We start from the raw sequence: 56,728 nt of genomic DNA on the forward strand, positions 1-56,728 counted from the left end.
ATCTGCTCGGCCGGGCTCACCCAGTTCGCCCAGCTCGACGACCCCCGGGGCGGTACGTGGCCCGCCACGAGGCTCACGGCGGGGCAGAGCTACAGCTTCCGCTGGCAGTTCACCGCCCGGCACCGCACCACCGACTTCAAGTACTACATCACCAGGAACGGCTGGGACCCGAGTCAGAAGCTGACCCGGGCCGCGCTCGACCCCCAGCCGTTCCTGACCGTCCCCTACAACAGCCAGCAGCCGCCGGCGACCCTCTCGCACTCCGGGACGGTCCCCGCGGGCAAGTCGGGCCGTCATCTGATCCTGGCGGTGTGGACGGTCGCGGACACCGCGAACGCGTTCTACGCCTGCTCGGACGTCCAGTTCTGACGCCGGCCTGACGCCACCCGTGCCGGGGGGCGAGCCGCACCCCGGCATCCTGCTCGATCAACCCGCCGGAGCACCCGCTCCGGCCGGCGCGGCGGCCCTCACGGGGGTCGCCGTCGCCGGGGCCGCCCCGCCCAGGCGCCGAACCGACCCGCCCCGGCGCCCGGAGGGTAGGCCCACCCCTACCTCCCTCCCACCCCCCAGGCCCATGGCCCCGCCTCCCGCGCCCCGCCTACCGTGGGCGTCCATGGACCCCCGTAACCCCTGGCAGGCACTCACCCGGCCCCGCTTCCCCCGCGGCTCCTGGCCCTGGCGGGCCGCCGGGTATCTCGCCACCGGTGCGCTCGTCGGGGCCGCCGCCTGTCTCGTGTTCCTCGTGCTCGGCGTGTTCTCGCTCTTCCTCGCCGGGCTGCCGCTGCTCCTCCTCTCCGGCCCCGCCGTCGGCGGGGTGGAACGGCTCCGGCTCCGGCTCGTCGACCTGGACCCGGCCCCCGACCCGCACCGGGTCCCCGCCGCGCCCGGTCTCGCCGCCTGGCTCCGGCTCCGGGTGGGGGAGCAGGCGACCTGGCGGGAGCTCGCGTACGCCCTGCTCCTCGCCACCGTCCTGTGGCCGCTCGACCTCATCGCGCTCGCCGTCGGCATCGGCCTGCCCGTCGCCCTCCTCAGCACTCCGCTCCAGCTGGCGGTGGACGGTCACGAGGCCAAGGTGCTCAAGGCGTACCTGGTCACCTCCTATCCCGAGGCCTTCGCCGCCGCCCTCGCCGGGGCGGTCCTCCTCGTCCTCCTCGCCTACCCCCTCGCCGCCGTCGCCGGCGCCCGCGCGGCCCTCGCCCGGGCTCTGCTCGCGCCCCGCGAGACCGGGCCGCAGGACGGGATCGGGGAGGTCATCGCCTCCAGGGCCCGGCTCGTCGACGCCTTCGAGGCCGAACGGCGCCGCATCGAGCGCGATCTGCACGACGGGGCCCAGCAACGCCTGGTCGCCCTCACCATGACCCTCGGCCTCGCCCGGCTCGACGCCCCGCCGGGGCCGCTCGCCGACCAGCTGGCGAAGGCCCACGCGGAGGCCGGCCAGGTGCTGACCGAACTGCGTGAGCTGATCCACGGCATCCATCCGCAGGTCCTGGCCGACTACGGGCTCGGCGCGGCCCTCGCCGACGCCGCCGACCGGTCGGCCGTCCCCGTCGCCCTCGCCATCGACGGCGACCTGCCCCGACTGCCCGCCGCCGTCGAGAGCGCGGGCTACTTCGCCGGCTGCGAGGCGCTCGCCAACATCGGCAAGCACAGCGGTGCCCGCCAGGCGAAGATCACCGCCCGGCACGTGGACGGCGTCCTGCGGCTCGTCGTCGAGGACGACGGGCGGGGTGCCGCGGACCCGGCCCGCGGCAGCGGACTCACCGGTCTCGCCGACCGGATCGCCGTCCTCGATGGCACACTGACGATCATGAGCCCGCCGGGCGGGCCGACCGTCCTGCGAGTGGAGATCCCGTGTCCCGCACCGACCGAGAACCAGACCCGAACCGAGAACCAGGCCCAGACCGAGAAACCGGCACCGGCCGAGAACCAGGCCCCGGCCGAGAAACCGGCACCGGCCGAGCGATCGGCACCGGCCGCAAGCTCCGCGTCGTCCTCGCCGAGGACAGCGTCCTCCTCCGGGAGGGACTGATCGGGCTCCTGGCCCGCTTCGGCCACGAGGTCGTCGCCGCCGTCGGCGACGCCGACGCCCTGCGCGAGGCGGTCGCCGCCCATGATCCGGACATCGTCGTCACCGACGTCCGGATGCCGCCCGGCTTCCAGGACGAGGGGCTGCGGGCCGCGGTCGCGCTCCGCGCCGAGCGGCCGGCCCTGCCGGTCCTCGTCCTCAGCCAGTACGTGCAGCGCAGCTACGCCGCCGACCTCCTCGACGCGGGCGACGGCACCGGTGTCGGCTATCTGCTCAAGGACCGGGTGGGGCAGGTGGAGGAGTTCCTGGACGCCCTCGGCCGGGTCGCGGACGGCGGGACGGTCGTCGACCCCGAGGTCGTACGGCAGCTGCTCCGGCGGCACCGCGACCCGCTGGAGGCGCTGACCCCGCGGGAGCGCGAGGTGCTCGGCCTTGTCGCGGAGGGCCTCTCGAACGGGTCGATCGCCCGCCGTCTCGTGGTGACGGAGGCCGCCGTCGGCAAGCACATCGGCAACATCCTGGCGAAGCTGGACCTGCCGCCGGCCGATGACACCCACCGCCGGGTCCTCGCCGTCCTGACGTACCTCAGGGCCTGACGCACTCAGGGCCTGACGGGCATGACAAGAAAGCCCCTCGCTTCCGCGAGGGGCTTTCTCTGTCTGTGCGCCGCCAGGGACTCGAACCCCGGACCCGCTGATTAAGAGTCAGCTGCTCTAACCAACTGAGCTAGCGGCGCCTGCTGACAGAGAAAATACTACCTGGTCCCGGGGGGTGCTTCCGACCACCCCGCGGGACCAGGTCCTTCCATGTCCTCAGATCGCCAGGGAGAGCACCACCGGCGCGGCCCTGCGGTTCAGCGTGTCGGCCGCCGAGCGCAGCCGGTGCGCGTGCTCGATCGGCAGGGAGAGCGCCAGGCAGCCCACGGCGGAGCCCGCCGTCAGCGGGACGGCCGCGCAGACGGTGCCCACCGCGTACTCCTGGAGGTCCAGCACGGGGACCGTCGCCGGCTGGCTGTCGAGCTTGGAGAAGAGGATCCGCTCGTTGGTGATCGTCCGGGAGGTCAGCCGGGCGATCTTGTGCCGGGAGAGGTGGTCCCGGCGGCCGTTCAGGTCGAGCTGCGTGAGCAGGCACTTGCCGACCGCGCTGGCGTGCGCGGCCGAGCGGAAGTCCACCCACTCGTTGACCTTGGGCGTGCGCGGACCGTCGGCGAACTGGGTGATCTTCACCTCGCCGTCGATGTACCGGCTGATGTACACCGCCGCGCCGACGGAGTCGCGCAGCTCCGTCAGGGTCTCCTGGAGCTTGGCCTCCAGGGCTTCGCGGCGGGTCATGCCGGAGCCGAGGAGGACGAGGGAGTCCCCGATCACGTACGCGCCGTCGGCGACCTGCTCCACGTACCCCTCACGGCGGAGCATGAGGAGCAGCGAGGCGAGGTGGGCGACGGGCAGGCCGGTTTCGCGCGCGATCTGGACGTCTGTCACTCCGCCACCGTGCCGCGAGACCGTCTCGAGGACGCGCAGGGCGTATTGCACCGAGTGGAACGGCGCGGTGGGCTCGGGCTTCAGCGCCACGGTTTCCCCCTACCAGGTTGTGACCGCAAGCTTTCGACCCACGATAGCCGCCAAGCCCCCTTTTCGGGGCGGCTGTTGGCGAGAATGATGCGGAGCATCCTGGCCCTACGCTGGGGCTCGCCACCCTGGCATATGCCAAGGTCATGAGTGGTTCGTAGACCCTCAGGTCAGGGCCGTGCGGGAGGGTGTTCGCGCGTGAGTTCGGGCCACGGCGGGCGGGAGATTTTTTGCGCGGAATCCAGGGGAAGCGGACGCCGTGGACGGCTTCTCCGGTGGCCGAGAACCGCCGGAACGGGTCGGAATAAACGGAGACCCCCTCCTGTTATGCCTCCGAAACAGTGCCGCGGCACCTGCCGACGGCACTCAGCGCAGCAGTGACCGCACGTGTGCCGAGGAGGGTCCCGAAGGTGTCCGACGCTATTCGAGGAGAGGTGCGGGGTTCCGCGCCCGTTCCGCTGTCCGTACTGGACCTGGTGACCGTCGGCAGCGGCAGGACCGCGACCCAGGCGCTGGCCACCAGCGTCGAGCTGAGCCGGCTCGCCGAGCGGCGCGGCTTCCACCGTCACTGGGTGGCCGAGCACCACTCCATGCCCGGCGTCGCCTCCTCCTCCCCTGCGGTGATCCTCGCCCACCTCGCCGCCCACACCAGCCGCATCCGCCTCGGCTCCGGCGGCGTCATGCTGCCCAACCACGCCCCGCTCGTCATCGCCGAGCAGTTCGGCACTCTGGAGGCCCTCGCCCCCGGCCGCATCGACCTCGGCCTCGGGCGCGCCCCCGGCACCGACGGGGCCACGGCCGCCGCCCTGCGCCGCTCCGACACCCTCCACGAGGGTGCCGACGACTTCCCCGAGCAGCTCGCCGAACTGACCCGGTTCCTGGACGACGACTTCCCGGACGGGCACCGGTACGCCCGGATCCACGCCGTGCCCGGCCCGGTCCAGGGCCCGAAGGGCCGCCCGCCGATCTGGCTGCTCGGCTCGTCCGGCTTCAGTGCCCGCCTCGCCGGTGTGCTCGGACTGCCCTTCGCCTTCGCCCATCACTTCTCGGCCAGGAACACGATCCCGGCGCTCGACCTCTACCGCGACTCCTTCCGGCCCTCCGCCGTCCTCGACGCCCCGTACGCGGTGATCGGCGTGGCCGCGCTCGCGGCCGACGACCCGAAGGAGGCGCACCGTCAGGTCCTCACGGGCGCGCTGTCGATGCTGCGGCTGCGCACCGGCCGACCGGGGCTCATCCCGACGCCGGAGGAGGCGGAGGCGTACGCGTTCAGCCCCGCCGAGCGCGAGTTCGTGGACGGCTGGCTGGCGAACGTCGTCTACGGCACCCCGGACGAGGTCCGTACGGGCCTGGACGACCTGAGGAAGCGGACCGGGGCCGACGAGCTGATGATCACGGCCAACGCGCACGGCGGTGAGGCGCGGCTGCGGAGCTACGAGCTCATCGCGGACGCCTATGAACTCCCGGAGCTGCCGTAGTCGCCGAGGCTGCCGCAGTCCCCGAGGCCGCCGAGGGTGCGCGCCGGCGCGTCCCGACGCGTTCCGGGCCGGGGTCCGCCGGGTAAAAACCCTGGTCTCCGGGAGACGGTTGGTTCGTGGTCCAACGAACTCCGCCGCACCCCTAAGTGAACCTTAAACCGCTCGTCACCGATGGTGGCGGGCGGTTCCGTTTTGTGCTGCACGTCTCTGACAAGGCCTTTCTCCGTCGAATTGGTCTAGTCCTCAATCTGGTTCAGACCATTGACGCAGTGTTCACGTGCCGGTTATCACTGCTCCAGCTCCTGTACGGCACCACCCCCGCACTCCCCCCGATGGAGGCCGCACGTGCACCCCCGTAAGCCATTGATCGCCGCGCTCCTCAGCTCGGCCCTCGCCGCCGGCGCCCTCGCGGCGACCGCCGGCCTCGGCTCCGCCCAGGCGGCCGACACGACGACCACTGCCTCTGCGGGCAATGTGCGCATCGCGTACTACGACCAGTGGAGCGTCTACGGCAACGCGTTCTACCCCAAGCACCTCGACACCCGGGGCATCGCGAGCCAGCTGGACGTCATCAACTACTCGTTCGGCAACATCCACCCCACCAACCTCACCTGTTTCATGGCCAACAAGGCCGCGGGTGACGACGCCAACCCCAACGCGGGCGACGGTGCGGGCGACTCGTACGCCGACTACCAGAAGACCTTCAGCGCGGCGGACAGCGTCGACGGCGTCGCCGACAAGTGGGACCAGCCGATCGTGGGCGTCTTCAACCAGTTCAAGGAACTGAAGGCGAAGTACCCCCACCTGAAGATCAACATCTCGCTCGGTGGCTGGACCTACTCCAAGTACTTCCACGACGCGGCGAAGACGGACGCGAGCCGCAAGAAGCTCGTCACCTCCTGCATCGACCAGTACATCAAGGGCAACCTGCCGGTCGAGGGCGGCTTCGGCGGCGCGGGCACGGCGGCCGGCATCTTCGACGGCATTGACATCGACTGGGAGTACCCGGGCTCGCCCGACGGTCACCTCGGCAACCACTACGGCCCCGAGGACAAGCAGAACTTCACCCTGCTCCTCGCCGAGTTCCGCAAGCAGCTCGACGCGCACGGCGCGGCCAACGGCGGCAAGAAGTACCTGCTGACCTCGGCCCTCCCGGCCGGCCAGGACAAGATCAAGTACATCGAGACCGACAAGATCGGCCAGTACTTGGACTACGCCAACATCATGACGTACGACATGCACGGCGCCTGGGACGGCGACGGGCCCACGTACCACCAGTCCCCGCTGTTCCCCTCCCCGAACGACCCGACCGACGTGATCGCGCCGGGCACCGAGAAGTACAGCATCGACTCGGCCATCGACTCCTGGATCGACGGCAACCCGGCGTACGGCATCGCGGGCGGCTTCCCCGCCAACAAGCTGACCCTCGGCTACGAGTTCTACTACCGCGGCTGGAAGGGCGTCCCGGCCGGCACCACCAACGGCCTCGCCCAGACCGCGACCGGCGGCTCCAACGCCCGCCCGCTCAGCCAGCAGGCCGGCATCGCGCACTACAAGGAGCTCGGCGGCATCGTCGACAACGCGGCGACGACCTTCTGGGACGACCAGTCCAAGTCCTCGTACTTCTACAAGGACGGCGAGTTCTTCACCGGTCTGAACCAGAAGTCCATCCAGGCCCGGGTGGACTACGGCAAGCAGCGCGGCCTGGCCGGCGCGATGATGTACTCGCTCCTCGGCCTGGACAACAACGCCACGCTGCTGACCCAGATCAATACCGCGCTCGGCGGCACCACGGCCCCGCCGACCACAACGCCGCCGACCACTCCGCCGACGACGCCTCCGACCACCCCGCCGACCACCACGCCTCCGACGACCCCGCCGCCCACCGGCAGCTGCACCGCCCCGGCGTACGTGGCCGGCACCGTCTACAACGGCGGCGCGCTCGTCTCCCACAAGGGCCGCACCTGGAAGGCCCAGTGGTGGACCCAGAACGAGGAGCCGGGGACGACCGGCGAGTGGGGCGTCTGGAGGGACCAGGGCGCCTGCTGAGGCCCTGCCATGACCGGCTGAGCCCCTCATGAACCGCTGCCCCCGCCCGGGATGTCCCTCCCGGCCGGGGGCAGTTCCATGCCCGGGCCCGTGCCTTCGCCCAGGTGGCGTCAGACGGGCAGCGGCTCCACGCCGATCAGTTCGGCGATGCGGTCGGGGGCCACCGCCCGCGAGTACAGCCAGCCCTGCCCCGTGTCGCAGCCGATCCGGCGCAGCCGGCTCGCCTGCCCCGAGGTCTCGACGCACTCGGCGGTGACCGTGAGGCCCAGCCGGTGCGCGAGCTGCACGAGCGCCTCGACGATCAGCTCGTCCGCCGGGTTGGCGTGTTCCTCGTCCTGGAAGCCGCGCACGAACGATCCGTCGAGTTTCAGCACCGAGACCGGCAGCCGGCTCAGATAGGCGAGGTTCGAGTAGCCCGTGCCGAAGTCGTCGATCGCGATCCGCACGCCCATGTCGCTCAGCGCCTGGAGCGCCTGGAGCGGCCGCCCGGCCGAGCCCATCACGGCGGACTCGGTCAGCTCCAGCTGCAGCAGGTGCGGCGTTAGCCCGGTCTCGGCGAGGATCCCCGCGACGTCCGCGACGAGGTCGGAGTCCCAGACCTGACGGACCGCCACGTTGACGCTGACGAAGATCGGCCGCTCGCGCGGATGGTCCTTCTGCCACTGCCGGGCCTGCCGGCAGGCCGTGCGCAGCACCCACCGGCCCAGCTCCACGATGGAGCCGTCCTCCTCGGCGATCCCGATGAACCGATTCGGCGCCAGCGTGCCGAACTGCGGGTGGTTCCAGCGGACCAGCGCCTCCACCCCGCGCACCGCTCCGTCCGCCAGGTCCACCAGCGGCTGGTACTCCAGGCCGAACTCTCCGCGTTCCACGGCGGGCCGCAGGGTGGAGGAGAGCGCCTGCCGGGTCATCCGGTGCGCGTTGCGCTCCGGGTCGAAGAGGGTCCAGCGGGCCTTGCCGTCCGCCTTCGCCCAGTACAGCGTGGTGTCCGCGGCCTGCATCAGGGCGGTAGCGGTCGTCCCGTGCCCGGAGCGCTCGACCACACCGATGGAGGCGGAGACCGAGAGCCGCTGGCCGCCCAGGTCGAAGGGGTCCTGGAGTGCGTCGAGCACCGACCGCGCCAGGTCGGCGAGTTGCTCGGTGCCGGTGGACTCCTCGACCAGGATCGCGAACTCGTCCCCGCCGAGCCGCGCCACGAGATGGCCGCCGCTGCGGGTGTAGCCGTCGCTGTCCGCGCACTCGGTCAGGCGGCCGGCGACGGCGGCGAGGAGCCGGTCGCCGACCCGGTGGCCGAGGGTGTCATTGACCGCCTTGAAACCGTCGAGGTCGAGGTAGCAGAGACCGATCCGCCCTGTTCTGCCATACCCGTAGGACTCGTACGAAGAGCTGATGGTGTCCTTCGCGACGACGCCGTCGGTGCGGTCGGTGCGGGAGCCCCCGGCCGCCCCCGTCGCCGCCTCGGAGTCCAGGGCCGAGGCCTCCAGGGCGGCCGAGAGGCGCTCGAAGAACAGGGCGCGGTTGGGCAGTCGGGTCACCGGGTCGTGCATCTGGAGGTGGCGGAGCCGCGCCTGGAGCTCACGCCGGTCGCTGATGTCCGCGATCGACAGCAGGACGCGCCGGCTGTCGGGCACGGGGGCCACGGTGACCTCGGCCCACAGCGAGCGCCCGTCGGGGTGCTTGAGGCGGCGGGTGCAGCGGAAGCGGGAGCGGCGGCCGCGCAGCACCTCGCGGTACGCGTGCCAGGTGCGCCCGTCGGACGCGAGGTCGACGAGGTCGGCGGCTGCCTGCTCGCGCAGGTCGGCGGCCTCGGTGCCGAGGAGCGTGCCGAAGGAGTCGTTGGCGGCGACGACCACGCCGTCCTGGTCGACGACGGCCATGGCGAGCTGGGAGATCCGGAAGGCGGCCATGCAGTCGCGGTGTTCGGCGTCGGGGCGCTCGCCGGGGGGCCGGGGGGCGAGGTCGGGGTGAAGCCCGCGGTGGCGCTCGGCGCGGGGCTCGGGGTGACGCTCCGTGAGTGCGGTCTCTGCCGCGTACTTCTCCGGCGGCTCTGGGTGCACCGGTCCTTCGGGGGTTCCGCTCACCGCTCGCTCCCGTAGTGCAGTCGGGCCGGTCACATGTGGTCGGGACGGTCGGCCAAGGAAGAGTGAGCCGATCATAGAGCCAGCGCGGGGGAGCCTTCCAGCTTCGGAGGCCCTCCGGGGGCTGGCCGGCCCTGTGAGGCTGCCCACCGTCGACGACTGCGCGATCGTTTCTGCGCGGGTCTGACACGGGTCGGCGGTGACGTGACCGAATGTGACTTTCCGTGAGCTGAAGCGCGCTCGTGTCGCGTCGACCCCGGGCCGGTCTCTCACCCGACCGGGGCAGCGGAAACGTGCGAAACACCGCAAACCATCACAAGGTGGGTGGGGTGTCCCGCATTCGCGATCCGGAGGTCCACGTGAGGGGTCAGCAGCCACCCGGGGGAGTGGAACGCTCACGACTGCGTGCCGGAGCGGCCGCCTTCACCTCGTTCGCCGCCCTGGCCGCCACCGGGCTCGTCGCGGGCCCCGCCGTCGGCGCGTCCTCGGCGAGTCCCTGCGCCCTGCCCCGGACGGCGGCCCACCACTCGCTGGGCCTCGACACCTGGAACAGGTCGTACCCACGCCCCGACCGCGCCCTCGACGCGGTCATGATCTTCCTGTCCTTCCCGGACGCCGAGCCGCTCACCGAACCGGCCGAACTAGCCGCCGACCACTTCCCCGCCACGACCGAGTACTTCTCGCGCGCCTCCTACGGCCGCTTCACCCTGCGCCCGCACATCCAGCCCGCCTGGACCCCGATGCCGAAGCCGTCGAGCGCGTACGACATACGGCGTGACTGGGACGCCCGGCAGCGCGCCGCCTACCTCAGGGACGCGGTCGCCGCCGCCGACGCGAGCGTCGACTTCTCCCGGTACGACATCGTCTACCTGGTCGCCGACCCGGACGCGCCCGGCGTCGACTCCGACGCGACCAAGGTCGTCAACCTCGAACGACCCCTCGAGGTCGACGGCACCGAGATCAAGCGGGTCGTCACCGTCTTCGAGCGGCACCCGCCCGACCGCAACGTCCTCGCCCACGAGACCGGCCACGTCTTCGACCTGCCCGACCTCTACCACCGCCCGGAGGACGGCAAGGGCGACTGGGACACCCATGTGGGCGACTGGGACGTCATGGGCAGCCAGTTCGGACTGTCCCCCGACCTCTTCGGCTGGCACAAGTGGAAGCTCGGCTGGCTCTCCCGCGCCCAGGTCACCTGCGTGCAGGGCACCGAACCCCGGATGGTCACCCTGGAGCCGACCGACGCCCCGCCCACCGCCGGCGGCACCCTCGGCACCCGGCTCGCGGTGGTCCGCACCGGCCCCGACACCGTCCTCGCGGTCGAGGCCAGGACGGACGCCGGGAGCAATGCCGACACCTGCACCGAGGGCGTGCTCGTCTACCGGGTCAGGGGCGGCGCGGCCTCCGGCGACGGCCCGGTGGAGGTCGTCGACGCGCACCCGCGCACCGACGCCTGCTGGGAGCGCTCCGTCTACCCGCCGCTCGCGGACGCACCGCTGGAGGAGGGCGAGACCCTCACGGTGCCGGGGGTCGGGGTCAGGGTCGAGGTCAGGGACCGCACGGAGACGGACGGCTGGACGGTACGGATCACCCCGCCCCCCGTCGACTGAGCGAGGCGACGGCGCCCGCTCCGGGACACGAAGAAGCCCCCCGCTTCCGCGAGGGGCTTCTTCCGTCTGTGCGCCGCCAGGGACTCGAACCCCGGACCCGCTGATTAAGAGTCAGCTGCTCTAACCAACTGAGCTAGCGGCGCCTGCTGACGTCGTAGACATTAGCACCCGGATCGGCGGGAGGAAAAATCGATACCCGCACGTCGGCGGCGGAAGCCGCCCGTACGGCACGCACGCAGGCCCAGAGCACGACCTCGGGGCCGGGCAGCCAGGGGTGCCGGGTGTCGGGGGCGACCAGCCAGCGCGGTCCGGAGGGGCCGGAGGCGTCGGAGCGGGGGGAGGGGGCGAGCGGCGGCACGGTCACCGCGTCCCCGAGCCCGTGGCAGAGCGGCCGGGGGACCGCCTCGCCCCACTCCTCCCAGTCGAGGAGGGCCGGCAGGCGCTGGGCCGTGCCGGGCGCGGCGAACAGCATCATCCGGCCCCGGTGCACGGCGACGGGCCCCGATCCCGGGCCCTCCTCCCAGAGGCGGCCGAGGATGCGGCGCCCGAAGACCGGGTCCACGTTGACGACGTCGAAGGCCGACCCGCACGGCAGCACGGCCGGCGAGTCGGGCCGGGCCTCCCAGCGGCCGAGCGCGGCCACGCCGTCTCCGCCGACGGCCGAGGTGAGCCAGGCGGCTCCGTCGGCGGTCACCCGGGCCGTGTGGTGTCGCCCCTCGTCGCCTTCCCGGAGGAACCGGAAGATGTCGTGCGAGGTGTCGGGCGCAATGTCGTGCGAGGTCTCTTCGCGCAGCCACGTCGTCATGGCTCCAGATCTACCGGGCGTGACGCCTCTGTCGCCGAGGGTTGGCGAATCCCGGACAGGAGGGGCGGGCAAGGAGTATCGTGCGGCCCGCATATGCCAGGAGGCGCTTCCGGCAGCAACCGGAAGCGCCTCCCGAGCCCTGGTGGCGTCCTGCCGGCCAGCCGGCTTCCCAGGGGTGTCGTTCGGGTCGGGCCCTACTCCTCCGCCGGGCGCCCGTTCGTCCGGATCAGGTCGCGGCCGAACTCGATCATCTTGCGGGCGTAGTCCTCGGTCCACTGCGCCCGGTCGGCCACGTCCGCCTCCGTCAGCCGGTCGAAGCGGCGGGGATCCGCCAGCTGCGCCGCCGCGATGGCCTGGAACTCGGTCGCCCGGTCCGCCGCCGCGCGGAACGCGAGCGTCAGCTCCGTCGCACGGGACAGCAGCTCACGCGGGTCCTCTATCGACTCCAGGTCGAAGAAGTGCTCCGGATCGGCAGTCGCCTCGGCGGGCTCGAAGATCAGCGGAGCCGGCCTGAGCCGCCGCTGTCCGCTCCGCTCCACGGGTTCCGCCATCGTCCGCTCCTCCTCGCACAGGCACGGCCCGGAGACCCGGGCCGACTTCCATTGTCCCGCGTCCCGCAAGGGGGTGCCGTGGCCAGGGCTGCACCGTCGGTCGTCAGTCGGCGAGCCCGCGCAGGATCAGTCGCAGGCCGCCGAAGAACTCCTCGTCCGGTCCGACCGCGCCGGCGGTCCGCGCCGTCTCCGCGAGGAGCGGGAACCGGTCCTTCGGCAGGTTCGCGATCACCGCCGTTCCGTCACCGGAGAGCGCCCCGAGGTGTTCGAGCTGGATCGCCCCGGTCACGTACGCGTGGAGGGCGCGCAGGGCGACGACCCGCCGCACGTCGTCGACGCCGCCCTCGGCCAGGATGCCGAGCACGGTCTCCGACCAGCGCAGGCCGGCGGCGGCGTGGTGGCGGTGGATGACGGTGAGCGGGATGGCCCCCGGGTGCCGGATCACGGCGTCCCGCAGCCGCCCGGCCATCGTCTCCACGCGCTCCTGCCAGGGGGTGTCGGCAGGGGGCGGGGTGGCGTCGACGGCGCCCAGGACGCGGTCGACCACGAGACCCTCCAGTTCCTCGCGGTCGGCCACGTAGCGGTAGAGCCCCATCGGGCTCATGGCGAGTTCCTTGGCGACGGTGCGCATCGAGAGGCCGGCCAGGCCGTCGCGGTCGATGACGGCGAGGGCGGCGAGGGCCAGTTGTTCGAGGGTGAGGGAGCGAGGTCGAGGCATGGCGGTTGACAGCGTACGCCCTACGCTTACGCTGTTGAGCATACGCCGTACGCTTACGTGTGCGGTCAGGCCCCGCAAGGAAGGTGTCCCATGCGCGCACCCCGTACCTCGCCGCTGCCCCCCGTCTCCCGAAGCCGACTGGAACCCGGCCGCAGCGTGCCCTCCCGGACCCTGCAGCCGGTCCTCGGCCCCCCGCTGACCCTCCCGGACCCCGAACGGCTCACCCATGTCCAGTTCCGGCGCTTCGCCGGCTGCCCGGTCTGCAACCTCCACCTGCGGTCGGTGGTCCTGCGGCACGAGGAGATCGAGCGCGCCGGAATCCGGGAGGTGGTGCTCTTCCACTCGCCCGCCGAGGAACTGCGCGAGCACGTGAGCCATCTGCCGTTCGCCGTGGTCGCCGATCCCGACAAGCTGCTGTACGCCGAGTTCGGAGTGGAGGCCCACCGCAAAGCCCTGCTCGACCCGCGCGCCTGGCCGGCGATCGTCCGCGCCGTGCTCAGCGGCGTCGGAGACCTGCTCAGGGGCAGGGGACGGCTGCCGGCGACCGTACAGCCGGGCGGCAGGATCGGCCTCCCGGCCGACTTCCTCGTCACGCCCGGCGGCCGGATCGCCGCCGTGAAGTACGGCGAACACGTCTACGACCAGTGGTCGGTCGACGAACTCCTCGGCCACGCGGCGCAGCTCAGGACGGTCGGCTGACCCCTAGGGGGTGTCTTTCGGATCCTGCCGGGCTCGCGGCCGTGGACGGGCGAAGGTCACGGCTTCCAGGCCACCCGGTGCTCCTCCAGGTGGGAGAGGACCGCGTGGTTGGCCTCCCAGCCGTCGGGGAACGAGACCACGGCCCCCAGCTGGACCGGATCGGTCGAGGGGTGCTCGTCTAGCAGTTCCGCCACGCCCGCACGGCACACCACCACGCACGCGTGCCGGTGCCGGGAGGCCAGCACGCACAGCCGGCCCGTCTCCAGGTGGAAGGCCGTCGCGTCCGGGCGTCCGGACAGCGGGTGCAGGACGACCGTCACGTCGTACTCACGTCCCTGCAGCCGGTTCGCGGTGTCCACCGTCACGCCCGTCACGCCGAGGTCCGCGAGCGCCGCACGGACCGCCGCCGCCTGGTCGCGGTGGGCGGTGCCGACCGCGATCCGGTCCGGGGCCAGCGGCACCGGGGTCTCCGAACGCTCCGAGACCGCCGCCCCGCGCCGGTCCAGGAGCCTGCGCACCACCAGGGCGACCGCGCCGACGGCCTCGGGATCGGTGCGCGGGGTGTGCCGGGCGGGCAGTTCGAGCAGGCCCCAGCCCGACTCCGCCGCCTCGTCGAGGACCCGGTCGGGCCCCGAACCGTCCGACGCCACCCCGAAGGACAGCCTCCGGTCCCCGTGCCCGGTGCCGCTGCGGAACGGCGTGTACGGATAGAAGGCGTCCGAGACCAGCGGCGCCGCCGAGGCGGGCAGCCGCCATGACACCGGAAGGCGGTGCTGCGGCAGCTCCGGGTTGTGCGCGAGCAGCGTGGAGACCGCGCTCGCCGACGGGTCGTACGCGAGCCCCGCCCACTGCTCCGCGGCCACCACCGAGAACGGGTCGAGCTGCCCGGGGTCGCCCACGAACAGCGCCCGCTCGAACAGCCCGGCGACGGCGAGCAGCGCGTCCGAACGCATCTGGTACGCCTCGTCGACGATCGCGTGCGCCCAGGGCTCGACGTTCTTCACGTGCCCCCATTTGGCGGCCGTGGAGATCACCACCGGAAGCCCGGTCAGCTCACCGGCCTTCGCCGACTTCCGTACGTTCTCCAGGTCGTCGAGCGCCTTGTCGTACGGGTCGCTGTCGTTGGAGTGCAGCCGGCCCACCTGGAGCTCCGGCTCCTTCTCGGCCAGCCGCAGCACCAGGTCGTCCACCTGCGCGTTCGTCTGGGCGACCACCATGAGGGGGCGTCCGGCGGCGGCCAGTTCGAGCGCGGCCCGCACCACGAGCGTCGACTTCCCCGCACCCGGCGGGGAGTCCACGACGACACCCCGCGAGGTGCCGTGCAGGGTGTCCGCCAGGATGGCGTCCGTCGCCCGCCCGGCCTCGGCGGAGGGATCGAAGGTCCCCGGCGCGGTATCGATCGGGCTCACAGCACGTCCTCGGGGGTCACGGCGTCGGGCAGTTCCACGGCGTCCGTCCGGGGCGGACCGCCGTGCGTCCAGGGCGTCTCCTCGGCGTCCGGCAGCTGCGGCCCGACCCGCTGGTCGTGCTCGAACAGCGTCCAGGCGATCCGCTCGCCCTTCTCCGGCACCGAACCCTCCGCGGGCTCCTTCGAACGGCCCATCCGGTCCAGCACCCGAAGCAGCAGCGAGCCGTCCTCCTCGTACCGCACGAACTCCGCCGTCTGCGGCTTCCCGTCCAGCGAGCGGTACACCCGCGTCCTCTCGCCCAGGTGCGGCCGGTCCTCCGTGCGGACCGTGAGGAGCGGGCGCGGCGCGGGCCGCTTCGACTCCGTCCACGCCATCGTCACCTCGGTCACCTCGGCCGCGAACGCCTCGCCCGCGAGCCTCCGCCCCGCGAGCACCAGCGGATCGTCGAGCGCCTCGTGCGCCTCCAGCTGGCCCTGCGCCTGCTCGCGGGCCGCGAGCTTCCGGGCCGCCGTCACGGCGTCGTCCCGGCGCGGCTGCGGCGGCTCGCCCGCCGTGACCCGGTCGCGGTGGGCGGTGAACGACCAGCGGTCCCGGGTCCAGCGGTCCTCGACCCTGGCCCCCTCGGGCAGCTCCCGCAGCAGGTCGATCGCCCGCCAGACGCCGTCCCAGGTCGGCCTGAGCTGGGAGACGACCAGCCGGCGCAGCTCCCGCTCGGCCCGGTGCAGTTCGCCGAGGCCGATGTCGGCCGCCTCCCCGTCCTGCGCGGCGCCGATCGCCTGCCGGGCCCGGTCGTACAGCTCGATCGCGGGCGCGAGGAGCTTGTTGTCGAAGGCCGGGTCCGTGGCAGGACCGGCCGGCGGGCACAGCAACTGGCCCTGGGAGTCCCGGCCCGTCTCTGCCCGCAGCGCCGCCTCCGCGCCCGGCTCCCCGTCGTGGGGATCGATCCACGCGAGCAGCGCGCCCAGATGCTGGTCCTCCAGGGAGGACTGGCCCGTCGCCCAGTGCCGGTTGAGCAGGTCGGTCGCCGCGAGCAGCAGCGAAGAACCGGGCACCCGCGCCCGGTCGCCGAAGTGCGTCAGCCAGCGCCCGAGCAGCGGAACGCGCGGCGGCGCGGGGAACGGCGTCTCCGGATCCTGCTCGGCCGTCCGCCGGAACCGCGTGGAGCGCCCGAGCAGCCGTACGTACTCGACGCCGGCCCGGCTCGGCACGATCAGCTGAGGCGCGTCCGCGCACAGCTCGACCTCGACCTTCACCTTCTTGCCGGTCTCGGGGTCGACCTCGCTCTTCTCCGCCGCCTCGACGACGTCCGCGAACGAGTCGACGTACGGCAGGACCTCCTCCGCCAGGTCGGCGAGGAACGCGAACCGCAGGTCACGGTCGCGGGGCTGGGCGACCACCAGGAGCCGGGGCTCCTCGCGGTCGGTGCCGACCAGGGCGCCGAGCGGGGCGCCCGCCTCACCGGCCGTCGTCAGCGGCACGAGGACGAGGGGCCGCTCGGAGACCCGGCGGTGCCGGACGGTCGCCAGGGGTTGCGCCCGGCCCGACTCGACGGCCTCCATCCGGGCCAGCGTGGAGATCAGCGACATGCGGGGGCCTTCCGGGGCGCGACGCGGGAACGACGGGTCAGCAGGGGCATTCGACGCTCTCCCGGGACACTCGGGCGGGCGCCGACTCCAGCGCCTCCACCCGCAGCGCCCGTGCCCTGCGCAGTGCCGCCACCGCCGGGTCCTCCGGGTCGCCCTCCTCGCCGCGCGCCGCCGCGAGGACCGCGCCGACCGTCGCCAGGCCGCCCAGCTCACCCCGTACCGAACGCCCCAGGGTCTCCACGGCGCCCGCCTCCCGGGCCCGCGACCGGCAGTGGAAGGCCAGCTCGCAGGCGGCCAGGCACTCCGGCGCGTACTGATGGGGTACGGACTCCACGGCCGCCGTCAGCTCCGCGGGCGAGCGCTCCGCCACGTCGAAGCTCGTGCCCTCCGGCAGGGCGTCCGCGATCTCGTCGATCCGGGTCAGCCGGGCGAGCTGGCGCCGGGTGACCGAGCGCTGCTTGCGCACGTCGACGACCGACGCCGTCGGTACGTTCGAGAAGTCCTTCGGGCAGACGAGCAGCACCGAATGCGCGACCCGGGCGCCCTCCGTGCGGGCCGCCACCCGCTCAAGGGCGAGGACGTACACCGCGGCCTGGCGGGCCGCCGCGCCCACCTTCGACGCGTCGGCCGCGCCGTCGACCATCGGGAACGACTTGATCTCCACGACCGTCCACCCGCCGTCGGGACGGACCACCACCGCGTCCGGCTCCAGGTACACAGGGGAACCCGCCACCTCCAGGGCGAGCAGCGGATGGTCGAGCAGCGCCCACTCGCCGGCCCCGGTCGCCTCCCGCAGGGCGAGCGCCGTGCGCGCCACGCGCCCCTCGGGCCCGGCCGCCGCCAGATCGGGCACGGAGACGACCCCCGGCTCCTCGACGCCGATCAGGCGCAGCAGCTCGCGGCCGCCGTCCGCCTTGACCTTCGCCTCGAAGGAGTTGCCCCGGACGATCGCGAACTGCGACTGCCCGAAGGGGGCCGGCGAACCGAGCTTCGCGGCGAGCACGGACTTGTCGACCCCGGCGCCGTCGAGCAGGGCCCGCCGCCGGCAGCCGGGGTTCGCGGCGAGCGCCGCGAGTGCCCTCGCGTCCAGCGGACGGGGCGGATTGGCCGGTCCGCGCAGCTCAGCGAGCCGCGCTCGACGTGTCGTCCGCGGTGTGGGTGACAGACCGCTGTCCAGGGATGCGCTCACCCGTGGAAGTCTCGCATCCGCCACTGACAACCGGAGGCGCTTCCGCCGTTCCGCGCCGCCGCGGCACGTACAGGGTGAGCATCAGACCGGCGCCCATCACCGCCGCACCGGCGACGGCGTCGAGCAGATAGTGATTGGCCGTCCCCATCACGACGAGCGTGGTGAGCAGCGGATACGCCACCCCCAGGGCCCTGAGCAGCGGCGTCCGCCCGTACCGCCACAGCATCACCCCGCACCACAGCGCCCAGCCGACGTGCAGGCTGGGCATGGCCGCGTACTGGTTCGTCAGACCGCCGAGACCGCGCGGCGCGCTGGCCTCGCCGCCCCACCAGCCGTACGCGCTGAAGTGCGCCATCGTGTCCGTGAAGCCGTGCGCCGGGTCGAGCAGCCTCGGCGGGCAGGTGGGCAGCAGCGTGAAGCCGACGAGACCGAGCAGGGTGGAGACCATCAGCCAGGTGCGGGCGGCCCGGTAGTGCGCCGGACGGCGGCGGAAGAGCCAGACCAGGACCGCCGGGGTGACGAGGTAGTGCAGGGAGGCGTACGCGAAGTCCGCGGGGATCCCGAGCGCGGGGACGCTCGTGAAGAGCCGGTTCAGCGGATGCTCGGCGTCGATCCCGAGGCTCTCCTCGAGGCGCAGGATCGCGAGGCCGTGGTCGACCGCCGAGGCCTCGTCGCCCCGCACGAGCAGCCGTCCGCCGGAGTAGGCGGCGTACACGACGGCGACCAGCGACAGTTCGGCCCACCAGCGTGGTCTGTGCATCGAAGAAGTTCCCCCCGGACGGTGACGGCCCCGGGGAGGGGACGCCGAAGGCCCCCGGAGGGTTGCCCGGACGTCACCCCGAATCCACGTGGGCGATGATGGGAGAGGCACGTCCGCACCGTGAAACCCCTGGAGCGTCCTTCCCATGGCACCGCGCATCCTGCTCGCCCGGCACGGCCAGACCGAGTGGTCACTTCTCGGCCGGCACACCGGCAGGACCGACATCCCGCTGCTCGACGAGGGGCGGCGCGGCGCGAAGCTGCTCGGCGAGCGCCTGCACCGCGGCCCCTGGCAGGGGCTGCCCGGCATGGAGGTGCGCACCAGCCCGCTGGTCCGCGCGAGCGAGACCTGCGCACTGGCCGGCTTCGGCGACCGGGCCGAGCCCTGGGACGCGCTGATGGAGTGGGACTACGGGGCGTACGAGGGGATGACCCCGCCCGAGATCCAGGCCGTCCAGCCCGGCTGGTTCATCTGGCGGGACGGCGTCCCCGACGGCGAGACCCTGGCGCAGCTGTCGGACCGCGCCGACGAGGTCGTGAACTGGGCCCGCTCGGCCGACCGCGACGTGCTCGTCTTCGCGCACGGGCACATCCTGCGTTCGATCGGCGCCCGCTGGCTCGGGGAGGACGTGTCCTTCGCGTCCCGCATCCGTCTCGACCCGACGAGCCTCTCCGTCCTGGGCTGGGCGTACGGCGCCCCGGCGGTCGAGCGCTGGAACGACACCGGCCACCTGGAGCAGTAGCGGCCGGAGGGCCTCAGTACGCGGCGAGCACCCGGCGGGTCTCGGCGAGCATCCCGCGGACCCGGGCCGAGGCGATGCCGTCCAGGGAGTCCACCACCCGCTTCGCCTCCGCCGCGGCCTCGTCGGGGCGCCCGGCGTGCGCCAGGTCCTTGGCGAGGTGGGCGCGGTAGAGCGCCAGGTTCCGGGCGAAGTACGGATTCTGCAGGACCGTGGCCCGGTGGGCGTGCCGTGACGCCCGGCCCCACTCGCCGAGCGCCGACCAGCACTGGGCCTCCAGGGCCTCGCGCTCCGGCTCGCCGAAGAACGACATCCACTCGGGGTCGCCGTCGGCCGGGCCCCGGTCGAAGAAGCCGTGGGCGCGGCCGAGGGCCTGCTCGCAGGCGGAGCGGTCGCCGAGCCCCGCCCACGCGCCGGCCTCGCGCAGCGACAGCAGGGACAGCAGCCGGGCCGAGTCCAACGGCTGGGCGGCCCGCAGGCCCGCCTGCGCCGCCCGTACCGCCTCGCGGTACCGGCCGGTGTCCCTGGCCAGGAACGACGTGTTGCAGAAGGCGTGCGCCTCCAGGGCCGCGTTGCCCGACACGCGCGCGGTCGCGAGGGCTTCGGCGTAGTGCGAGCGCGCGTCCTCGTGCCGCCCCGAGTCGTGGGCCAGCCAGCCCACGGAGAGGGAGAGTTCGCCCGCGCCCGCGTGGAGCCGGTCCTCGGTGGAGCGGCGGGTCATGGTGCCCGTGTCGAGCAGCGCGTACGCGGCGCGCAGCGGCTGGGCGGCGACCTTGTAGAGCCCGTCGGCACCGTGCCGGTCGTCGAGCAGCCGGATCTGCCGTACGGCGTCCTCGACGGCCCGCACCTCGGACTCGCCGATCCGGTGGGTGCCGCGGGGGGCGGGGATCGCGACGGCGGGGCCGCCGAGTCCCAGCGAGGCGGTCGCCAGGGTGGCGGAGCCGCTCGCAATGAATGCGCGACGCAGCACGTCGCTCTCCTCATCGTTCCGGGTGGTGATGGCGGCGGGAGGCGCTGTCCCGGCCGGGACGGCCTGCCGCCGGCCGCGTACCGTCTCCCGCGCGGAGAACCCCAGGTCGGCGAGGCCGAGTCCGGGGAACATGTGCAGGAAGACCCGCTCGTACGCGTAGTTGGGGCAGCGGATCTCTCCCGCTTCCACACGCCCGATGTAGCGGGCGTCGCACGCGACCTGTTCGCCGATCTCCCGCGCCGCCCGGCGGACGGCCGCGGCGAACTCCGCCGGCGAGTGCGGTCCGCGGAGCCGGCGGAAGGCGAGATTGGGAACTGCCCGTGACATCGTCATGGCCGAGCCCTCTCCTGAGCTGCCGGGTGGTCCGGCGGCAAGAACGTACCTGCTGTGACCGGATGCGTACGCAGAGTTTGGCTACAAATCGGATATCTCGCCTGCGATCTGCCATGAACTGCCATCCTTTGCGGCGGCATGGCGCCGTAGCCGTTGACGCGCACGGGCGTTGAACCGTAAGGGAGAGACGGAACGTGTCTCCTCAGGAGCGAGGAGGGGTCCCCATGTCGGAGATCGGTTCGCAGTCGGCCACGTGGCACGCGCCCGCCCCGGACGCCGACGGGCCCAAGCCCGCCGCCGGACCCTGGGACCTGGTGACTGTCCCCGTCCGGCAGGGCCTGGAGGCCGTGGACATCCTGCGGCGCGGTGCCGCCCCCTCCGTCGGGCCCGTCGTGCACGACGGCACCTGCGACACCCTGGGCTTCCTGGTCCCGCCGGGCACCGCCGCCGCCTGGGACATGCCCGGCAGCGCCTGTACGGGGACCTCGGGGCGCGGCTTCCGCCTCCCCGAGCTGCCGGAGCTGCCGGAACTGCCCGACCCGGCAGGGGACGCGCCCCGCCCGGCCTGCTGGCTGCTGCCCCCGGGGGACACCGACCCCGTCACCGACCCCGTCGTCCTGCGCGAGGCGCTCGGCGAGGCGGCCCGGCTCATCGAGGCGGCCGACGGCTGCCACTGAGCCCCCAGGGGTGTCCTGCCGGTCAGGCCGGGCTCCCCTGGTCCCGGATGCACCGATAATGGGCCCGTGGCCAGGAACAAGCAGCGCGAGCGGGCGGCCGCCGCCCCCGTCGTCGAGACCGTCGACGGCGGTCTCGCCGAACTCATACCCGACCGGGAACGCCCGCGCGCCTGGACGCTCCTCATCGACGGCGCGCCGCAGTCCCACGTGGACCTCGACGACCCGGCGCACCTCTCCTTCGAGTACCAGCGGCGCCTCGGCCACATCGCCGACCTCGCCGCCCCGCCGAACCGGCCGCTCCAGGTCGTGCACCTCGGCGGCGGCGCCTTCACCCTCGCCCGGTACGTCGCCGCGACCCGGCCCCGCTCCACCCAGCAGATCGTGGAACTCGACGGGCTCCTCGTGCAGCTCGTCCGCAGGGAACTGCCGCTCGACAGCGCGGCCCGCGTCCGGGTCCGCTCCACCGACGCCCGCGCCGGCCTCGCCAAGGTCCAGGACGGCTGGGCGGACCTGGTCATCGCCGACGTGTTCAGCGGCGCCCGCACCCCGGCCCACCTGACCAGCACCGAGTTCCTCGCCGAGGTGCGAAGGGTGCTGCGCCCCGGCGGCTTCTACGCGGCCAACCTGGCCGACGGGCCGCCGCTGACCCATCTGCGCGGCCAGATCGCCACGGCCGCCGCCGTCTTCCCCGAGCTGGCGCTCACCGCCGACCCGACGGTGCTGCGCGGGCGCCGCTTCGGCAACGCGGTGCTCCTCGCCTCCGACCGGGAGCTCCCGGTGGCCGAACTGACCCGCCGGGTCGCCACCGACCCGCACCCGGGCCGGGTCGAACACGGTCGGGCGCTCGCCGACTTCGCGGGGGGAGCGGCGCCCGTCACCGACGCGAGCGCCAAGCCCTCACCCGCACCGCCGCCGACCGCCTTCCAGTGACGGCGGCGGCCTCAGGGCCTGTCTCCTGGAGCAGGCTCTAGGCGGCGCGATCCTCGATCTCCACGCGGGGCGCGGTGTCGTGCCAGACGCAGAAGACGGAGAGTTCACGGCCGTCCGCGGTGAAGGTGACCCGGATCCAGGACGGCTGCTTCCACACCTGCATCTGCCAGCCGGCCGCCGGGGTCGCCGAGACCAGTTCGGCCGAGGTCTCCCCGAGGTCGAAGGTGACCCGGCCGCCGTCCACCGTGTAGGTCTTCACGTTCGAGTCGTTCGAGTCGTCCGATGCCGTACCGCCGGCGGCCGGGGTGGTGGCCGGGGGAGCCTCGGTCGTCGGCTTCGCCGTCCGTGAGGGGGTCGCCGTCGGGGCGGCGGGGGTCGTGGCCGTGTCGCTCGGCACGGGCTTCGTCGTCAGCGGCGCGGAGGGCTCGGTCGTCCCGGGCCGCCGGGTCGACGAGGTCAGCGGATCGCTGCCCGCCGAGACCCGGTCGGCGGTGCCGCCGGCCGGGAGGGGCAGTGCGCGCGGGGGGTCGTACACCGTGCCGGACAGCACCGTGTGCACTCCCCACCAGGACAGGGTGACCGCCGCGCCGGTGGCGAGCGACCAGGCCAGGGCGTGAACGAGTCCTCTTCGCATCCGGGCCATACTGCACCACACCGAGGGGACTCGTACGGGAGGGTGGTCCGTACCTGCCCTCACCCGAATGGCGTACGGTGCCGCCCATGGCAAGTGTGCTCGTGGTCGAGGACGACCAGTTCGTGCGCTCGGCCCTCATCCGGCAGCTGTCCGAGGCCTCCCACACCGTACGGAGCGTCGGCACGGCCCTGGAGGCGCTGCGCGAGGTCGCCCATTTCCGTTTCGACGTGGTCGTCCTGGACCTCGGACTGCCCGACCTGGACGGGTCCGAGGCCCTCAAGATGCTGCGCGGAATCACCGACGTACCGGTGATCATCGCGACCGCCAGGGACGACGAGGCGGAGATCGTACGGCTCCTCCACGCCGGGGCCGACGACTACCTGGTGAAGCCCTTCTCCGTCGACCACCTCTCGGCCCGGATGGCCGCCGTCCTGCGCAGGGCGCGCTCGACCGCGGGCGAGCTACCGCCGTCCCGGGTGATCAGGGTCGGCGGGCTCACCGTCGACCCGCTGCGCCGTCAGGCGGAGCTGGACGGGACGCCGTTGGACCTGACCCGGCGCGAGTTCGACCTGCTGGCCTTCCTCGCCGGGCGGCCCGGTGTCGTCGTCCCGCGCAAGGAGCTGCTCGCCGAGGTGTGGCAGCAGTCCTACGGGGACGACCAGACCATCGACGTGCATTTGTCATGGCTGCGACGCAAATTGGGTGAAACGGCCGCCCGGCCCCGCTATCTGCACACCCTGCGCGGAGTCGGCGTGAAGCTGGAGCCGCCCCGGACGCCGGAGCAGGCCCCGGGACAGCCGCCCGGCCGGCCGTCGGAGCCGCGGCCGTGAGATGGGCCCTCGTCAAGGTGTCGCTCGCCGTCACCGCCATGGTCGTCGTCGCCTTCGCCGTACCCCTCGGACTCGTCGTCAAGGAGATGGCCCGCGACCGGGCCTTCTCCAACGCCGAACGGCGGGCCGCCGGCCTCGCCCCCGTCCTCGCCATCACCACCGACCGCGACGAACTCGACAAGGCCGTCGCCACCACCGAGGACGGGCCCGCCGGACGGCTCGCCGTCCACGTACCCGCCGCCGAACCCGGCACCACCGACCTGGAGATCGGCACCCGGCGGGCCACCGACGAGGACCTCGCGACCACCCGCGGGCTCGGCCGCGCCACCATCGCCGACGTCCCCGGCGGCTTCGCGCTGCTCCAGCCCACCGCCCTCAGCAGCGGCAAGGTCGCCGTCCTCGAACTCTTCGTCCCCGAGGGCGAGGTGTCCAACGGCGTCGCCACCGCCTGGCTGGTCCTCGCCGGAGTCGGCATCGCCCTGATCGTCGGCTCCGTCGCCGTCGCCGACCGGCTCGGCGTCCGGATGGTCCGGCCCGCCCAGCGGCTCGCGGGCGCCGCCCACGACCTCGGCGAGGGCAGGCTCGGCGCGCGCGTCCCCGAGGAGGGGCCGCCCGAACTCAAGTCGGCCGCCGTCGCCTTCAACTCCATGGCCGACCAGGTCGTCCAACTGCTCGCCAACGAGCGGGAACTCGCCGCCGACCTGTCCCACCGGCTGCGCACCCCGCTCACCGTCCTCCGGCTCAACGCCGCCTCGCTGGGCTCCGGGCCGGCCGCCGACCAGACCAGGGCGGCCGTCGAACAGCTGGAACGCGAGGTCGACATCATCATCCGCACGGCCCGCGACGCGAAGCCGCAGACCCAGGCGACCGGCCCCGGCGCGGGCTGCGACGCCGCCGAAGTGGTGCGCGAGCGGATGGACTTCTGGTCGGCGCTCGCCGAGGACGAGGGCCGCCGGGTCCGGATCGCGGGCGTCGAACGCCCGGTCCGCATCCCGGTCGCCCGCCCCGAACTCGTCGCCGCGCTCGACGCCCTGCTCGGCAACGTCTTCCGGCACACCCCCGAGGGCACCGCCTTCTCGATCGACCTCCACAACGGCGACGACGCCGTCATCGTCCTGGTCTCCGACGCGGGCCCCGGCATCGCCGACCCCGCCGCCGCGCTCGCCCGCGGCAACAGCGGCGGCAGGGACGGCTCCACGGGCCTCGGCCTCGACATCGTGCGGCGCATGGCGGAGAGCACCGGCGGCGACGTCGCCATCGGCCACTCCGTCCTCGGCGGCACGGAGGTGCGCATCTGGATCGGGCTCGACGGGCGCCGCTCGGGCGGCGCGGGACGCCGGGACCGGCGCCCGGCCCGCCGCAGGCGCGGGGGTACGGGCGCCCGCCGGGCCGCCGACGGCTGAGCTCCTGTGGCAAGTGAACCTTTCGTGGTTCCGATGCCCTCCTTAAGCGGACCCTAAGGATCCCCGCCCGCGCCCCCGGACGCCCTTTTGTCCGTTTTCCAGTCGCTAGCGTGCTGCCGCACCCCCTCCCCACTCCCCAGTACGCAGAGGCAGGCACGCGATGGGCACCAGTTCGCACCGGCGCAGGGCGAGCACCAGGACCAAGGCCGTCGGAGCCGTCGTCGCCGCGGCGGTCGTCGGCGGCGCCGTCTTCGCGCTCACCGGTACGGCCCAGGCCGCGGCCGTCGGCGCCGCGTACACCCGGACGAGTTCCTGGACCGGTGGCTACACCGGGCAGTACGTCGTCACCAACGAGACCTCCACCGCCCAGTCCGACTGGACCCTGGAGTTCGACCTCCCGGCCGGCACGACCGTCGGCTCCCTCTGGAACGGCGAGCACACCGTCTCCGGCCGCCACGTCACCGTGAAGCCCGCGAGCTGGAACAAGCAGCTGGCCCCCGGCGCGTCCGTCACCGTCGGCTTCGTCACCTCCGCGACCGGAGAGGCGGGCGACCCGGCGAACTGCCTCATCAACAAGGCCACCTGCTCCGTCGGGGGCGCCACCCCCACCCCCAGCGGCCGCCCCACCGAGCAGCCCACCGCCACGGCCTCCCCCTCGGCCACCACCAGCCCCGAGCCGACCGCCACGGCCACCACGAGCCCGAAGCCGACCGCCACCACGACCACGGCGCCCCCCACCGCCACCCCCACCCCGACGCCCACCGCCACGGCGACCGGAGCCCCCGCCGGCTCCGCGAAGTACGCGCCCTACGTCGACACCTCGCTCTACCCGACGTACGACCTGCTCGCGACCGCCGACGCCACCGGCGTGAAGGAGTTCAACCTCGCCTTCATCACCTCCGGCGGCTCCTGCGCCCCGCTGTGGGGCGGGGTCACCGGCCTCGGAGACGACAAGGTCGCCGCCCAGATAGGCGCCCTGCGCGCCAAGGGCGGTGACGTCCGCGTCTCCTTCGGCGGCGCCGCGGGGCACGAGCTGGCCCTGAACTGCTCCTCCGCCTCGGCGCTCGCCGCCGCGTACGGCAAGGTCATCGACCAGTACCGGCTCACCAAGGTCGACTTCGACGTCGAGGGCGCGGCCCTGCCGGACACCGCCGCCAACACCCGCCGCTCGCAGGCCATCGCCCAGCTCCAGAAGTCCCACCCCGGCCTGAACGTCTCCTTCACCCTGCCGGTCATGCCCGAGGGCCTCACCCAGCCGGGTGTCGACCTGCTCGCCGACGCGAAGCGGAACGGGGTCCGCGTCGACGCCGTCAACATCATGGCGATGGACTACGGCCCGGCGTACAGCGCGGACATGGGCACCTACGCGATCCAGGCCGCGACAGCGACCCAGGCCCAGATCAAGGGCGTCCTCGGGCTCTCCGACGCCGCCGCCTGGAAGGCCGTCGCCGTCACCCCGATGATCGGCGTCAACGACGTCACCACCGAGATCTTCAAGGTCGAGGACGCCACCCAGCTCGTCGACTTCGCGCGGTCCAAGGGCATCGGCTGGCTGTCGATGTGGTCCTCGACCCGGGACAAGCAGTGCGCCGCCGGCGCCGTGAACCACGCCGACGCCACCTGCTCCTCGATCCTCCAGCAGCCCCTGGCCTTCACGAAGGCCTTCGCCGCCTACACGTAGGCATGCCCCCCGAGTCCCCCCACACCGCGCGCCCCGGCCGGAACCACCCCACCGCCGACCGGGGCGCGCACCCCCTTCCCCCGTGCCTCCGTCTAGGCCTTCGTGGCCTTCCACTCCTCCGCGTAGTCGTCGAAGATCGCCCGCAGGTGGTGGCCGATCTTCAGGTAGTCCAGGTCGTCCAGGTTGGCGAGCGAGACCCGGACCGACCACTCGGGGCCGTCGAAGCCGCCGCCGTTGAGGAGGACGACGCTGGTCTGCTCGGCGAGCCGGAACAGCGGGTCGACCGGCTCGTAGTTCTTCTCCAGGAAGTCCGCGAAGTCCTTCCCGTGCACCCGCTCGGCCTCCGCGATGAGGTCGAGCTCGATGTAGTAGCCGGCCCGCGCGGGGTCATCGGCGATCTTCATCTGGGCGCCTTCGAGCAGCAGGTCGAGGCGCTGCCGGACGATGGCCCGGATCCTCCGCTTGTACGCCTGGCCCTCCTCCAGCATGTCGAAGAGGGAGAAGAGCGCCATCATGACCTGCTGGGGGAGCGAGAGCCCCGCCGTGTGGTTGAGGGCGACCTGACGGGAGTCGGCCACCAGACGGTCGATGAACCGGATCTTCTCCGGTTCGAGGCTCAGCGTCCCGTACCGCTTGTCCAGACGGTCCTTCTCGGCCTGCGGCAGGTTCGCCAGCATCTCGTCGATGACGTTGTCGTCGTTGAGGCCGATGACGCCGAGCCGGTGGCCCGTGCAGCCGTAGTGCTTGGAGTACGAGTACACGAGGAGCGTGTTGCGCGGCAGGTCGGCGGCGAGCGAGCGGAAGCCCTCGACGAACGTGCCGTACACGTCGTCCGTGACGATCAGCAGGTTCGGGTTCGGGCCGGCGACGATGTCCTTGATCTGGTTCGTCACCCGCTCGCTCATCGCGAGCGACGGCGGGTTGGACGGGTTGACGACGCAGACCAGCTTCACCGACGGGTCGGCCAGCTTCTCGACCTCCTCGGCCGGGTAGCGCCACTCGCGCACACCGGTCTCGGTGAAGAGGCTCGCGTTGACGGTGACGACGTCGAACTCGTACGCGTCGAGCTCGGGGATCTCGATGTACGGGGTGAAGACCGGCACCATCAGGGCGATCCGGTCACCCTTCCTCAGGATCCCGTTCTTCGTCAGGGAGTCGAAGATGTAGCACATGGCGGCCGTGCCGCCCTCGGTCGCGAACAGCGACAGGTTTCCGGCCGGCGGCCGCTTGTCGAACATCTCGTCGTCGACGTAGCCGCGGACGATCTGCTCGGTGTGCGTGAGGATCCGGTCCGGTACGGGGTAGTTGTCGCCGATCGAGCTGTCGGTCAGCTCGTGCACGAAGGCGTCCTTGTCGAAGCCGAAGCGCTCGACCGCGTACTCCACGCAGTCCTGGAGGAGTTCGATCCCCGGCAGGTCCGGGTGCTGCCGTACGAAGGTGTCGAAGCGGGCGCCCGAGCCGGGGAGCTCCGGCATGCCGCCGAGGTTGTCGGCGGTCCACACGCGGCGCGACTCGGAGAGCGCGAAGTAGCCGAGCGCGTGGAAGGCCTCGCGGGGGCCGGTGGCGACCCAGTTCGGGTTGCCGCGGCCCGCGTTGAGCATCTGCGTCTGCGACTTGTCCTTCTGGCCGGGCTTGTCGGCCTGCGCGGCCTGCGCGATCTGGATGAACTTGTCCTTCAGCTCGAACGGCGAGAGCTGCGCGAAGGACTGGATCTGCTCACGGGTGAAGGTGGTCTTGGGCACGGGGCGTCCTTAGTGGTGGAGGATGACGATCACGGCGCCCCAGATGGTCAGCAGGACGTTGCCCACCGCGTAGGGGATCGTGTAACCGAGCGTCGGGATCTGGGACCTGGACTGTTCGTTGATCGCGCCGATCGCCGCGGTCGTCGTCTGGCCGCCGGCCAGGACGCCCATCAGGATCGGGAAGCGGTCTCCATGAGGTTTTTTCGAGCGGACATGCGGCTTCATCCGGTGAGGGAATCGAATCCGTGACCGCGCTGTGGAGCAGCGCAGCACCGGCCTGAAACGTGACCTACCGTCAGAAGTGGTAGCGTTTTGGTTGTGAATAGGGGAGATCGACGGGAGTCGCTGAACCTTCGCGTGCCCCCGGATGTGAAGCGGCAGGTCGAGGAGTACGCCCACCGGGCGGGTATCTCGATCAACGCGGCGGCGTGTGTTCTCCTCGCCGATGGCCTGCGCCTTGAGCGGAGACGCCAAGGGTGATCCGCGCCTACAAGTTCCTGTTGCGTCCTACGGTCCGCCAAGCCCAGTCCCTGCGCGAGATGCTTGCTGACCACCGATCCCTGTACAACGGCGCGCTTCGGGAACGTCGAGGCGCCTGGCGGCACTCTTCGAAGACGAGTGTCACGTACGGCGGCCAGTCCGCGCAGCTCAAGGAGATCCGGGCGTTCGACCCCGAGCGTCAGGGCCGCTGGTCCTTCAGCTCGCAGCAGGCAACCTTGCGCCGTCTGGACAAGGCGTTCGCCGCGTTCTTCCGCCGGGTCAAGAGCGGCGAGAATCCCGGCTACCCCCGGTTCAAGGGCGTCGGGCACTTCGACACCGCCATTTTCCCAAGAGACGGGGACGGGTGCCGCTGGGACTCCACCCCCAACGATCCGCAGACCCGCGTCCGCCTGCAAGGCGTCGGGCACGTCCGTGTGCACCAGCACCGACCCGTGAAGGGCCGAGTGAAGACGATCGCGGTCAAGCGGGAGGGGAGCCGTTGGTACGTGATCCTCTGCTGCGACCAGGTCCCCACCGAGCCGCTGCCGGCCACGGGCGCGGCCGTCGGCATCGACATGGGCGTCACCCACTTCCTGACCACCTCCACCGGCGAGCACATCGTCAACCCTCGATTCCTCCAAGCGGCCGCCGAAAGCCTCGCCGAGGCGCAGCGGAACCTGGCGACGTTTCCCAAGCGCACCAAGCGGCGCACCAAGAAGCACCGAGCCGCCGCTCGCAAGGTCGCCAAGATCCACGCCAAGGTCCGGCGCCAGCGCCTGGACCACTCCCACAAGGCCGCCCTCGCGCTCGTTCGTAGCCACGACACGATCGCGCACGAGAAGCTGAACATCGCGGGTATGACCAAGAAGCCCGCACCCAAGCCCGACCCTGTGCGGCCCAGTGTGTTCCTGTCGAATCAGAGGGCTGCGAAGGCTGGACTCAACCGATCGATTCTCGACGCCGGTTGGGGGGTGTTCCTTGCGATCCTCGCCAACAAGGCTGAAAGTGCCGGTCGGGCTGTCATCGCCGTGGACCCCCGCAACACCTCCCGCATCTGTCCCTTCTGCGGGCATGTGTCGAAGGAGAACCGGGTCACCCAGGCGAATTTCCAGTGCACCGCGTGCGGCCACTCCGCCAACGCCGACCACGTCGGCGCACTGAACGTTCTCGACAGGGCCGGGCTGGTCCTCTGCGAAGCTGCCTAGCCAGCGACTCAGGAAGCCCGCCACTTCAGCGGTGGGCGGAGTCACGAACCACTGGGCGCCGGGTCCCGATCCCCTCATCCCCGTCACGCTCCGAGGATGCCGACCAGGAGCGGGCCGGTCAGCGGGAGCAGGAAGTTCGAGAGCGTGTACGTGATCGTGTAGCCGAGCATCGGGACCGAGCTCTGGGCCACCTGGGTGATCGAGGTGATCGCCGGGGTCGAGCACTGCTGGCCCGCGATGGCACCGATGAGCAGCGGCTTCTCGATCTTCAGCAGCTTGGTGCCGACGAACAGCGAGATCGTCGCCGGGATCAGGACCATCGCGATGCCCGCGAACGGCAGCAGCGCCCCGTACTCCTTGAGCAGCGGCCAGGCCTGCGGGCCCGACACCAGTCCCGTGCAGGCGATGAAGATCGCCAGGCCCATGTCCTTGAGGGTGGACGCGGCCTGCGGGGGGAAGGCGCCGAAGGTCTGCGTCCGGGAGCGGAACCAGCCGAAGAGCAGTCCGGAGATCAGACAGCCGCCGCCGGTGCCGAGCGACATCGGGACGTCGCCGAACTCGACCACGACCTGCCCGAGGAGCGAACCGGCGACGATGCCGAACCCCAGGTAGATGAAGTCGGTGGCGTCGTTCTTGACGACCGCGCCGACCTTGGAGGCCAGCTTGCCGAGGCCCGAGCGGGCGCCGACGAGGGTGAGGACGTCACCGCGGCCGACGACGGTCTCCGGAGTCGCGGGCAGGTGCTGCTCGTTGCGCAGCACGTCCGTCACGTACACCCCGCCGGAGGAGAACTCCGGGTGCTCCCTGGAGAGGGTGTCCAGGGACTTGCCGACCACGCCCTTGTCGGTGAGCGAGATCTGGGTGGTGGCGAGCGGGGTGTCCAGGCCGGGTACGGCCGGGGTCTCGGGCCCGATGACCCGACCCGCCTCGATGATGTTGGCCCGCCGGCCGACCGTGAGCACCAGGTCGGAGAGCGTCAGCTCGAAGTCGGGCGGGGGAGGGGTGAGGACCTTGCTGCCCCGCTTCACCGCCTCGACGGTGACCCGTCCGCCGAGCCGTCGTTCCAGGTCGCCGACCTTGGCGCCGTCCGCGAGCGTCACCAGGAACGTGCGGCCGACCATGCCGGGAAGCGCCTCCCGCTCGTCGTCCTCCAGGCCGCCGCCGGAGCCGCGCAACTTCTCCCAGAGTTCGCGCGAGGCGTCGCGGAGGTTGATCCGCAGCATCATCGGCATGATCTGGCTGGTGTAGATGACGATGGTGATGAGGCCGAAGAGGTAGCAGACGGTGTACGCGGTGGCCACGTGCCCCTGGTACTGGGTGATCTGCTCCTGCGTCAGGTCGGACAGCTTGCCGATGGCCTCGGTGGCCGTACCGACGACCGCCGACTCGGTGGCGGCTCCGGCGAGGATGCCGGCGGCGGTGCCGACGTCGAGGTCGAAGGCCTCCGCGAGGCCGAGGGCGATGCCGACGACACAGACGACCTCGATGAGGCAGAGGGTGAAGAAGCGCAGGCTCTTCTTGTTGAGGTTGGCGAAGAACTGCGGTCCCGCCATGTAGCCGAGGGAGAAGATGAACAGTGCGAAGAAGATCGTCTTCACGTCGTCGGAGACGGTGACCTTGCTCCAGGCGCCGACGAGCAGCGAGACGATGAGGGTGCCGCAGATGCCGCCGAGCGTGATGGGACCGACCCGGAGCTTGCCGACGAGATAGCCGGCCGCCAGGCAGAGGAAGAGGGCGAGTTCGGGATTGTCACGCAGGATCCCCATCCGCCCTCACCGCGCCCAAAAAGGGCTAAAAGTGAGGATATTGGACATAAGGGGACGCTAGCAGGGGGGCTGTTGGAGTGGATCACTCGTTCGCCTGAACGGGTGAGTGGGTGAACGGGCGAACGGGTGAGCGGGGGGCGGAGGGACGGAGGGACGGGAACGAGGGGCGCGCCACGTCCACGCGGGACTGGCCATGCGGGACCGTCCCATGCGGGACCGTCCCATGCGGGACCGTCCCATGCGCGACCGTCCCACGCGGGACCGTCCATGCGGCGGTCAGCCCTTCACCGCGCCCCGCATCACCCCGCCCACGATGTGCCGCCCGAACAGCGCCAGCACGACGAGCAGCGGCAGCGTCCCCAGCAGCGCCCCCGCCATCACCACCGACTGGTCCGGCACGTGGCCCCGCCCCAGACCCGTCAGCGCCACCTGCACCGTCGGGTTCCCGGCCTGGGTCAGCACGAGCACCGGCCAGAAGAAGTCGTTCCACGCCGCCACGAACGACAGCGTCCCCAGGACCGCCATCGCCGGCCGCGCCGCCGGGAACACCAGGTGCCACACCACCCGGGCCGTCCCCGCCCCGTCGACCCGCGCCGCCTCCAGGAGCTCCGGCGGCAGCGCCCGCTGGAGGTGCTGGCGCATGAAGAAGACCCCGAAGGCCGAGACGAGCGCGGGCAGCACCACCGCCTGCAGCTCGTCCGTCCACCGCAGCCGCGCGATCAGCAGGTAGAGCGGAACGACCCCCAGCTGGGGCGGGATCAGCATCGTCGCGCCCACGAGCAGCAGCAGCGTGCCCCGGAACCGGAAGCGCAGCCGGGCGAAGGCGAACCCGGCGAGCGTCGAGAAGAGCACCGTGCCCGCCGCGACCGCGCCCGCGACCAGGGTGGTGTTGACGAGCGCCTCGCCGAGGCCGCCCTCGTTCCAGGCGATGCCCAGGTTCCGCGGCAGGTTCCGCCCGAACCGGAACGGCGGCGGCGCCGACGCGAGCCGCGTACTCGTCCGCGAGGCCGCCACCGCCGTCCACAGCAACGGGAAGAGGGACACCGCCGAGAAGAGACCGAGCAGCGTGTACGTGCCCCAGCCCGCCCGCACCGTCCGCATCAGGCCGCCCTCCTGGTCCGGGCAAGACCTACCCCTGCGAGCCGTGTCCGCATCAGGCACCCCTCCCGCGCAGCACCGGCCGCAGCAGCCGGGCCGCCCCGAACACCACCGCCAGGATCAGCAGCATCGCCCAGGCGATGGCCGCCGCCCGCCCGAGGTGCAGGTTCACCCAGCCCTGCTCGTACAGATAGAGCCCCAGCGTCTGGTACTGGTGGTCCGCCCCGCCCGAGGCACCCGCCCCGCTGCCGAACAGCATCGGCTCACCGAACAGCTGGGTCGCGCCGATCGTCGACACGAGGACCGTGAACAGCAGTGCGGGCCGCAGCCCCGGCAGCGTCACATGCAGGAACTGCCGCCACCGCGAAGCCCCGTCGAGCGCCGCCGCCTCGTACAGCTCGCGCGGGACGGTCTGCATCGCCGCCAGGTAGATGAGGGCGTTGTAGCCGGTCCAGCGCCAGATCACGATCGACGCGACGGCGAACTTCGACGCCCACGGGCCGTTCTGCCAGTCCACCGGGGCGATTCCGGCAAGCCCGAGCGCCCAGTTGACCATCCCCTGGTCCCGGCCGAAGAGCAGCGCGAAGACCAGCGTCGCCGCGGCCACCGAGGTCGCGTACGGCGCGAGCGCCACCACCCGGAAGGCCAGCCGCGCGCGCAGCCGCACGTCGAGCAGGTGCGCCACGCCGAGGGCGAGCAGCAGCTGCGGCACGGTGGCGAGGACGCCGATGGCGGCGGTGTTGAAGAGGGCGTTCCAGAAGAACTCGTCGTGCAGCAGCCGGGCGTAGTTGTGGAGCCCCACCCACTCCCGGGCCTCCGGCGCCGTCAGCTCCACCCGGAACAGCGAGGTCCAGGCGGTGGCGACCAGCGGGAAGAGGCCGAACGCGCCGAACAGCAGGAAGAACGGGGCGATCAGCGCGTACGGCGCGGAGCGGGACCGCAGCCGGCCGAGCCGCTCCCGCCGCACCCGCCGTGGTCCCGGCCCCGGCCGTGGGGGCGCGGTCACGGGCGGCGCGACGGGCGCGCCGGCGGGTGGCAGGAACGGATCCACGGGGTCCCTCGTCTCGGTCACGCGCGCTCACCGGTCCAGTGCGTTGTCGATCGCCTTCATCGCCGCTCGCCAGGCCGAGTCGGGCGACCGCCCGGTCTGGTCGACCTGGAGCATCCCGGTGTCGGAGAGGATCTGGTGGACGAGCCCGTCCTTCGGTCCCACCGGGGCCGGCGGCACGCCCCGGGCCGCCGCCGCGAAGAGCGGGCCGGTCGGCGCGTCACCGAAGTAGGGGTGCCGCGCGTCCGCCACCTCCGGCAGCCGGTACGCGGCGGAGGCGCTGGGGAAGGCGCCGCGCCGGGCGAAGAGCCGGGCCTGCTGCTCGGGCGCGGTCAGCCAGGCGGCGAGCCGGGCGGCCTCGGCCCGCTGCCGCCCGGCGGAGGGCACGACGAGGAAGGAGCCGCCCCAGTTGCCCGGCCGGGGCGACACCGCCACGTCCCACCGCCCGCGCGCGGCCGGTCCCGCCTTGTCCTCGATGTAGCCGAGCATCCAGGCCGGGCAGGCGATCGTGGCGAAGGACCCGCGCGCGAACGCCTGGTCCCAGTCGGGCGTGAACTGCTGGAGCCGGGCGGTCAGGCCCTGCCGGGCGAAGCCGGCGGCGAGGTCCCAGGCGGCCCGTACGTACGGGTTGCCGGCCACCACCAGGTCGCCGCGCGCGTCGTAGTAGCGCACCGGCGCGCCGGAGACGGCCGCGGCGAACACCCCGGAGGCGGAGTCGGTGAACGCCACGCCCCGCGGGGCCCGTTCGGCGAAGCGCCGCCCGGTCTCCTCGTACCTGCGCCAGTCTCCGGCCCACAGGCGTCCGACCGCCTCCCGGTCGGTGGGAAGCCCGGCCGCCGCGAAGTGGTCCTTGCGGTAGCAGAGGGCGAGCGGGCCGATGTCCGTGCCGAGCCCGAGGGTGCGGCCGTCGGGAGTGGTGGCCTGCGCCCACTTCCACGGGAGGAAGGCGTTCTTGTCGACGCCGGGCGCCGAGCGGAGGTCGTCGAGCCGCCCGGCCTGGGTGGCGACGACCTCGGCGATGTTGCCGCCCTCGACGGCCTGGACGTCGGCGAGTCCGGAGCCGGCGGTGAGGTGGGTGAGCAGCTGGGGGTAGTAGACGTCGTTGCGGGTGAGCGAGGTCTGCCGGATCCCGACGTCCGGACGGAGCCGCATGTACGCGTCGTAGAGCCCGGCCTCCTGGTAGCCGAACTCGCCGAAGACGCCGACGGTGAGGGTGATCGGCCGCCCGGTGCCGTCGACGCGCTCGCGGGCGGGCACGGGGGACGGTTCCGGCGGGTCGGTGGCGCACCCGGCGGAGAGCGCGGCGCCCAGGAGGAGCGTGAGGACGAGGGCGAGGGTGGTGGCGGGGCCGCGTACGGGGGTTCCGTGTCCGGCGGCGCCGCGTCCGCTCCTCCACCACATGGCCCCGACCGTAGTGCGCGGGCCGTCCGGGGGCAGGGACCCACCCGGCCGCGCCACCCGTCCGGCCGAACGTCGTCGAACGTCTTCGACGGGTCGAGCACCTTGACCGTGTTCTGACAGCCGCCCAATAGTGGGAGCGCTCCCATTCATTCTTCGACAGGACACCCATGCGCAGACCACGACACCTTCTGGCCGGGATCGCCCTGACCGCCGGCCTCCTCGCGGGAGCGGTCCCCGCCACCGCGGCACCTGCCGCCGACTCACCCGCCACCGACGCCGCAGCCGCCGCCCCCGCGGCAGCCCCCGCGTACACCTGGAAGAACGTCCGGGTCGACGGCGGCGGCTTCGTGCCCGGCATCGTCTTCAACCGGAGCGAGAAGAACCTCGCCTACGCCCGCACCGACATCGGCGGCGCCTACCGCTGGAACCAGGCCACCTCCACCTGGACCCCGCTCATGGACCACATCGGCTGGGACGACTGGGGCCACACCGGAGTCGTCGGCCTCGCCACCGACTCCGTCGACCCCGACCGGGTGTACGCCGCCGTCGGCACCTACACCAACGACTGGGACCCCGGCAACGGCGCCGTCCTGCGCTCCGCCGACCGGGGCGCCACCTGGCAGCGCGCCGACCTCCCCTTCAAGCTCGGCGGCAACATGCCGGGCCGCGGCATGGGCGAACGCCTCGCGGTCGACCCGCACAAGAACAGCGTCCTCTACCTCGGCGCCCCCAGCGGCAACGGCCTCTGGCGCTCCACCGACTCCGGCGCCACCTGGTCGAAGGTCACCTCCTTCACCAACCCCGGCGACTACCAGCAGGACCCCACCGACACCAGCGGCTACAACTCCGACAAGCAGGGCATCGTCTGGGTCACCTTCGACGAGTCCACCGGCACCGCCGGCAGCGCCACCCGCACCCTCTACGTCGGCGTCGGCGACAAGCAGAACGCCGTCTACCGCTCGACCGACGCGGGCGCCACCTGGACCCGGCTGCCCGGCCAGCCCACCGGATACCTCGCCCACAAGGGCGTCCTCGACGCCGAGAACGGCTACCTCTACCTCGCGTACAGCGACACGGCCGGCCCCTACGACGGCGGCAAGGGCCAGGTCTGGCGGTACGCCACCGCCACCGGCACCTGGACGGACATCAGCCCCGTCGCCGAGGCCGACACCTTCCACGGCTTCAGCGGCCTCACCGTCGACCGGCAGAACCCCGGCACGGTCATGGTCTCCGCCTACAGCTCCTGGTGGCCGGACACCCAGATCTTCCGCTCCACCGACAGCGGCGGCACGTGGACCAGGGCCTGGGACTACAGCTCGTACCCCACCCGCACCAACCGCTACACGATGGACGTCTCCTCCTCGCCGTGGCTGACCTGGGGAGGCAACCCCGCCCCGCCCGAGCAGACCCCGAAGCTCGGCTGGATGACCGAGGCCCTGGAGATCGACCCGTTCGACTCCGACCGCATGATGTACGGCACCGGCGCCACGATCTACGGCACCACCGAACTCACCAAGTGGGACACCGGGACGAACTTCACCATCAAGCCGATGGTCGAGGGACTTGAGGAGACCGCCGTCCTCGACCTGGCCTCGCCGCCCTCCGGGGCCCCGCTCATCAGCGCCCTCGGCGACGTCGGCGGCTTCCGGCACACGGACCTCACCAAGGTCCCCTCGATGATGTTCACCGGCCCCAACTTCACCTCCACCACCAGCGTCGACTTCGCCGAGAGCAAGCCCACCACCGTCGTGCGCGCCGGACACCTCGAAGGCGGCCCGCGCGTCGCCTTCTCCACCGACAACGGCGCCAACTGGAGCCCCGGACAGGAGCCCTCGGGCGTCACCGGCGGCGGCACGGTCGCGGCGTCCGCCGACGGGACCCGCTTCGTCTGGAGCCCCGAAGGCACCGGCGTCCACACCGGCACCGGCGGCGCCTGGACGGCCTCCACCGGCATCCCGGCCGGTGCGACCGTCGAGTCCGACCGGGTCGACCCGCTCACCTTCTACGGCTTCAAGGCCGGAACCTTCTACGTCAGCACGGACGGCGGCCTGACCTTCACCGCCAAGGCCACCGGCCTCCCCGCCAAGGGCAACGTCCGCTTCAAGGCCCTCCCCGGCAAGAAGGGCGACGTCTGGCTCGCCGGCGGCGCCCCCGACGCGACGTACGGCCTCTGGCACTCCACCGACGGCGGCGCCGCCTTCACCCGGGTCGCCGGGATCGAGCAGGCCGACACCATCGGCTTCGGCAAGGCCGCGCCCGAAGCCTCGTACCCCGCGCTCTACACCAGCGCCGAGATCGGCGGCGTACGCGGCATCTTCCGCTCCACCGACGCGGGCGCGAGCTGGGTCCGGATCAACGACGACGCCCACCAGTGGGGCTGGACCGGCGGCGCCATCACCGGCGACCCCCGGGTCTACGGCCGGGTGTACGTCTCCACCAACGGCCGCGGCATCATCTACGGCGACACGGCCGACACCGGCGGAGGCACCGAGCCGCCCGCACCCACCGGCGCCTGCAAGGTCACGTACAAGGTGACCAACCAGTGGCAGGGCGGCTTCCAGGCCGACGTCACCCTGACCAACACCTCCACCACCGCCTGGACCGGCTGGAAGCTCGGCTGGGACTACCCGGCGGGGCAGCGGGTCGGCCAGATGTGGAACGCCACCCCCGCTCAGACCGGCACCGCCGTCACCGCCCAGAACGTCGGCTGGAACGGCGCGGTCGCCGCCGGGTCCTCGGCCTCCTTCGGCTTCACCGGCACCTGGACCGGCACCAACCCCGCACCGGCCGCCTTCACCCTCGGAGGTGCGACATGCTCCGTCGCCTGATCGCCGCGGCGGCGCTCCTGGCCGCCGCCCTGACCGCCACACCCGCGAGCGCCTCCCCGGCCGCCGACGCCCCGCTGCGGGACCTCGCCGCGGCCCGCGGCGTCTACCTCGGCACCGCCGTCACCGGCGGCAAGCTCACCGGCGGCTACGCGGACACGGCCGCCGCCCAGTTCGACTCGATCACTCCCGGCAACGAGATGAAGTGGGACGCCGTCGAGTCCGTCCGGGGCCAGTTCGACTGGGCCGGGGCGGACCGGGTCGTGGCCTTCGCCGAGGCCCACGCCCAGAAGGTCCGCGGCCACACCCTCGTCTGGCACAGCCAGCTGCCGTCCTGGGTGAACAACGGCACCTGGACCGCCGACACCCTGCGCACCGTCATGACCGACCACGTCACCACCGAGGTGAGCCGCTACAAGGGCCGCGTCGACCACTGGGACGTCGTCAACGAACCCCTCAACGAGGACGGCACCCTGCGGCGGTCCGTCTTCGGCGCCACCCTGGGCGAGTCGTACATCGCCGACGCCTTCCGCGCCGCCCGCGCCGCCGACCCGGCCGCGAAGCTGTACGTCAACGACTACTCCACCGACGGCGTCGGCGCCAAGAGCGACGGCATGTACGACCTGGTGAAGCGGCTCCTCGCGCAGGGAGTCCCCATCGACGGCGTCGGCTTCCAGGCCCACCTGATCCTCGGCCAGGTCCCCGCCTCCATGGAAGCCAACCTGCGCCGCTTCGCCGACCTCGGCGTGGACGTGGCCGTCACCGAACTCGACATCCGGATGACCCTGCCCGCGACGGCCGAGAAGCTCGACCGGCAGAAGGCCGACTACGCGGCCGTCATGCGCGCCTGCCTCGCCGTCACCCGCTGCGCGGGCGTCACCGTCTGGGGCTTCACGGACTCCGACTCCTGGATCCCGGACTTCTTCCCCGGCCAGGGTGCGGCGACCCTGTACGACGAGGGCCTGAACCCCAAGCCCGCGTACGCCGGGGTCGCCGGGGCGCTCGCTCCCACGACCCCGCCGCCCGCGGGTGTGTGCTCCGTCACGTACACGGTCACCAGTCAGTGGGCGGGCGGCTTCACGGCCCAGGTCACGGTACGGAACACGGGGACGACCGCGCTGAACGGCTGGACCGTCCGCTGGGCCCAGCCCGCCGGCCAGCGGGTCGCCCAGGTCTGGAACGCGGCCGTGACCCAGACGGGGGAGGAGGTGACGGCGACGCACCTCTCGTACAACGCGACGGTCCCGCCCGGCGGCTCCACCGCCTTCGGCTTCAACGGCACCTGGACGGGCTCCAACCCGCCCCCGGCGGCCTTCACCTGCGCGTAGGCACCGGCGGAAACGACTCAGGCCCCGGTTCTTTCGAACCGGGGCCTGAGCCTTCAGGGTGAGTAACGGGACTTGAACCCGCGACATCCTGGACCACAACCAGGTGCTCTGCCAGCTGAGCTATACCCACCATGACCGGCGTCGGTTTTCCCGAAGGTTTCCCTGACCGGCCGAGAAGAAGTCTACAGGGTTCTGGAGGGTGCTCGCGCCCGCGTTTTCCGAAGGGGCTTTCGAGGGCGCGAGCGGGCGGTCATTCCGCGGGCAGGACGTGGCGGGCCGCGATCTTCTTCGCGGTCTCCGAGTCGGGGCCGGGCTGCGGGACGAAGACCGCCTCCCGGTAGTAGCGCAGCTCCGCGATGGATTCGCGGATGTCGGCGAGCGCCCGGTGGTTGCCGTTCTTCTCCGGACTGTTGAAGTACGCCCTCGGGTACCAGCGGCGGGCCAGTTCCTTGACCGAGGAGACATCGACGATCCGGTAGTGCAGGTGGCTCTCCAGGGCCGGCATGTCCCGCGAGAGGAAGCCGCGGTCCGTGGAGACCGAGTTCCCGCACAGCGGCGCCTTGCCGGGCTCCTTGACGTGCTCGCGGATGTACGCGAGGACCTGTGCCTCGGCGTCGGCGAGCGTGGTGCCGCCGGGCAGCGCGTCGAGCAGGCCCGAGGCCGTGTGCATCTGGCGCACGATCTCCGGCATGGTCTCCAGGGCCGCGTCCGGCGGGCGGATCACGATGTCCACCCCGTCGCCGAGCACGTTCAGTTCCGAGTCGGTGACCAGTGCGGCCACCTCGATGAGTGCGTCGTCCGTCAACGAGAGCCCGGTCATCTCGCAGTCGATCCACACCATGCGATCGTTCATGCGTCCACCTTAGGTGCTCTTTCCGCGGGGGGAAGCGGCCCGACGGCCGACGGGCGCCCGGGGGAGGTGGCCCCGGGCGCCCGTCGGTCCTGCTGTGCGCCGCTTGTGGCAGCGCGGGTCGGTGTCAGGGTGTCCGGCGGTTCAGGGCCGGACACCCTCTACGGCGCGCTGCGCTGGCCCGGCAGTGACGACGCGCGCCCGGGAGCGAACGCGTCGGACTGCGGCTTGCCCTCCAGCGGGGACGGCGGGCGCCGGATCCCCGCCGAGACCTGGGCGGGCACGACCGGGTCGAGCACCGCCGTGACGGTCTCGCCCTGCGGCCGCCGGGCACGGTACGCCGCCCGGTAGGCGGCCGGCGAGGAGCCGAGCTGCCGCCGGAAGTGGCCGCGCAGCGCCACCGGGGACCGGAAGCCGCACCTGCCCGCCACCTCGTCGACCGAGTAGTCGGAGGTCTCGAGCAGCCGCTGGGCCTGCAGGACCCGCTGGGTGATCAGCCACTGGAGCGGGGCCGAGCCGGTCAGCGAGCGGAACCGGCGGTCGAAGGTCCGCCGTGACATGTACGCGCGGGCGGCCAGGGTCTCCACGTCGAACTGCTCGTGGAGGTGCTCCAGCGCCCAGGCGACGACCTCGGCCAGCGGGTCGGCGCCGATCTCCTCTGGTAAAGACCTGTCGAGGTAGCGCTCCTGACCGCCGCTGCGCCGCGGCGGGACGACCAGCCGGCGCGCCAGGGCGCCCGCGGCCTCCGTGCCGTGGTCGGTCCGCACGATGTGCAGACACAGATCGATTCCGGCCGCGGTGCCGGCGGAGGTGAGGACGTCCCCGTCGTCGACGAAGAGCTCCCGGGGGTCCACGTGGACCGACGGATAGCGCTTGGCGAGCGTCGGCGCGTACATCCAGTGGGTGGTCGCCGGGCGGCCGTCGAGCAGGCCGGCCGCGGCGAGGACGAAGGCGCCGGTGCACAGACCGACGATCCTGGCGCCCTCCTCGTGGGCCCGGCGCAGCGCTTCCAGCGCCTCCGGCGGCGGCGGCGAGGTGATCGACCGCCAGGCCGGTACGACGACGGTGCCCGCGCGGCCGATGGCCTCCAGGCCGTACGGCGCGGTCAGTTCGAGTCCACCGGTGGTCCGCAGTGGGCCGTCCTCGCCGGCGCAGACGAGCAGCCGGTATCTGGGCACCCCGGCGTCCTGCCGGTCGATGCCGAACACGGAGAGCGGGATGGAGCTCTCGAAGATGGGGCCGCCACTGAACAGCAGCACCGCGACGACTTCGCGACGGCGGCGCCCGGTCAACTTCCGTGCGACCTCCGGTGCGGCGGAGTCCTGGCTCATGACGCTAAGCCCCCCTCGGTGTTCGCGTCTCCCTGGTCGTGTCGCTCCTGCACGTTTCCCCTCGGTTTTGCACGAGACCCCAGTCTTCGGTACCCATGATCGAATCTACTGCGTCCCGTGGCGCCGGCGTGACAAGTTCTCCATCCGGTGGATTGTCGACAAGGCCACTTGGCGCGAAGCGATCGATCGCGAAGTCTTCCGTCCGACGGCCGTCAGGGGAAGGGCGGTGGGGCGAACGCCCCCGTACGCGGGGGGTGCGAGCCCCCGGGGCGGGGCGTTCGGGGGTCTCGGCACCCGGGTTGGCCAACCGTTTTGCCAAGGACTCGCCGAGAGATGGAAGTTGGCCGAAAACATATGGGCTCGGGTGTACGAACCTGTCAACTCGAAGAGGGGCGGGAGCGGCGCGGGCTCCGGTTCGACCCGTTTCGTGACGGGGTGACCCCCCTGGACCGCCCGCCGTCGGCGCTCTCGCCGCGCAGCCCCTGTTCCGAGCGGCGCAGCAGCACCCGGCAGGCCGCCGTCACCGAGACCAGGCCGAGCGCGGCCCCGGCGGCCCCGCCGAGCGAGGTGCCGTAGACGACCAGGACCACCGGGACGAGCACGCAGCAGAAGACCGCCCAGCGGACGACGTCACCGGCCTGCTCGCCCGCGCCCTCGCTCGCGGCCGCGCCCGCCCGTCCTCGCGCCGCCCCGGGCGTCGTTCCCGGGTCCTGTCCGGCCGCGGCGGCCGGGGACGGCACGGACGCCCTGCGGCGGCCGCGGGGTCCGGCGAGCGGGCCCGCGGGGGCGGTGGAGGTCTGGCCGGCGGCGGCCGGTGGTGCGGGCACGGGCGGTCTCCCTGCGACGGTGGGCTGGACCTGTGGGGAACGAGGAGCGGAACGTTCCGGTCACTCTCGGCGACGTCCGTTTGGCCCCCGTACGGACGCCTGTAAGGCACAACCGGCATTGCCATATCCCGAGCCGCTCGTGCATGCTCCCTGGAACGCCGCGTGAGAGCGGCGGGCACGCCGGGAGTGGCACGGCGGGCTCTGGGCAGGAGAGGAGTGTCGCCGTACCCTTGGGGGTATGGGCTTGGGAAGATGATTCCCGGACACACAGCTCCGCCGCCACCCCTGTTCCGTCCCCCTCCGTTCCCCGTCCCTTCCCACGAGGACTCTCTTCGCCGAGACACCGATGGCCGGTCACGAATTCTCCGAACCCGCGGACCGCAAGCGCGTCGCCGATTCCACGGTCGACCCCCTCGCGGTAGAACAGCCACGTCATGCCTGCGACCCGGCCTTCCGGCACGGGGTCGTCGTCGGCTTCGACGGCTCGACGTCCAGTGAGCGTGCCCTCGCGTACGCGATCGGCATGGCCCGGCGCTCCGGCTCGGGCCTGATCATCGTGCACGTGGCCAACCGGCTGCCCACCACGGTGTGGGCCGGCTGCGAGCCCCCGGTCTTCGTCGACGTGCCCGACCACCGCACCGAGGTCCTCGGCCTGGAGCTGGCCTGTGCCGAGCACCTCTCCGAGGTGCCGTGGATCCTCGTCGAGCGCGGCGGGGACATCTGCCACGAGCTGGAGGAGGTCGGCCGCGAGTACTCGGCCGACGCGATCGTGGTCGGATCCACGCACGGCATCGTCGGCCGGATCTTCGGCTCGGTCGCCGGGCGCCTCGCGCGGCGCGCCAAGCGGCCCGTGATCGTCATCCCGTAGCGCCCCCTTCCGCTGCTGTTCCTTTCCCAACTGGCGTGCACCGGCCATAAATTCGGCCTTCCTCAGGTGAATTGTGCGCTTGTGAAGGGTAGATAAGGGTCACCGGATCACAGCAGCTCACGCAGCACGACTGCACTCCTGAAGGGAGCCCGCCGTGGACAATGAAGTCGCCGCGGGAAACAGCACCTCCACTCTCGGCAACCTCGCACTCGGACTGACCCTGCTGGCCTTCGGGCTGGGCGGGACGGGTGTCATCGACAACGTCGCGGCAGCCGATGCCGCGGGCCTCGCCACCTGGGTCGGCGGGGTGGCGCTCTTCCTCGTCGGCCTGCTCGCCCTGCGCGCCGGCAGCACCGGCGAGGGAACGGCGTACACGGCGCTCGGCGCCTTCTGGTTCACCTGGGGGACCGCCGTGGGCGGCGGGGCCTCGGCGGACGCCGTGGGGCTCTTCATGCTCCTGTGGGCGCTCCTCGCGCTCACGCTGACGATGGCCGCCTCGGGCAGCGGTCTGTTCGGACAGGGCGTGTACGGGCTGCTGTTCGTCGGGCTCCTGCTGCTCGGCATCGGCGCGCTCGCCGACAACGGCGGGCTCGGAAAGGCGGGCGGCTGGGTCGCGGCCCTCGCGGGTCTCCTCGCCTGGTACGGCGCCACGGCGGCGGTGGCGGGCTGGCCGACGGCGCTCCGGCGCTCGGCGGGCACGAGCGCCCCGGCGGCGGGGTAACCGGCCGCGTATCCACGGGAAAAGAAAGCGGTCCCCCGCGCACCTGGGTGTGCGCGGGGGACCGCTCTCGTGTCCGGTCGAACCGTCGGGGGACAGGCCCGGCGGCGCGGCTCGGGGGGACAGGCCCCGAGGTCGCTGCTACTCGACCGTGACGGACTTGGCCAGGTTGCGCGGCTTGTCGATGTCGCGGCCCATGGCGAGCGCCGTGTGGTAGGCGAGGAGCTGGAGCGGGATGCCCATGAGGATCGGGTCCAGCTCGTCCTCGTTCTTCGGCACGACGATGGTGTGGTCGGCCTTGGCCTGCGGCTGGTGCGCGACCGCGAGGATGCGGCCGCTGCGGGCCTTGATCTCCTCCAGGGCGGCGCGGTTCTTCTCGAGCAGGTCGTCGTCGGGGACGATCGCCACCGTCGGCAGGGCCGGCTCGATCAGGGCGAGCGGGCCGTGCTTCAGCTCGGAGGCCGGGTAGGCCTCGGCGTGGATGTAGGAGATCTCCTTCAGCTTGAGGGAGGCCTCCAGGGCGACGGGGTAGCCCCGCACGCGGCCGATGAACATCATCGACTGGGCGCCCGCGTACTCCGCGGCGATCTTCTTGATCTCGTCCTCGGTCTCGAGGATCTCGCTGATCTGCGCGGGCAGCTTGCGCAGGCCCTCGATGATCCGCTTGCCGTCGGTGACGGACAGGTCGCGGATGCGGCCCAGGTGCAGGGCGAGCAGCGCGAAGGCGGTGACCGTGTTGGTGAAGCACTTGGTGGAGACGACGCAGACCTCCGGGCCGGCGTGGACGTACACGCCGCCGTCGGCCTCACGGGCGATGGCGGAGCCGACCACGTTGACCACGCCGAGGACGCGGGCGCCCTTGCGCTTGAGCTCCTGCACGGCGGCGAGCACGTCGTAGGTCTCACCGGACTGCGAGACGGCGATGTACAGGGTGTCGGGGTCCACGACCGGGTTGCGGTAGCGGAACTCCGAGGCCGGCTCGGCGTCGGCGGGGATGCGGGCGAGGGACTCGATGAGCCCGGCGCCGATGAGGCCGGCGTGGTACGAGGTGCCGCAGCCGAGGATCTTGATGCGGCGGATGGTGCGGGCCTCGCGGGCGTCGAGGTTCAGGCCGCCGAGGTGCACGGTGGAGAAGCGGTCGTCGATCCGGCCGCGCAGCACGCGGTCGACCGCGTCGGGCTGCTCGGAGATCTCCTTGTGCATGAAGGTGTCGTGGCCGCCCATGTCGTAGGAGGCGGCCTCCCACTCGACGGTCTCCGGGGTGGCCGTGGTGGTGGCGCCCGAGGTGGTGTACGTGCGGAAGTCGTCGGCCTTGAGGGTGGCCATCTCGCCGTCGTCGAGGGTGACGACCTGGCGGGTGTGGGCGATCAGGGCGGCGACGTCGGAGGCGACGAGCATCTCCTTCTCGCCGATGCCGAGGATGACCGGGGAGCCGTTGCGGGCGACGACGATGCGGTCGTTGAAGTCGGCGTGCATCACGGCGATGCCGTAGGTGCCCTCGATGACCTTGAGCGCCTCGCGGACCTTCTCCTCGAGCGTGGTGGCCTGGGAGCGGGCGATGAGGTGGGTGATGACCTCGGTGTCCGTCTCGGAGGCGAAGACGACGCCGTCGGCCTCCAGCTTGGCGCGGAGCTCCTGGGCGTTGTCGACGATGCCGTTGTGGACGACGGCGACCTTGTTCTCGGGGTCCAGGTGCGGGTGCGAGTTGATGTCGCTCGGCGCGCCGTGGGTGGCCCAGCGGGTGTGGGCGATGCCGGTGGTGCCGGTGAAGCGCTTGGGGACGCGGGCTTCGAGGTCGCGGACGCGGCCCTTCGCCTTGACCATCTTCAGGCCGGAGGCCTTCGGGCTGGTGACGACCATGCCTGCGGAGTCGTACCCCCGGTACTCGAGGCGGGCGAGGCCTTCGAGCAGCAGCGGGGCGACGTCGCGCTTACCGATGTAACCGACAATTCCGCACATAAAGGTGAAACCCCTCCAGGTTGGTGAGCGTGCTCGGCCGTGTGGCCGCGACTCAGCCGTAGACGATGCGGCGCAGCTGCCGGAGCGAGAGCTCCTGCGGTGCCACGGCCCGGTGCGGCAGTTCCGCCGCGATCCGTTCGAAGATCTCGGCGTTCACGGCCCCGCCGGACTGCAGCTCGCGGTGGCGGCGGCGGACGAACTCCTCGGTCGTCTCGTCGAAGTACGCCAGTACGTCGAGTACCACCCGGGCGGCCTCACCGCGCTGGAGCGCGGTGCTGCGGACCAGATGGTCGACGAGGTCGTCGTGAGACGGGCGGCGTTCGAGCACCCGTGAATACTGAGGGATCGAGCCCGCACTTCGCAAGAATCCTGCCCGAAATCGGGCAGGGAGGCCATGATCGCCCGCGGAAACGGATTCTTTGGTCCAGACCTCGACTTGGCGGAGTCGTGAGGGTACGCATGGTGACGGATCGGATATAGAGAACTACGGACGTGTCGATCGCTCGAAGGGGAGCTTGCCTGTGAGACAGCGCCGAAGGATTCCTCGCCTGATCGGATCCCTCCTCCTGTTCGCCACCGCCGGCGTCGCCGTCGGTCAGACACCCGCCCACAGCAGCTCCGCCGCCGAACCCGAGGTCCGCCCGCTCGGCCGCATCGTGCCCGTACCCGCGTCCGTGGCCCCCGGGGGCGAGCCGTACACCCTCACCCACGCCACCCGCATCGGCGTGGACGCCGCCTCCCGCGAGTCCAAGGCCCTCGGCCGCTACCTCGCGGGACTGCTCCGCCCCGCCACCGGCTTCCCGCTCCCCGTCGTCGACCAGGCCGCGGCCCGCGGCGGCATCAGGCTCCGGCTCAGCCCCGAGGAGACCGCGCTCGGCGACGAGGGCTACCGCCTGCGCTCCGCGCCCGAGGGCCTCACCCTCACCGCCCGGGAACCCGCCGGACTCTTCCGCGGCGTCCAGACCCTGCGCCAGCAACTGCCCGCCGCCGTCGAGCGCAAGAGCGTCCAGCCCGGACCCTGGAAGATCGCCGGCGGCACGATCACCGACAGCCCGCGGTACTCGTACCGGGGCGCCATGCTCGACGTCTCGCGCCACTTCTTCACCGTCGACGAGGTGAAGCGGTACATCGACCAGCTCGCGCTCTACAAGATCAACACCCTGCATCTGCACCTCTCCGACGACCAGGGCTGGCGCATCGCCATCGACTCCTGGCCCCGCCTCACGACCTACGGCGGCTCCACCGAGGTCGGCGGCGGACCGGGCGGCTTCTACACCAAGGACGAGTACCGGGAGATCGTCCGGTACGCCGCCTCCCGCTACCAGGAGGTGATCCCCGAGATCGACATGCCCGGCCACACCAACGCGGCCCTCGCCTCCTACGCCGAGCTCAACTGCGACGGCGTCGCCCCGCCCCTCTACACCGGCACCAAGGTCGGCTTCAGCTCCCTGTGCGTGCCGAAGCCCGTCACGTACGACTTCGTGGACGACGTGATCCGCGAGATCGCCGCCCTCACCCCCGGGCGCTACCTCCACATCGGCGGCGACGAGGCGCACTCCACCAGTCACGCCGACTACGTGGCCTTCATGGACAAGGTGCAGCCGGTCGTCGCCACGTACGGCAAGAGGGTCGTCGGCTGGCACCAGCTGACCGGCGCGAAGCCCGCCGACGGCGCGCTCGTCCAGTACTGGGGCCTGGACCGCACCCCGGCCGCGGAGAAGGAGCGCGTCGCCGCGGCCGCGCGGAACGGCACCGGCCTGATCCTCTCGCCCGCCGACCGCACGTACCTCGACATGAAGTACACGAAGGACACGCCGCTGGGCCTGGCCTGGGCCGGGTACGTCGAGGTCCAGCGGTCGTACGACTGGAACCCGGCCACGTACCTGCCGGGGGTGCCGGAGAGCGCCGTCCGGGGCGTCGAGGCACCGCTGTGGACGGAGACCCTGGCCACGACCGACGACCTCGACGTGATGATGTTCCCCCGCCTGCCGGGCGTGGCGGAACTGGGGTGGTCCCCGGCGGAGACCCACGACTGGGAGACGTACAAGGTGCGCCTCGCGGAACAGGCCCCGCGCTTCGACGCGCTGGGCATCGACTACTACCGCTCGCCGCAGGTGCCGTGGCCGGCGGGGTAGTACGCCCACGCACGCGGAACGCCCGGCCGGTTCGCTTCCGGCCGGGCGTTCCGCGCGGGTGGGGGCGCCAGGACGGTTCCCCTTCCTCGCCGGTGGATCAGAAGGCGTCGTTGAGGCCCCACCATTCGCCGTCGTTGCGCTCGCCGGCCGCGAAGCCGCCGGTGCCGAGACCGCGGTAGCCGACCAGCCATCCCCAGTGCCCGCTGCCGCCGTCGATGACGTAGTTGCTGTTGGTGACGGTGGAGAGGTCGGGCCGGCCGTCGCCGGTGGTGTCACCGACCGCGAGGAAGCTGTCCATCGCGTTCCAGCCGCCGGAGCCGACCATCCGGCCCGTGCCGTCGCCGGGCAGGAACCAGAGGCGCCCCACCAGGTCCCGTACGAGGGCGTCGGCCCTGCGGTCGCGGTTCATGTCACCGAAACCGGCCACCGTCGGGGACGTCTCCGCGTACCACCGGGGGTACGCGGCCTGGGAGCACTCGCGCTCCGTCCGGACGAACTTCAACGAGGCGATCGTGGTCGTCCCGCCGGAGGTCCAGGAGCCGTTGGAGGACGGATTCTCCGACCAGTAACCGTTGTACGCCTTGTAGTCCGGGGGCTCGTACAGGCAGGCGTACACGGACGTCCGGTTGATGTACGAGCCGAACCGGGTGCCCCACGAACCCGTCGTGGCCATGTTCGTCTTCGTCTTGAGCATCGAGCCCTGGGCGTTCTCCTGCGTCCAGGCACAGAAGTAGTCCGCCGGGCGCGGGGTCAGTGCCCTCCGAGGCCCGGGAGGCACGTGCCGTCCATGGTGCGGCCGGCGACCTCGGTGGTGGCCCGGCCCTGCCCGTCGATACCGCCGTTGACGCAGACCTTGCCCTCGCCGCCGCCGAGTTCGACGTACTCACCGCGTTTCCGGTACTCGACCCTGTTCGGCTCCAGACCGAGAGCGGCGGCGGCCGCCGCCCGGACCTCGGCCTCACCGGCCGAGGTGCCGGCGAGCCCCCGCAGGGCCTTGCCGAGGGCCTCCGCCTTGCCCCGCGCCCCGGCGCGCTGCTCCTCGGAGATCGCCATCTGACGCCGGTAGCCGTGGTTCTCCGCGTACTTCTGGGCCGGGTCCTGGGAGATGCACGGCGTCCGCGGGTCGACCGGAGGCTCGTTGGGCCCCGGGCAGTACCGCATGCCCTCGGAGGTGCCCGTCGCACGCGGGTCGTCACGGGGGTCGGCGCAGCCGCCGAGGAGGCCGACGAGCAGGAGCGTGCCGAGGGCGGCGGTACGGAGGAGGTGACGGCTCATGTCCCTCATCCTGCGGACCGGAGCCGGTCTCCAGGCCTGATTCCCCCGAGATGTGACCGAGCCGTGGCCGGCCGGACCGCACAGGTCAGGGGCTGGGGCCCGTCCGGCGGATCATGGCCTATCCGACCCTGATCCGCCGGACAGGCCCTAAGCTCCGTGGATGGAGCGAGCTGAGATTCTGAGGCGAGTGATCGGCATTCTGACGGAGGCTCAGGAGATCCGGCGGGCGGTGGAGGACGAGGACGCGGAGGTTCCGGAGTCGCCGTCGGAGGTCGAACCCCGGGTGATCACGCAGATGCTGAACGAGATGCTGCCCCACATCAGGGTGCCGGCCGACGCCACTCCGCAGGAGGTGACCCACCTCCTCGCCACGGCTCTCGGTCCCGCGCTGTACACCATGGTCTCCGGGTTCACCCTGGCCTTCACGAGTCTCGCCATGGCCCACGACGAGGGGCGGACCGACGTCTCCTCGGCCGAGGTGCTGCAGACCCTCGCCCTCCAGGTGGAGGCGGGCCGCTTCGACGAGGGCGCCTGAACGGCCCTCTCTCCCGACCGCGGAAGAGATCTCTCCCGACTGCCGAAGAAAGACGCGAGCCCCGGCGGAGGACCGTACTCCGGCGGGGCTCGCATCGGTAGGGGGGTACCGGCGTCAGGCGAACCGCGCGATCGGGTTCGCCAGGTCGCCGACCAGCTGGAGGGCCGCCGACGGGTCCGCCAGGTCGACCATCTGCTTGTTGTTGCGCAGCTGGAGGCGGTTCAGGGCCGACAGCGCGAACGTCTCCGCGAACATGTCGTACTGGGCGAACCGGTCCGCCAGTTCCGGCTTCGACGCCTCGTAGGCGCGGACGCACTCCGCCACCGTCCGCCAGAAGTCGTCCTCCGCGAGGACGCCCTCCGCCGCCAGGGTCGCGCCCATGAAGCGGAAGAAGCAGTCGAAGACGTCCGTGAAGACCGAGAGGAGCTTCATGTCCTCCGGGATCTCCGCGCGGACGCGCTCCACCGCCGGCGGCAGGACCGCCGTCGGGTCCATGACGACGATCTCCTCCGCGATGTCCTTGAAGATCGCCCGCGCCACGGCGCCGCGCTCGTCGAGGACCAGGATCACGTTCTCGCCGTGCGGCATGAACGCCAGGTCGTACGCGTAGAAGCTGTGCAGGACCGGGAGGAGGTACGCGTCCAGGTACTGGCGCAGCCAGACGGACGCCTCCAGACCCGATTCCTTGATCAGGGCGCCCGCGAACGACGCTCCCGCGTGGTCCACGTGGAGGAGGGAGGCCATCGTCGCCAGGCGCTCCCCCTCGGCGAGCGACGGCACCGGGGACTCGCGCCAGAGCGCCGCCAGCATCTTGCGGTACGGCGAGTAGCGGTCGGTCGCGGCCTCGTACTCCAGGTGCCGGTAGCCGACGGCCGCCCGCTCCCGGATGATCGAGAACCGGGCCGCCGCGAAGACGGAGTCCGACTCGATGAGCTGGTGCAGCCAGTCGTTGATGGCCGGCGTCGCCTCCATGTACGCGGCCGACAGACCCCGCATGAAGCCCATGTTGAGGACCGACAGGGCCGTCTTCACGTAGTGCTTCGACGGGTCCGAGGTGTTGAAGAACGTACGGATCGACTGCTGCGCCAGGTACGTGTCGTCGCCCTCGCCCAGGTAGACGAGACGCTGCTGCGCGACCTCGGCGGCGAAGGTGACCGACAGCTTGTTCCACCACTGCCAGGGGTGGCAGGGCATGAGCAGGTAGTCGGCCGGGTCCAGGCCGCGGGCGGTCAGCGTCGCCGCGAAGCCGTCCACCGTCGCGTCGCCCAGCTCCGCGCGGATGAACGTCTCGTACTCGAGGTCCGCGCCCGCCGTGAACGTGGTGCGGTCGCGGCGCGCCGCCAGCCAGATCAGGTGGATGTCGCTCGCGGCCTCGGGGGCGTACGCGCGGAACTCGTCGACGCCGAAGCCGAGCCGTCCGTTGTTGGCGACGAAGCAGGGGTGGCCCTCGGTCATGCCCGTCTCGATGGCCTGGAACCCGGCGTGGGCCAGCTCGGCGGACGTCACCTGCGGCTTGGTCGACTTGTAGGCCGTGCCGGCAAGGGTGGAGGAGATCTCCTCCAGGTACACCGGCAGGACCTCGTCGCTCAGGCCGAGGGCGCCGCGCAGTTCGGTGATGAACTGCAGCGCGTCGAGCGGGAGCTGCTCGTCGCCGCGGTGCCGGCTGATCGACTCGGGGTAGACCTGCCAGTGGTCGAGGGCGAACCGGTCCGCGGTGAAGCGGTACTCGGTCACGCCGTCGTCGGCGAGGACCTTGTAGCGGCTCTCGCCCAGCTCGCGCGGGTCGAGCAGCCGCTCGTGGGCGAACTCGGCGAGTCCCTTGCGGATCAGGGCGCGGTTGGCGTCGGCCCAGCGCTCGGGGGTGAGGTGGGCGACGGGATCGGTGAGGGTCATACGGTCGCTCCCACTGCCGCCTCGAACTGCTCCCGGGTGCAGAAGCTCAGCAGGGCCTTCTTCTCCGGCTTCTGGATCTCCCGCTCGGGCACGAACCCGACGGCCTCGTTGAGGGCGTGGACGGCCTTGTTGGACACGTCGGGCTCGACGACCACGCGCACGGTCGCCGGGTCGGCGAACAGCTCCGCCATCACGGCAGTGATCACGGTCCGGGTGAAGCCGTGCACGGGGGTGTCGGTGGGCGCGACGAGGAAGTGCATGCCGACGTCGCCGGGCTGCGGCTCGTAGAGGCCGACCAGCTCCAGCCGCGAGGGGTCGTACCGCTCCATCAGGAAGGCGGGCTCGCCGTCGACGAGGCCGATGAAGGCGTCGTGGTGCGGGTGTGCGGTGATCGCCGTGTACTCGCGCTCGACGTCCTGGAGGGTGGCGCCCTGCATCATCCAGAAAGCGGCTTTGGGGTGGGTGACCCACGGGTGGATCAGCCGGGCGTCCTTCGACGGGTCGAAGGGACGTATCGATACGGTCATGCCGCGAACTCCTGGAAAGCGATGGTCTTCTCGACGGGGTAGTAGTCGTATCCCAGCATCGCCCCGATGATGTACGCGTTGCGGTACGCCCCCATGCCGAGGTCGGGCGAGGTGATCGAGTGGGTGTGCACGCCGGCGTTCTGCAGGAAGACGCCGCGGCCGGTCGTGTCGATCGCGTAGTTGCGGGCCACGTCGAAGCGGCCCTGTCCGTCCCACTTGAGGCGGTCGCGGACCGGCTCAAGGAAGGCGGGGACGGCGTACTTGTACCCGGTGGCGAGGATCAGGCCCTCGGTCTCCAGGGTGAAGTCCTTCTCCTGCTCCTCCTGGCGGAAGCCGAGGGTGTACGTGCCCGTCTCCGCGTCGTACGCGGCCTCGTTCAGGGCGGAGTTGGTGAGGAGCCGGGTGGGCACGGGGCCGTTCAGGTTCTTCTGGTAGAGCAGGTCGAAGATGGCGTCGATCAGCTCGCCGTCGATGCCCTTGAAGAGGCCCTTCTGCTGGGTCTCCAGGCGGTAGCGGGTCTGCTCGGGGAGCGCGTGGAAGTAGTCCACGTACTCCGGGGAGGTCATCTCCAGGGTGAGCTTGGTGTACTCCAGCGGGAAGAAGCGCGGGGAGCGGGTCACCCAGTTCAGCTTGTAGCCGTGGACGTCGATCTCGCTCAGGAGGTCGTAGTAGATCTCGGCGGCGCTCTGGCCGCTGCCGACCAGGGTGATCGACTTCTTCTTCTGCAGCTCCTCCTTGTTCGGGAGGTAGCGCGAGTTGTGGATCAGGTCGCCGCCGAGCTCCTGGCAGGTCTCGGGGACGTACGCCGGGGTGCCGGTGCCGAGGACGAGCTTCCGCGAGCGGAACGTTTCTCCGGCCTCGGTGGTCACCACGTACACCTCGGTGGCCTCGTCGAAGGTCACGGTGGCGACGGTCGTCGAGAAGCGCACCGAGGAGAGCTTCCCCGCGGCCCAGCGGCAGTAGTCGTTGTACTCGGTCCGCAGCGGGTAGAAGTTCTCCCGGATGTAGAACGAGTAGAGCCGGCCCTTCTCCTTCAGGTAGTTCAGGAAGGAGTACGGCGAGGTCGGGTCGGCCATCGTGACCAGGTCCGACATGAACGGCGTCTGGAGGTGGGCGCCTTCGAGGAACATCCCCGAGTGCCACTCGAAGTCCGGCTTCGACTCCAGGAAGAGGCCGTTCAGCTCGTCGATCGGCTCGGTCAGGCAGGCGAGTCCGAGGTTGAACGGACCGAGCCCGATGCCGATGAAGTCGTACGTCTCGGTCGTCTCAGGCGTGGACAAGGGTCTCTCCCAGGTACTGCTCGGCGTGGCCGGCGATCAGATCGAGAACGGCGGCGATGTCCGCCACGGTGGTCTCGGGGTTGAGCAGGGTGAACTTGAGGTACTGGCGGCCGTCGACCTTGGTCCCGGCGACGACGGCCTCGCCGGAGGCGAACAGGGCCTTCCGGGCGTGCAGGTTGGCGCGGTCGATGTCCTCGGGGGAGGTGACGGCCTCCGGGATGTAGCGGTAGACGAGCGTGGAGAGCTGCGGCTCGACCACGACGTCGTAGCGCGGGTCGGCGGCGAGCAGCGCGAAGCCCTCGGCGGCCAGGTCGCAGACCTCGTCGAAGAGCTGTCCGACGCCGTCGGCGCCCATCACGCGCAGGGTCATCCACAGCTTGAGCGCGTCGAAGCGGCGGGTGGTCTGGAGCGACTTGTCGACCTGGTTGGGTATCTGCTCGGCGACCGTGCGGCGCGGGTTCAGGTAGTCCGCGTGGTAGGTCGCGTGGCGCAGGGTGGCCCCGTCGCGGACCAGCACGGCCGAGGAGCTGACCGGCTGGAAGAAGGACTTGTGGAAGTCGACGGTGACCGAGTCGGCCCGCTCGATGCCCTCCAGGAGGTGGCGGCGGGTCGGGGAGGCGAGCAGGCCGCAGCCGTAGGCCGCGTCCACGTGCATCCAGGCGCCGTACTCGTCGGCCAGGGCGGCGATCTCGGGCAGCGGGTCGATGGAGCCGAAGTCGGTGGTGCCGGCGGTGGCGACGATCGCCATCGGGACGAGGCCCTCGGCGCGGCAGGCGGCCAGCTCGGCGGCGAGGACGACGGACTGCATCCGCTTGTTCCGGTCGACCGGGATGGAGACGACGGCGTCGTGGCCCAGGCCGAGGAGGGTGGCCGACTTCTGGACGCTGAAGTGGCTGCACTCGGAGGAGAAGATCCGGAGCCTGGACAGGTCGTCCGTCTTGGCCTCCTCGCGGGCGAGGAGCAGGGCCTGGAGGTTGGACTGCGTGCCGCCGCTGGTGAACACGCCGTCGGCGGCCGGGCCGAGGCCGATGCGGCCGGTGGTCCAGTCGACGAGCTTGCGCTCGATGAGGGTGCCGCCCGCGCTCTGGTCCCAGGTGTCGAGCGAGGAGTTGACCGCCGAGAGGACGGCCTCGCCGAGGACGGCGGGGATGACGACCGGGCAGTTGAGGTGGCCCAGGTAACGCGGGTGGTGGAAGTAGACGGCGTCGCGGAGGTAGACGCTCTCCAGCTCGTCCAGGGCGGCGGAGGAGTCGCCGAGCGGCCGGTCGAGGTCGACGGCGTCGATGACGGGGCCGAGGTCGGCGGGCGTCACACCGGTGAACGGGCCGCGCGTAGAGGCGAGTTTGGCCGCCACGCGCTCGACCCCTTCGGTGACGGAGCGGCGGTAGCTCTCCGCCGTGGCGTCATTGAGCAGGTGCGAGCGCATGTGGGGGGCCTCCGGGCAGCAAAGAGGGGCGAGGGGCGGCGATGCGTTATTAGGTTAGCCTAACCTAATAACGCATCGCAACGTTCCCTCGCCCCTCTCAGGTCACATAAGGGGAGTGGAAGTTGGGCGAGCGCCTACGCGTCTTCCTGCGTCTCGTCCGGCACCTCGCGCAGCGCGTCCTCGGAGAGTCCCTTGCGCCAGTAGCCGACGAACGTCACCCGGCGGCGGTCGAGTTCGCGCTCCCGCACGAAGTGCCGGCGCAGCGCCTTCACCGCCCCGGACTCGCCCGCGATCCACACGTACGGGGCCTCGCCGGGCAGTTCGGCGTCGCGCACCGCGTCCACGGCGGACGGCGCCCCCTCCTCCCGTACGAGCCAGGTGACGGTCGCGTCGGCCCGCGTCGCGAGCTCCGCCCGGTCGCCCGAGTACGGCACCTCCAGGAACACCTGGGCGCGCGTCTCGGCCGGCAGCCACTCGAGGATCGCCGAAGCGGCGGGAAGGGCCGTCTCGTCCGCCCAGATCAGCACGGAGTCGGCGTCCTCGGGCAGCCGGAAGCGGACACCGGTGTTGTCGGCGACCGCCGGGCCGAGCACGACCACCCGGTCGCCGGGCTTGGCCTGGGCGGCCCAGCGGCAGGCGGGTCCGCCGTCCTCGTGCAGGGCGAAGTCGATGTCGACCTCGTTCACCGGCTCCGTGCGCTGCTCGCGGACCGTGTACGAGCGCATGACGGCCCGCTCGTCCTCGGGCAGCGCCCGCCAGGCGCCCAGGATCGCGTACATGTCCGGGTTGTCGAGCGGCGGCAGGACGGGCGCCTCCTGGCCGGGGTGCGGCAGGAAGAGGGAGAGCGACTGGTCGCGGCCCCCGGCGGCGAAGTTCTTCAGGTCGTCCCCGGTGAAGGTGACCCGGACCAGGGACGGGCCGAGGCGGCGGGTCCTGTCGACCTGGAGGCGGAAGAACTGGAAGGGGGCGGTCTCGGCGTGCGTCATGGGGCAGGACACCTTTGCGGTACGGGCGAGGGGTCGCTCCGAGGGGAGTCAAAGGTAGGTTAGCCTAACCTCATGACGGAGGGTAAGGGTGGGGGCCACAGGACGACGCCCGCCGCCCCGGAGGGGGGGCGACGGGCTCCGCGTGGCGGGGGAGTCCGGCCTGATCCGCCGGACACGACCTAGGCCTTCAGGCCCAACTCCCGTGCGATCAGCATCCGCTGGACCTCGCTGGTGCCCTCGCCGATCTCCAGGATCTTCGAGTCGCGCCACATCCGGGCCACCGGGTACTCGTTCATGAAGCCGTAGCCGCCGTGGATCTGGGTCGCCTCGCGGGCGTTGTCCACCGCCACCGTGGAGGAGTACAGCTTCGCGATGGCCGCCTCCTTCTTGAACGGCTCGCCGAGCACGAGGCGCGAGGCCGCGTCCCGCCAGCCGATCCGGGCCATGTGCGCCCGCATCTCCATGTCGGCGATCTTGAACTGGATGGCCTGGTTGTCGCCGA

At 72.0% G+C, this 56,728-nt stretch carries 49 protein-coding genes, 3 tRNA genes and 1 pseudogene (2 of these 53 cut by a window edge); 20 read left to right on the forward strand and 33 right to left on the reverse strand.

What is annotated here, in order from left to right; translation table 11 throughout:
• From IO20_RS0116285 to IO20_RS0116295, 3 genes are all read left to right on the forward strand, one after another.
• A protein-coding gene (locus IO20_RS0116285; RefSeq protein WP_030556609.1) for a lytic polysaccharide monooxygenase auxiliary activity family 9 protein crosses the window boundary here: on the forward strand, positions 1-369 show its 3' portion. Its footprint begins 225 nt before the window's first position; 369 of the gene's 594 nt are visible here — the last part of the coding sequence; its start codon lies beyond the left edge, outside the window; the stop codon is at positions 367-369.
• A 244-nt stretch (positions 370-613) separates the two neighbouring features.
• Positions 614-2,029, forward strand: coding sequence for a sensor histidine kinase (locus IO20_RS0116290; protein ID WP_078946104.1), 1,416 nt, complete (start codon positions 614-616; stop codon positions 2,027-2,029).
• Positions 1,963-2,622 (forward strand): response regulator, encoded by a 660-nt coding sequence (locus IO20_RS0116295; protein WP_030552820.1) that lies wholly within the window; start codon positions 1,963-1,965, stop codon positions 2,620-2,622. The genes IO20_RS0116290 and IO20_RS0116295 overlap by 67 nt, the downstream gene beginning before the upstream one ends.
• A gap of 66 nt (positions 2,623-2,688) precedes the next feature.
• Here IO20_RS0116295 and IO20_RS0116300 read toward each other — a convergent pair.
• Both IO20_RS0116300 and IO20_RS0116305 read right to left on the reverse strand, forming a co-directional pair.
• Positions 2,689-2,762, reverse strand: a tRNA-Lys gene (locus IO20_RS0116300).
• Between the two features lie 76 nt (positions 2,763-2,838).
• On the reverse strand, positions 2,839-3,597 hold the full coding sequence (locus tag IO20_RS0116305; RefSeq protein WP_030552822.1) for an IclR family transcriptional regulator: 759 nt from the start codon (positions 3,595-3,597) through the stop codon (positions 2,839-2,841).
• Positions 3,598-4,004: 407 nt separating this feature from the next.
• On the opposite strand from IO20_RS0116305, the gene IO20_RS0116310 reads away from it, so the two are divergent.
• Entirely contained in the window at positions 4,005-5,072 is a 1,068-nt protein-coding gene (locus tag IO20_RS0116310) for an LLM class flavin-dependent oxidoreductase (RefSeq protein ID WP_030552824.1), read from the forward strand.
• 345 nt (positions 5,073-5,417) lie between these two features.
• Positions 5,418-7,121, forward strand: a complete 1,704-nt coding sequence (locus IO20_RS0116315) for a glycosyl hydrolase family 18 protein (protein WP_030552826.1) — start codon at positions 5,418-5,420, stop codon at positions 7,119-7,121.
• 110 nt (positions 7,122-7,231) lie between these two features.
• Here IO20_RS0116315 and IO20_RS0116320 read toward each other — a convergent pair whose 3' ends face one another.
• A complete protein-coding gene (locus IO20_RS0116320) occupies positions 7,232-9,028 on the reverse strand; it encodes a putative bifunctional diguanylate cyclase/phosphodiesterase (RefSeq protein WP_063761423.1) in 1,797 nt (598 codons plus the stop codon).
• 530 nt (positions 9,029-9,558) lie between these two features.
• Here IO20_RS0116320 and IO20_RS0116325 point away from each other — a divergent pair.
• Positions 9,559-10,809, forward strand: a complete 1,251-nt coding sequence (locus IO20_RS0116325; protein WP_030552830.1) for a M6 family metalloprotease domain-containing protein — start codon at positions 9,559-9,561, stop codon at positions 10,807-10,809.
• A 69-nt stretch (positions 10,810-10,878) separates the two neighbouring features.
• Here IO20_RS0116325 and IO20_RS0116330 read toward each other — a convergent pair.
• From IO20_RS0116330 to IO20_RS0116345, 4 genes are all read right to left on the reverse strand, one after another.
• Positions 10,879-10,952 (reverse strand) — tRNA-Lys (locus IO20_RS0116330).
• Entirely contained in the window at positions 10,943-11,614 is a 672-nt protein-coding gene (locus tag IO20_RS38050) for a hypothetical protein (RefSeq protein WP_030552832.1), read from the reverse strand. Before IO20_RS38050 ends, IO20_RS0116330 begins: the two co-directional genes overlap by 10 nt.
• A 194-nt stretch (positions 11,615-11,808) precedes the next feature.
• Positions 11,809-12,165 carry a hypothetical protein gene (locus IO20_RS0116340; RefSeq protein WP_030552834.1) on the reverse strand — a complete coding sequence of 119 codons (357 nt, stop codon included), beginning with the start codon at positions 12,163-12,165 and terminating at the stop codon, positions 11,809-11,811.
• Between the two features lie 103 nt (positions 12,166-12,268).
• A complete protein-coding gene (locus IO20_RS0116345; protein ID WP_030552836.1) occupies positions 12,269-12,883 on the reverse strand; it encodes a TetR/AcrR family transcriptional regulator C-terminal domain-containing protein in 615 nt (204 codons plus the stop codon).
• 90 nt (positions 12,884-12,973) lie between these two features.
• Here IO20_RS0116345 and IO20_RS0116350 point away from each other — a divergent pair, with 90 nt between their 5' ends.
• Positions 12,974-13,582 (forward strand): peroxiredoxin-like family protein, encoded by a 609-nt coding sequence (locus IO20_RS0116350; protein ID WP_106978632.1) that lies wholly within the window; start codon positions 12,974-12,976, stop codon positions 13,580-13,582.
• A gap of 56 nt (positions 13,583-13,638) precedes the next feature.
• Here IO20_RS0116350 and IO20_RS0116355 read toward each other — a convergent pair whose 3' ends face one another.
• Genes IO20_RS0116355 through IO20_RS0116370 form a run of 4 tightly spaced genes read right to left on the reverse strand, consistent with a single transcriptional unit; the run spans position 13,639 to position 18,526 of the window.
• Entirely contained in the window at positions 13,639-14,991 is a 1,353-nt protein-coding gene (locus IO20_RS0116355; RefSeq protein ID WP_030552839.1) for an AAA family ATPase, read from the reverse strand.
• The gene (locus IO20_RS0116360) at positions 14,988-16,577 is read right to left on the reverse strand and encodes a hypothetical protein (protein ID WP_030552840.1); all 1,590 of its coding nucleotides are present in this window, start codon (positions 16,575-16,577) and stop codon (positions 14,988-14,990) included. Before IO20_RS0116360 ends, IO20_RS0116355 begins: the two co-directional genes overlap by 4 nt.
• A gap of 37 nt (positions 16,578-16,614) precedes the next feature.
• Complete coding sequence (locus tag IO20_RS0116365) at positions 16,615-17,766, reverse strand: hypothetical protein (protein ID WP_031127334.1); 1,152 nt, start codon at positions 17,764-17,766, stop codon at positions 16,615-16,617.
• Positions 17,699-18,526 carry a phosphatase PAP2 family protein gene (locus IO20_RS0116370; protein ID WP_030552842.1) on the reverse strand — a complete coding sequence of 276 codons (828 nt, stop codon included), beginning with the start codon at positions 18,524-18,526 and terminating at the stop codon, positions 17,699-17,701. Before IO20_RS0116370 ends, IO20_RS0116365 begins: the two co-directional genes overlap by 68 nt.
• A 145-nt stretch (positions 18,527-18,671) precedes the next feature.
• Between IO20_RS0116370 and IO20_RS0116375 the strand changes: the two genes are divergently transcribed.
• Positions 18,672-19,268 (forward strand): histidine phosphatase family protein, encoded by a 597-nt coding sequence (locus IO20_RS0116375; protein ID WP_030552843.1) that lies wholly within the window; start codon positions 18,672-18,674, stop codon positions 19,266-19,268.
• A 13-nt stretch (positions 19,269-19,281) separates the two neighbouring features.
• On the opposite strand, the gene IO20_RS0116380 is transcribed toward IO20_RS0116375, so the two are convergent.
• Positions 19,282-20,568, reverse strand: a complete 1,287-nt coding sequence (locus IO20_RS0116380; RefSeq protein ID WP_030552844.1) for an NsdA family TPR-like regulatory protein — start codon at positions 20,566-20,568, stop codon at positions 19,282-19,284.
• A 224-nt stretch (positions 20,569-20,792) separates the two neighbouring features.
• Between IO20_RS0116380 and IO20_RS0116385 the strand changes: the two genes are divergently transcribed.
• Positions 20,793-21,245, forward strand: a complete 453-nt coding sequence (locus IO20_RS0116385; protein WP_030552846.1) for a hypothetical protein — start codon at positions 20,793-20,795, stop codon at positions 21,243-21,245.
• Positions 21,246-21,311: 66 nt separating this feature from the next.
• Positions 21,312-22,175, forward strand: a complete 864-nt coding sequence (locus IO20_RS0116390; protein ID WP_030552848.1) for a spermidine synthase — start codon at positions 21,312-21,314, stop codon at positions 22,173-22,175.
• Between the two features lie 37 nt (positions 22,176-22,212).
• Here IO20_RS0116390 and IO20_RS0116395 read toward each other — a convergent pair whose 3' ends face one another.
• Positions 22,213-22,818, reverse strand: coding sequence for a hypothetical protein (locus tag IO20_RS0116395; protein WP_030552850.1), 606 nt, complete (start codon positions 22,816-22,818; stop codon positions 22,213-22,215).
• Between the two features lie 77 nt (positions 22,819-22,895).
• Between IO20_RS0116395 and IO20_RS0116400 the strand changes: the two genes are divergently transcribed.
• From IO20_RS0116400 to IO20_RS0116410, 3 genes are all read left to right on the forward strand, one after another.
• A complete protein-coding gene (locus tag IO20_RS0116400; protein WP_030552852.1) occupies positions 22,896-23,639 on the forward strand; it encodes a response regulator transcription factor in 744 nt (247 codons plus the stop codon).
• A complete protein-coding gene (locus IO20_RS0116405) occupies positions 23,636-25,042 on the forward strand; it encodes a sensor histidine kinase (RefSeq protein ID WP_030552854.1) in 1,407 nt (468 codons plus the stop codon). Before IO20_RS0116400 ends, IO20_RS0116405 begins: the two co-directional genes overlap by 4 nt.
• 160 nt (positions 25,043-25,202) lie before the next feature.
• Positions 25,203-26,723, forward strand: coding sequence for a glycoside hydrolase family 18 protein (locus tag IO20_RS0116410; RefSeq protein WP_030552857.1), 1,521 nt, complete (start codon positions 25,203-25,205; stop codon positions 26,721-26,723).
• 92 nt (positions 26,724-26,815) lie between these two features.
• Here IO20_RS0116410 and IO20_RS0116415 read toward each other — a convergent pair whose 3' ends face one another.
• Complete coding sequence (locus IO20_RS0116415; RefSeq protein WP_030552859.1) at positions 26,816-28,465, reverse strand: bifunctional aspartate transaminase/aspartate 4-decarboxylase; 1,650 nt, start codon at positions 28,463-28,465, stop codon at positions 26,816-26,818.
• A 9-nt stretch (positions 28,466-28,474) separates the two neighbouring features.
• Positions 28,475-28,651 (reverse strand): annotated as a pseudogene (locus tag IO20_RS38640) (aspartate-alanine antiporter-like transporter); the annotation flags it as partial.
• A 290-nt stretch (positions 28,652-28,941) separates the two neighbouring features.
• Here IO20_RS38640 and IO20_RS0116430 point away from each other — a divergent pair.
• The gene (locus IO20_RS0116430) at positions 28,942-30,150 is read left to right on the forward strand and encodes an RNA-guided endonuclease InsQ/TnpB family protein (RefSeq protein WP_030552861.1); all 1,209 of its coding nucleotides are present in this window, start codon (positions 28,942-28,944) and stop codon (positions 30,148-30,150) included.
• An 83-nt stretch (positions 30,151-30,233) separates the two neighbouring features.
• Here IO20_RS0116430 and aspT read toward each other — a convergent pair whose 3' ends face one another.
• The 4 genes from aspT to IO20_RS0116450 all read right to left on the reverse strand — a co-directional run bounded on the left by aspT (position 30,234) and on the right by IO20_RS0116450 (position 35,463).
• Positions 30,234-31,916 carry an aspartate-alanine antiporter gene (gene aspT, locus IO20_RS0116435; RefSeq protein WP_030552863.1) on the reverse strand — a complete coding sequence of 561 codons (1,683 nt, stop codon included), beginning with the start codon at positions 31,914-31,916 and terminating at the stop codon, positions 30,234-30,236.
• Between the two features lie 276 nt (positions 31,917-32,192).
• On the reverse strand, positions 32,193-33,017 hold the full coding sequence (locus IO20_RS0116440) for a carbohydrate ABC transporter permease (RefSeq protein ID WP_030213427.1): 825 nt from the start codon (positions 33,015-33,017) through the stop codon (positions 32,193-32,195).
• Positions 33,018-33,069: 52 nt separating this feature from the next.
• Positions 33,070-34,086 (reverse strand): carbohydrate ABC transporter permease, encoded by a 1,017-nt coding sequence (locus IO20_RS0116445; RefSeq protein ID WP_037635639.1) that lies wholly within the window; start codon positions 34,084-34,086, stop codon positions 33,070-33,072.
• 6 nt (positions 34,087-34,092) lie between these two features.
• Positions 34,093-35,463, reverse strand: coding sequence for an ABC transporter substrate-binding protein (locus IO20_RS0116450; protein ID WP_078946105.1), 1,371 nt, complete (start codon positions 35,461-35,463; stop codon positions 34,093-34,095).
• A 167-nt stretch (positions 35,464-35,630) separates the two neighbouring features.
• On the opposite strand from IO20_RS0116450, the gene IO20_RS0116455 reads away from it, so the two are divergent.
• Positions 35,631-38,291, forward strand: a complete 2,661-nt coding sequence (locus IO20_RS0116455; protein WP_030552868.1) for a cellulose binding domain-containing protein — start codon at positions 35,631-35,633, stop codon at positions 38,289-38,291.
• Positions 38,276-39,616 (forward strand): glycoside hydrolase family 10 protein, encoded by a 1,341-nt coding sequence (locus tag IO20_RS0116460; RefSeq protein ID WP_078946106.1) that lies wholly within the window; start codon positions 38,276-38,278, stop codon positions 39,614-39,616. Before IO20_RS0116455 ends, IO20_RS0116460 begins: the two co-directional genes overlap by 16 nt.
• Positions 39,617-39,673: 57 nt before the next feature.
• Here the strand turns inward: IO20_RS0116460 and IO20_RS0116465 are convergent.
• The 4 genes from IO20_RS0116465 to IO20_RS37650 form a co-directional block, all read right to left on the reverse strand.
• Positions 39,674-39,746 (reverse strand) — tRNA-His (locus IO20_RS0116465).
• Between the two features lie 120 nt (positions 39,747-39,866).
• Positions 39,867-40,469, reverse strand: coding sequence for an oligoribonuclease (orn, locus tag IO20_RS0116470; protein WP_030213412.1), 603 nt, complete (start codon positions 40,467-40,469; stop codon positions 39,867-39,869).
• Between the two features lie 158 nt (positions 40,470-40,627).
• The gene (locus IO20_RS0116475) at positions 40,628-41,797 is read right to left on the reverse strand and encodes a helix-turn-helix domain-containing protein (protein ID WP_030552871.1); all 1,170 of its coding nucleotides are present in this window, start codon (positions 41,795-41,797) and stop codon (positions 40,628-40,630) included.
• Positions 41,798-42,174: 377 nt separating this feature from the next.
• A complete protein-coding gene (locus tag IO20_RS37650) occupies positions 42,175-42,624 on the reverse strand; it encodes a hypothetical protein (RefSeq protein WP_051874607.1) in 450 nt (149 codons plus the stop codon).
• A 346-nt stretch (positions 42,625-42,970) separates the two neighbouring features.
• On the opposite strand from IO20_RS37650, the gene IO20_RS0116485 reads away from it, so the two are divergent.
• Both IO20_RS0116485 and IO20_RS0116490 read left to right on the forward strand, forming a co-directional pair.
• Positions 42,971-43,492: a universal stress protein gene (locus IO20_RS0116485; protein ID WP_030552875.1), complete on the forward strand. Its 522-nt coding sequence runs from the start codon at positions 42,971-42,973 to the stop codon at positions 43,490-43,492.
• Positions 43,493-43,646: 154 nt separating this feature from the next.
• Entirely contained in the window at positions 43,647-44,213 is a 567-nt protein-coding gene (locus tag IO20_RS0116490; protein ID WP_030552877.1) for a GPR1/FUN34/YaaH family transporter, read from the forward strand.
• Between the two features lie 138 nt (positions 44,214-44,351).
• Here the strand turns inward: IO20_RS0116490 and glmS are convergent, their stop codons facing one another.
• Both glmS and IO20_RS0116500 read right to left on the reverse strand, forming a co-directional pair.
• Positions 44,352-46,169 (reverse strand): glutamine--fructose-6-phosphate transaminase (isomerizing), encoded by a 1,818-nt coding sequence (glmS, locus tag IO20_RS0116495; protein WP_030552880.1) that lies wholly within the window; start codon positions 46,167-46,169, stop codon positions 44,352-44,354.
• Positions 46,170-46,221: 52 nt separating this feature from the next.
• Positions 46,222-46,497, reverse strand: coding sequence for a hypothetical protein (locus tag IO20_RS0116500; RefSeq protein WP_030213393.1), 276 nt, complete (start codon positions 46,495-46,497; stop codon positions 46,222-46,224).
• A 193-nt stretch (positions 46,498-46,690) separates the two neighbouring features.
• Between IO20_RS0116500 and IO20_RS0116505 the strand changes: the two genes are divergently transcribed.
• Positions 46,691-48,304: a beta-N-acetylhexosaminidase gene (locus IO20_RS0116505; RefSeq protein ID WP_030552882.1), complete on the forward strand. Its 1,614-nt coding sequence runs from the start codon at positions 46,691-46,693 to the stop codon at positions 48,302-48,304.
• 97 nt (positions 48,305-48,401) lie between these two features.
• On the opposite strand, the gene IO20_RS40730 is transcribed toward IO20_RS0116505, so the two are convergent.
• Together IO20_RS40730 and IO20_RS0116515 are read right to left on the reverse strand one after the other, a co-directional pair.
• Positions 48,402-49,082, reverse strand: a complete 681-nt coding sequence (locus IO20_RS40730; protein ID WP_106978634.1) for a peptidase inhibitor family I36 protein — start codon at positions 49,080-49,082, stop codon at positions 48,402-48,404.
• Positions 49,055-49,579 carry a hypothetical protein gene (locus tag IO20_RS0116515; RefSeq protein WP_030552886.1) on the reverse strand — a complete coding sequence of 175 codons (525 nt, stop codon included), beginning with the start codon at positions 49,577-49,579 and terminating at the stop codon, positions 49,055-49,057. The genes IO20_RS40730 and IO20_RS0116515 overlap by 28 nt, the downstream gene beginning before the upstream one ends.
• A 187-nt stretch (positions 49,580-49,766) precedes the next feature.
• Between IO20_RS0116515 and IO20_RS0116520 the strand changes: the two genes are divergently transcribed.
• Positions 49,767-50,114, forward strand: coding sequence for a hypothetical protein (locus IO20_RS0116520; protein ID WP_245684967.1), 348 nt, complete (start codon positions 49,767-49,769; stop codon positions 50,112-50,114).
• 114 nt (positions 50,115-50,228) lie between these two features.
• Here the strand turns inward: IO20_RS0116520 and IO20_RS0116525 are convergent, their stop codons facing one another.
• The 6 genes from IO20_RS0116525 to IO20_RS0116550 all read right to left on the reverse strand — a co-directional run.
• Positions 50,229-52,007, reverse strand: a complete 1,779-nt coding sequence (locus IO20_RS0116525) for an IucA/IucC family protein (protein ID WP_030552890.1) — start codon at positions 52,005-52,007, stop codon at positions 50,229-50,231.
• Positions 52,004-52,534: a GNAT family N-acetyltransferase gene (locus IO20_RS0116530; RefSeq protein WP_030552892.1), complete on the reverse strand. Its 531-nt coding sequence runs from the start codon at positions 52,532-52,534 to the stop codon at positions 52,004-52,006. The genes IO20_RS0116525 and IO20_RS0116530 overlap by 4 nt, the downstream gene beginning before the upstream one ends.
• Positions 52,531-53,814, reverse strand: coding sequence for a lysine N(6)-hydroxylase/L-ornithine N(5)-oxygenase family protein (locus IO20_RS0116535; protein WP_030552894.1), 1,284 nt, complete (start codon positions 53,812-53,814; stop codon positions 52,531-52,533). Before IO20_RS0116535 ends, IO20_RS0116530 begins: the two co-directional genes overlap by 4 nt.
• Positions 53,801-55,240 carry a pyridoxal phosphate-dependent decarboxylase family protein gene (locus IO20_RS0116540; RefSeq protein WP_030552896.1) on the reverse strand — a complete coding sequence of 480 codons (1,440 nt, stop codon included), beginning with the start codon at positions 55,238-55,240 and terminating at the stop codon, positions 53,801-53,803. Before IO20_RS0116540 ends, IO20_RS0116535 begins: the two co-directional genes overlap by 14 nt.
• A 134-nt stretch (positions 55,241-55,374) precedes the next feature.
• On the reverse strand, positions 55,375-56,226 hold the full coding sequence (locus IO20_RS0116545) for a siderophore-interacting protein (protein WP_030552898.1): 852 nt from the start codon (positions 56,224-56,226) through the stop codon (positions 55,375-55,377).
• A 179-nt stretch (positions 56,227-56,405) separates the two neighbouring features.
• Positions 56,406-56,728: the 3' end of an acyl-CoA dehydrogenase family protein gene (locus tag IO20_RS0116550; protein WP_030552899.1), read on the reverse strand. The gene runs 838 nt beyond the window's last position; only the last 323 of its 1,161 coding nucleotides appear in the window; the start codon falls outside the window, past its right edge; the stop codon is at positions 56,406-56,408.

Origin of the sequence: Streptomyces exfoliatus, assembly GCF_000725545.1 — a bacterium.
GTDB lineage: Bacteria > Actinomycetota > Actinomycetes > Streptomycetales > Streptomycetaceae > Streptomyces > Streptomyces exfoliatus.

What these genes read in the sequence shown, in the direction of transcription:
- IO20_RS0116400 (WP_030552852.1), top strand. Translation starts at nt 22,896, where the DNA reads ATGGCAAGTGTGCTCGTGGTCGAGGACGACCAGTTCGTGCGCTCGGCC.
- IO20_RS0116525 (WP_030552890.1), bottom strand. Translation starts at nt 52,007, where the DNA reads ATGACCCTCACCGATCCCGTCGCCCACCTCACCCCCGAGCGCTGGGCC.
- IO20_RS0116410 (WP_030552857.1), top strand. Translation starts at nt 25,203, where the DNA reads ATGGGCACCAGTTCGCACCGGCGCAGGGCGAGCACCAGGACCAAGGCC.
- IO20_RS0116380 (WP_030552844.1), bottom strand. Translation starts at nt 20,568, where the DNA reads ATGACGATGTCACGGGCAGTTCCCAATCTCGCCTTCCGCCGGCTCCGC.
- IO20_RS0116475 (WP_030552871.1), bottom strand. Translation starts at nt 41,797, where the DNA reads ATGAGCCAGGACTCCGCCGCACCGGAGGTCGCACGGAAGTTGACCGGG.
- orn (WP_030213412.1), bottom strand. Translation starts at nt 40,469, where the DNA reads ATGAACGATCGCATGGTGTGGATCGACTGCGAGATGACCGGGCTCTCG.
- IO20_RS0116515 (WP_030552886.1), bottom strand. Translation starts at nt 49,579, where the DNA reads ATGAGCCGTCACCTCCTCCGTACCGCCGCCCTCGGCACGCTCCTGCTC.
- IO20_RS0116340 (WP_030552834.1), bottom strand. Translation starts at nt 12,165, where the DNA reads ATGGCGGAACCCGTGGAGCGGAGCGGACAGCGGCGGCTCAGGCCGGCT.
- IO20_RS0116440 (WP_030213427.1), bottom strand. Translation starts at nt 33,017, where the DNA reads ATGCGGACGGTGCGGGCGGGCTGGGGCACGTACACGCTGCTCGGTCTC.
- IO20_RS0116375 (WP_030552843.1), top strand. Translation starts at nt 18,672, where the DNA reads ATGGCACCGCGCATCCTGCTCGCCCGGCACGGCCAGACCGAGTGGTCA.
- IO20_RS0116360 (WP_030552840.1), bottom strand. Translation starts at nt 16,577, where the DNA reads ATGTCGCTGATCTCCACGCTGGCCCGGATGGAGGCCGTCGAGTCGGGC.
- IO20_RS0116530 (WP_030552892.1), bottom strand. Translation starts at nt 52,534, where the DNA reads ATGACCGTATCGATACGTCCCTTCGACCCGTCGAAGGACGCCCGGCTG.
- IO20_RS0116455 (WP_030552868.1), top strand. Translation starts at nt 35,631, where the DNA reads ATGCGCAGACCACGACACCTTCTGGCCGGGATCGCCCTGACCGCCGGC.
- aspT (WP_030552863.1), bottom strand. Translation starts at nt 31,916, where the DNA reads ATGGGGATCCTGCGTGACAATCCCGAACTCGCCCTCTTCCTCTGCCTG.
- IO20_RS0116320 (WP_063761423.1), bottom strand. Translation starts at nt 9,028, where the DNA reads ATGGCCGCCTTCCGGATCTCCCAGCTCGCCATGGCCGTCGTCGACCAG.
- IO20_RS0116385 (WP_030552846.1), top strand. Translation starts at nt 20,793, where the DNA reads ATGTCGGAGATCGGTTCGCAGTCGGCCACGTGGCACGCGCCCGCCCCG.
- IO20_RS0116545 (WP_030552898.1), bottom strand. Translation starts at nt 56,226, where the DNA reads ATGACGCACGCCGAGACCGCCCCCTTCCAGTTCTTCCGCCTCCAGGTC.
- IO20_RS0116345 (WP_030552836.1), bottom strand. Translation starts at nt 12,883, where the DNA reads ATGCCTCGACCTCGCTCCCTCACCCTCGAACAACTGGCCCTCGCCGCC.
- IO20_RS0116485 (WP_030552875.1), top strand. Translation starts at nt 42,971, where the DNA reads ATGGCCGGTCACGAATTCTCCGAACCCGCGGACCGCAAGCGCGTCGCC.
- IO20_RS0116350 (WP_106978632.1), top strand. Translation starts at nt 12,974, where the DNA reads ATGCGCGCACCCCGTACCTCGCCGCTGCCCCCCGTCTCCCGAAGCCGA.
- IO20_RS38050 (WP_030552832.1), bottom strand. Translation starts at nt 11,614, where the DNA reads ATGACGACGTGGCTGCGCGAAGAGACCTCGCACGACATTGCGCCCGAC.
- IO20_RS0116395 (WP_030552850.1), bottom strand. Translation starts at nt 22,818, where the DNA reads ATGGCCCGGATGCGAAGAGGACTCGTTCACGCCCTGGCCTGGTCGCTC.
- IO20_RS0116370 (WP_030552842.1), bottom strand. Translation starts at nt 18,526, where the DNA reads ATGCACAGACCACGCTGGTGGGCCGAACTGTCGCTGGTCGCCGTCGTG.
- IO20_RS0116460 (WP_078946106.1), top strand. Translation starts at nt 38,276, where the DNA reads ATGCTCCGTCGCCTGATCGCCGCGGCGGCGCTCCTGGCCGCCGCCCTG.
- IO20_RS0116450 (WP_078946105.1), bottom strand. Translation starts at nt 35,463, where the DNA reads ATGTGGTGGAGGAGCGGACGCGGCGCCGCCGGACACGGAACCCCCGTA.
- glmS (WP_030552880.1), bottom strand. Translation starts at nt 46,169, where the DNA reads ATGTGCGGAATTGTCGGTTACATCGGTAAGCGCGACGTCGCCCCGCTG.
- IO20_RS0116540 (WP_030552896.1), bottom strand. Translation starts at nt 55,240, where the DNA reads ATGCGCTCGCACCTGCTCAATGACGCCACGGCGGAGAGCTACCGCCGC.
- IO20_RS0116290 (WP_078946104.1), top strand. Translation starts at nt 614, where the DNA reads ATGGACCCCCGTAACCCCTGGCAGGCACTCACCCGGCCCCGCTTCCCC.